This window comes from Denitromonas iodatirespirans, from assembly GCF_018524365.1.
In the GTDB taxonomy this organism is placed as follows: domain Bacteria; phylum Pseudomonadota; class Gammaproteobacteria; order Burkholderiales; family Rhodocyclaceae; genus Nitrogeniibacter; species Nitrogeniibacter iodatirespirans.
Map to the genome: position 1 here is coordinate 113,367 of NZ_JAEKFT010000010.1, position 44,978 is coordinate 158,344.

The 44,978-nt window shown below is 66.6% G+C and carries 54 protein-coding genes and 2 tRNA genes (1 of these 56 only partly in view); 49 read left to right on the forward strand and 7 right to left on the reverse strand.

Features of this window, described 5'->3' with window-relative positions:
• On the reverse strand, nt 1-58 hold the 5' portion of the coding sequence (locus tag I8J34_RS10945; RefSeq protein WP_214361442.1) for a hypothetical protein. Its footprint begins 977 nt before the window's first position; the window shows 58 of its 1,035 coding nt (coding positions 1-58); it begins with the start codon at nt 56-58; the stop codon falls past the left edge of the window.
• A 307-nt stretch (nt 59-365) separates the two neighbouring features.
• Entirely contained in the window at nt 366-845 is a 480-nt protein-coding gene (locus I8J34_RS10950; RefSeq protein WP_214361443.1) for a thermonuclease family protein, read from the reverse strand.
• 145 nt (nt 846-990) lie between these two features.
• Between I8J34_RS10950 and I8J34_RS10955 the strand changes: the two genes are divergently transcribed.
• The 21 genes from I8J34_RS10955 (at nt 991) to I8J34_RS25095 (ending at nt 12,460) form a co-directional block, all read left to right on the forward strand.
• Nucleotides 991-1,242: a hypothetical protein gene (locus tag I8J34_RS10955; protein ID WP_214361444.1), complete on the forward strand. Its 252-nt coding sequence runs from the start codon at nt 991-993 to the stop codon at nt 1,240-1,242.
• Entirely contained in the window at nt 1,239-1,460 is a 222-nt protein-coding gene (locus I8J34_RS10960) for a hypothetical protein (protein ID WP_214361445.1), read from the forward strand. The genes I8J34_RS10955 and I8J34_RS10960 overlap by 4 nt, the downstream gene beginning before the upstream one ends.
• A 655-nt stretch (nt 1,461-2,115) precedes the next feature.
• Nucleotides 2,116-2,313 carry a hypothetical protein gene (locus I8J34_RS10965; RefSeq protein WP_214361446.1) on the forward strand — a complete coding sequence of 66 codons (198 nt, stop codon included), beginning with the start codon at nt 2,116-2,118 and terminating at the stop codon, nt 2,311-2,313.
• 67 nt (nt 2,314-2,380) lie between these two features.
• Entirely contained in the window at nt 2,381-2,854 is a 474-nt protein-coding gene (locus tag I8J34_RS10970; protein WP_214361447.1) for a phage regulatory CII family protein, read from the forward strand.
• A complete protein-coding gene (locus I8J34_RS10975) occupies nt 2,854-3,141 on the forward strand; it encodes an Ogr/Delta-like zinc finger protein (protein WP_214361448.1) in 288 nt (95 codons plus the stop codon). The genes I8J34_RS10970 and I8J34_RS10975 overlap by 1 nt, the downstream gene beginning before the upstream one ends.
• A gap of 95 nt (nt 3,142-3,236) precedes the next feature.
• The gene (locus tag I8J34_RS10980; RefSeq protein WP_214361449.1) at nt 3,237-5,945 is read left to right on the forward strand and encodes a toprim domain-containing protein; all 2,709 of its coding nucleotides are present in this window, start codon (nt 3,237-3,239) and stop codon (nt 5,943-5,945) included.
• Between the two features lie 5 nt (nt 5,946-5,950).
• Entirely contained in the window at nt 5,951-6,160 is a 210-nt protein-coding gene (locus I8J34_RS10985) for a hypothetical protein (RefSeq protein WP_214361450.1), read from the forward strand.
• A 14-nt stretch (nt 6,161-6,174) separates the two neighbouring features.
• Nucleotides 6,175-6,675 (forward strand): hypothetical protein, encoded by a 501-nt coding sequence (locus I8J34_RS10990; protein WP_214361451.1) that lies wholly within the window; start codon nt 6,175-6,177, stop codon nt 6,673-6,675.
• Nucleotides 6,676-6,678: 3 nt separating this feature from the next.
• On the forward strand, nt 6,679-6,819 hold the full coding sequence (locus tag I8J34_RS10995; RefSeq protein WP_214361452.1) for a hypothetical protein: 141 nt from the start codon (nt 6,679-6,681) through the stop codon (nt 6,817-6,819).
• On the forward strand, nt 6,806-6,958 hold the full coding sequence (locus I8J34_RS11000) for a hypothetical protein (protein ID WP_214361453.1): 153 nt from the start codon (nt 6,806-6,808) through the stop codon (nt 6,956-6,958). Before I8J34_RS10995 ends, I8J34_RS11000 begins: the two co-directional genes overlap by 14 nt.
• Before the next feature lie 22 nt (nt 6,959-6,980).
• Nucleotides 6,981-7,436, forward strand: coding sequence for a hypothetical protein (locus I8J34_RS11005; RefSeq protein WP_214361454.1), 456 nt, complete (start codon nt 6,981-6,983; stop codon nt 7,434-7,436).
• Between the two features lie 36 nt (nt 7,437-7,472).
• The gene (locus tag I8J34_RS11010; RefSeq protein WP_214361455.1) at nt 7,473-7,691 is read left to right on the forward strand and encodes a helix-turn-helix domain-containing protein; all 219 of its coding nucleotides are present in this window, start codon (nt 7,473-7,475) and stop codon (nt 7,689-7,691) included.
• Entirely contained in the window at nt 7,688-8,128 is a 441-nt protein-coding gene (locus tag I8J34_RS11015; protein ID WP_214361456.1) for a hypothetical protein, read from the forward strand. The genes I8J34_RS11010 and I8J34_RS11015 overlap by 4 nt, the downstream gene beginning before the upstream one ends.
• Entirely contained in the window at nt 8,125-8,616 is a 492-nt protein-coding gene (locus I8J34_RS11020; RefSeq protein ID WP_230411793.1) for a dATP/dGTP pyrophosphohydrolase domain-containing protein, read from the forward strand. The genes I8J34_RS11015 and I8J34_RS11020 overlap by 4 nt, the downstream gene beginning before the upstream one ends.
• Before the next feature lie 2 nt (nt 8,617-8,618).
• On the forward strand, nt 8,619-9,320 hold the full coding sequence (locus I8J34_RS11025) for a DUF4406 domain-containing protein (RefSeq protein WP_214361457.1): 702 nt from the start codon (nt 8,619-8,621) through the stop codon (nt 9,318-9,320).
• Complete coding sequence (locus I8J34_RS11030; RefSeq protein ID WP_214361458.1) at nt 9,317-9,901, forward strand: ASCH domain-containing protein; 585 nt, start codon at nt 9,317-9,319, stop codon at nt 9,899-9,901. Before I8J34_RS11025 ends, I8J34_RS11030 begins: the two co-directional genes overlap by 4 nt.
• Nucleotides 9,898-10,122 carry a hypothetical protein gene (locus tag I8J34_RS11035; RefSeq protein WP_214361459.1) on the forward strand — a complete coding sequence of 75 codons (225 nt, stop codon included), beginning with the start codon at nt 9,898-9,900 and terminating at the stop codon, nt 10,120-10,122. Before I8J34_RS11030 ends, I8J34_RS11035 begins: the two co-directional genes overlap by 4 nt.
• Complete coding sequence (locus I8J34_RS11040) at nt 10,119-10,553, forward strand: hypothetical protein (protein WP_214361460.1); 435 nt, start codon at nt 10,119-10,121, stop codon at nt 10,551-10,553. The genes I8J34_RS11035 and I8J34_RS11040 overlap by 4 nt, the downstream gene beginning before the upstream one ends.
• On the forward strand, nt 10,550-10,762 hold the full coding sequence (locus tag I8J34_RS11045) for a hypothetical protein (protein ID WP_214361461.1): 213 nt from the start codon (nt 10,550-10,552) through the stop codon (nt 10,760-10,762). The genes I8J34_RS11040 and I8J34_RS11045 overlap by 4 nt, the downstream gene beginning before the upstream one ends.
• Nucleotides 10,763-10,767: 5 nt before the next feature.
• Entirely contained in the window at nt 10,768-10,941 is a 174-nt protein-coding gene (locus I8J34_RS11050; RefSeq protein WP_214361462.1) for a hypothetical protein, read from the forward strand.
• Nucleotides 10,880-12,460 (forward strand): recombinase family protein, encoded by a 1,581-nt coding sequence (locus I8J34_RS25095; RefSeq protein WP_353525793.1) that lies wholly within the window; start codon nt 10,880-10,882, stop codon nt 12,458-12,460. Before I8J34_RS11050 ends, I8J34_RS25095 begins: the two co-directional genes overlap by 62 nt.
• On the opposite strand, the gene I8J34_RS11060 is transcribed toward I8J34_RS25095, so the two are convergent.
• A tRNA-Met gene (locus I8J34_RS11060) sits at nt 12,417-12,492 on the reverse strand. The genes I8J34_RS25095 and I8J34_RS11060 overlap by 44 nt on opposite strands.
• 60 nt (nt 12,493-12,552) lie before the next feature.
• Nucleotides 12,553-12,628, reverse strand: a tRNA-Thr gene (locus I8J34_RS11065).
• A 122-nt stretch (nt 12,629-12,750) separates the two neighbouring features.
• Between I8J34_RS11065 and I8J34_RS11070 the strand changes: the two genes are divergently transcribed.
• The 21 genes from I8J34_RS11070 (at nt 12,751) to I8J34_RS11170 (ending at nt 34,511) form a co-directional block, all read left to right on the forward strand.
• Nucleotides 12,751-14,271, forward strand: a complete 1,521-nt coding sequence (locus I8J34_RS11070) for a hybrid sensor histidine kinase/response regulator (protein WP_214361463.1) — start codon at nt 12,751-12,753, stop codon at nt 14,269-14,271.
• Entirely contained in the window at nt 14,268-14,909 is a 642-nt protein-coding gene (locus I8J34_RS11075; RefSeq protein ID WP_214361464.1) for a response regulator, read from the forward strand. The genes I8J34_RS11070 and I8J34_RS11075 overlap by 4 nt, the downstream gene beginning before the upstream one ends.
• A 141-nt stretch (nt 14,910-15,050) precedes the next feature.
• Entirely contained in the window at nt 15,051-16,823 is a 1,773-nt protein-coding gene (locus I8J34_RS11080; protein WP_214361465.1) for a GGDEF domain-containing protein, read from the forward strand.
• Nucleotides 16,824-16,890: 67 nt separating this feature from the next.
• Complete coding sequence (locus tag I8J34_RS11085; protein WP_214361466.1) at nt 16,891-17,541, forward strand: HAD family hydrolase; 651 nt, start codon at nt 16,891-16,893, stop codon at nt 17,539-17,541.
• A gap of 87 nt (nt 17,542-17,628) precedes the next feature.
• Nucleotides 17,629-18,402 (forward strand): glucose-1-phosphate cytidylyltransferase, encoded by a 774-nt coding sequence (rfbF, locus tag I8J34_RS11090; protein WP_214361467.1) that lies wholly within the window; start codon nt 17,629-17,631, stop codon nt 18,400-18,402.
• Nucleotides 18,390-19,505, forward strand: a complete 1,116-nt coding sequence (gene rfbG / locus I8J34_RS11095; protein WP_214361468.1) for a CDP-glucose 4,6-dehydratase — start codon at nt 18,390-18,392, stop codon at nt 19,503-19,505. The genes rfbF and rfbG overlap by 13 nt, the downstream gene beginning before the upstream one ends.
• A 52-nt stretch (nt 19,506-19,557) precedes the next feature.
• Nucleotides 19,558-20,145, forward strand: coding sequence for a dTDP-4-dehydrorhamnose 3,5-epimerase family protein (locus I8J34_RS11100; protein WP_230411795.1), 588 nt, complete (start codon nt 19,558-19,560; stop codon nt 20,143-20,145).
• Nucleotides 20,142-21,368 carry a class I SAM-dependent methyltransferase gene (locus I8J34_RS11105; protein WP_214361470.1) on the forward strand — a complete coding sequence of 409 codons (1,227 nt, stop codon included), beginning with the start codon at nt 20,142-20,144 and terminating at the stop codon, nt 21,366-21,368. Before I8J34_RS11100 ends, I8J34_RS11105 begins: the two co-directional genes overlap by 4 nt.
• The gene (locus I8J34_RS11110; RefSeq protein ID WP_214361471.1) at nt 21,365-22,279 is read left to right on the forward strand and encodes an NAD-dependent epimerase/dehydratase family protein; all 915 of its coding nucleotides are present in this window, start codon (nt 21,365-21,367) and stop codon (nt 22,277-22,279) included. The genes I8J34_RS11105 and I8J34_RS11110 overlap by 4 nt, the downstream gene beginning before the upstream one ends.
• Nucleotides 22,279-23,007: a cephalosporin hydroxylase family protein gene (locus I8J34_RS11115; protein WP_214361472.1), complete on the forward strand. Its 729-nt coding sequence runs from the start codon at nt 22,279-22,281 to the stop codon at nt 23,005-23,007. The genes I8J34_RS11110 and I8J34_RS11115 overlap by 1 nt, the downstream gene beginning before the upstream one ends.
• Before the next feature lie 24 nt (nt 23,008-23,031).
• On the forward strand, nt 23,032-26,781 hold the full coding sequence (locus tag I8J34_RS11120) for a glycosyltransferase (protein WP_214361473.1): 3,750 nt from the start codon (nt 23,032-23,034) through the stop codon (nt 26,779-26,781).
• Nucleotides 26,782-27,063: 282 nt separating this feature from the next.
• Nucleotides 27,064-27,858, forward strand: a complete 795-nt coding sequence (locus I8J34_RS11125) for a flagellin N-terminal helical domain-containing protein (RefSeq protein ID WP_214361474.1) — start codon at nt 27,064-27,066, stop codon at nt 27,856-27,858.
• Between the two features lie 83 nt (nt 27,859-27,941).
• Complete coding sequence (locus I8J34_RS11130) at nt 27,942-28,736, forward strand: flagellin N-terminal helical domain-containing protein (RefSeq protein WP_214361475.1); 795 nt, start codon at nt 27,942-27,944, stop codon at nt 28,734-28,736.
• Between the two features lie 58 nt (nt 28,737-28,794).
• Nucleotides 28,795-29,589, forward strand: coding sequence for a flagellin N-terminal helical domain-containing protein (locus I8J34_RS11135; protein WP_214361476.1), 795 nt, complete (start codon nt 28,795-28,797; stop codon nt 29,587-29,589).
• A gap of 95 nt (nt 29,590-29,684) precedes the next feature.
• Nucleotides 29,685-30,101, forward strand: coding sequence for a flagellar protein FlaG (locus I8J34_RS11140; protein WP_214361477.1), 417 nt, complete (start codon nt 29,685-29,687; stop codon nt 30,099-30,101).
• 15 nt (nt 30,102-30,116) lie between these two features.
• Nucleotides 30,117-31,457: a flagellar filament capping protein FliD gene (gene fliD, locus I8J34_RS11145; RefSeq protein ID WP_214361478.1), complete on the forward strand. Its 1,341-nt coding sequence runs from the start codon at nt 30,117-30,119 to the stop codon at nt 31,455-31,457.
• Between the two features lie 31 nt (nt 31,458-31,488).
• On the forward strand, nt 31,489-31,899 hold the full coding sequence (gene fliS, locus I8J34_RS11150) for a flagellar export chaperone FliS (protein ID WP_214361479.1): 411 nt from the start codon (nt 31,489-31,491) through the stop codon (nt 31,897-31,899).
• Nucleotides 31,900-31,913: 14 nt separating this feature from the next.
• Nucleotides 31,914-32,228: a flagellar protein FliT gene (locus I8J34_RS11155; protein ID WP_214361480.1), complete on the forward strand. Its 315-nt coding sequence runs from the start codon at nt 31,914-31,916 to the stop codon at nt 32,226-32,228.
• A 53-nt stretch (nt 32,229-32,281) separates the two neighbouring features.
• Nucleotides 32,282-33,382 carry a flagellar hook-length control protein FliK gene (gene fliK, locus I8J34_RS11160; RefSeq protein WP_214361481.1) on the forward strand — a complete coding sequence of 367 codons (1,101 nt, stop codon included), beginning with the start codon at nt 32,282-32,284 and terminating at the stop codon, nt 33,380-33,382.
• On the forward strand, nt 33,366-33,662 hold the full coding sequence (locus I8J34_RS11165) for an EscU/YscU/HrcU family type III secretion system export apparatus switch protein (RefSeq protein WP_214361482.1): 297 nt from the start codon (nt 33,366-33,368) through the stop codon (nt 33,660-33,662). Before fliK ends, I8J34_RS11165 begins: the two co-directional genes overlap by 17 nt.
• A gap of 75 nt (nt 33,663-33,737) precedes the next feature.
• A complete protein-coding gene (locus tag I8J34_RS11170) occupies nt 33,738-34,511 on the forward strand; it encodes a flagellar brake protein (RefSeq protein ID WP_214361483.1) in 774 nt (257 codons plus the stop codon).
• 224 nt (nt 34,512-34,735) lie between these two features.
• On the opposite strand, the gene I8J34_RS11175 is transcribed toward I8J34_RS11170, so the two are convergent.
• A complete protein-coding gene (locus I8J34_RS11175; protein WP_230411796.1) occupies nt 34,736-36,373 on the reverse strand; it encodes a methyl-accepting chemotaxis protein in 1,638 nt (545 codons plus the stop codon).
• Nucleotides 36,374-36,459: 86 nt separating this feature from the next.
• On the opposite strand from I8J34_RS11175, the gene I8J34_RS11180 reads away from it, so the two are divergent.
• The 7 genes from I8J34_RS11180 to I8J34_RS11210 all read left to right on the forward strand — a co-directional run bounded on the left by I8J34_RS11180 (nt 36,460) and on the right by I8J34_RS11210 (nt 42,260).
• The gene (locus I8J34_RS11180) at nt 36,460-37,050 is read left to right on the forward strand and encodes a DUF938 domain-containing protein (RefSeq protein ID WP_214361484.1); all 591 of its coding nucleotides are present in this window, start codon (nt 36,460-36,462) and stop codon (nt 37,048-37,050) included.
• Between the two features lie 148 nt (nt 37,051-37,198).
• Nucleotides 37,199-37,792 carry a cytochrome c oxidase subunit 3 gene (locus tag I8J34_RS11185; RefSeq protein WP_214361485.1) on the forward strand — a complete coding sequence of 198 codons (594 nt, stop codon included), beginning with the start codon at nt 37,199-37,201 and terminating at the stop codon, nt 37,790-37,792.
• Between the two features lie 9 nt (nt 37,793-37,801).
• On the forward strand, nt 37,802-38,083 hold the full coding sequence (locus I8J34_RS11190; RefSeq protein WP_214361486.1) for a cytochrome C oxidase subunit IV family protein: 282 nt from the start codon (nt 37,802-37,804) through the stop codon (nt 38,081-38,083).
• 24 nt (nt 38,084-38,107) lie between these two features.
• The gene (locus I8J34_RS11195) at nt 38,108-38,905 is read left to right on the forward strand and encodes a CbbQ/NirQ/NorQ/GpvN family protein (RefSeq protein ID WP_214361487.1); all 798 of its coding nucleotides are present in this window, start codon (nt 38,108-38,110) and stop codon (nt 38,903-38,905) included.
• 61 nt (nt 38,906-38,966) lie between these two features.
• Nucleotides 38,967-39,365, forward strand: coding sequence for a magnetosome magnetite crystal formation protein family (locus tag I8J34_RS11200; protein ID WP_214361488.1), 399 nt, complete (start codon nt 38,967-38,969; stop codon nt 39,363-39,365).
• Entirely contained in the window at nt 39,358-40,410 is a 1,053-nt protein-coding gene (locus I8J34_RS11205) for a 4Fe-4S binding protein (RefSeq protein ID WP_214361489.1), read from the forward strand. The genes I8J34_RS11200 and I8J34_RS11205 overlap by 8 nt, the downstream gene beginning before the upstream one ends.
• 5 nt (nt 40,411-40,415) lie before the next feature.
• Entirely contained in the window at nt 40,416-42,260 is a 1,845-nt protein-coding gene (locus I8J34_RS11210) for a nitric oxide reductase activation protein NorD (RefSeq protein WP_214361490.1), read from the forward strand.
• 41 nt (nt 42,261-42,301) lie between these two features.
• On the opposite strand, the gene I8J34_RS11215 is transcribed toward I8J34_RS11210, so the two are convergent.
• Both I8J34_RS11215 and I8J34_RS11220 read right to left on the reverse strand, forming a co-directional pair.
• Entirely contained in the window at nt 42,302-43,837 is a 1,536-nt protein-coding gene (locus tag I8J34_RS11215; protein ID WP_214361491.1) for a sensor domain-containing diguanylate cyclase, read from the reverse strand.
• The coding region (locus tag I8J34_RS11220; RefSeq protein ID WP_214361492.1) for a putative Ig domain-containing protein at nt 43,834-44,978 on the reverse strand (1,145 nt) is incomplete at its 5' end. The genes I8J34_RS11215 and I8J34_RS11220, both read right to left, overlap by 4 nt.

Consider the following 44,978-nt stretch of genomic DNA (forward strand, 5'->3'; position numbering starts at 1 on the left):
CGTCTTCCGAGCGGATGACGGCCAAGAACCGGCCAGTGCCTTCGATCTGCTCAAACATGTCAGTTCATCCCCGCCTTAGCCCGCAGTTCCTGCTGGATGCAGCTCTCAAGGATTTGGTAGCTCCCCCCGATCACGCTGGCAACTTGGTCGCAATAGCCCATGACCCGGCTTGGGACAGAGGCCTTCGCGACTCTTTGCTTCGCGCTCTTCTCACTAGATCGGCACGAAGCCTCAATCTGGTAGCTGCCGCCAACAGTCGCCGACACTTGGGCGCAGTAGGCGTTGATGTCGTATTCCGCTGCAACGGATGACGTCGCAACCAGCCAAAGAACTATTCCGAACCACCTCATCATCCCCCCCCAATTTCAACGATTCCGCCGCCACTGCCACGGCGGCACCCTGTCCCTGTCCGACCAAAGCCCGCGACCTTCCGCCCGCGCAGCGTCCTGTAATCCATACAGCGCTGTGTCGGTGGCGTACCTGTCATAAACCCAGGCCATCCCAGCCGAAACCATCCTGGCATTCACGTCGACGCCATCGCACGACACCCGCGCAACTGTCCGATCGTATCTATCCTGAGTAACCACGTTCAGATCAGCGTCCGCGCCGAAGCACGCGTCAGAGAGCGCCTTCTTCGCCGCCCTGCCGAACGCCTGCCCAAGCTCAGGAGCGTCAATTTCAGAAAGCCGGACCTTGACCGTTTTCGCCTGTTCAACGAGGCAGGTCAGCGAGTCGCCATCATGGACCCCTACCACCCGGCACCGAACGTCTGCCCTCGCTGGCTCGACCGCGACGGCGAAGACGAATACCAGGCCAACCCAGACAGCAACATGAAATCGCGACACTCCGCGCCCTCGGATAGCGTGCACTTGTGTGCATCAATCATACACAAGAACGGCGCGGCAGACCCCAGAGACATATGCACTTTGGGATCAACCTCTGTGACATATTCACGGCACACAAAGGAAGTGGTTACATAATGTAACGAGCATGAGCGCACCGACACCGATCCCCCAAATCGTTCCTCTCGTCACCCCGGACATTCGATCCGTGGAAGAAACGCTTCTGGCGCTGCTGGACATGGCACGCCACCGCCGCCTCACCGGACTGGCGGTAACCGGAATCACACCGGAAGGCAAGACAATCGAATGGATTGCGGGCCGGGCCAGGTCAGACCCGGTTACCGCTCACTACGGAGTGTCGCGCTTGGCTGACAGGCTGCTCTGGCCGGATGAAGGTTGACCGTCCCCTCGGCCTGGCTTTGTCCGTGGCCGCCGGCCTTCGGCCTGGTCTGTTCCGCCGACGCGGCTATTGAATTCGACGCGCCCCCCGGATTGAAGATCGGCGCCCTGCTCAAGCGGATCAACCACAACCACTTCGCCCGCGAGCAACTCTGCATGCTCGGCATCCGACAACTGAATCAGTACGTGCTGATCGTCGTTGATCGTGAAAGGCTGTAGGCGGTTTGCCCCGTACTCCAGCGTGCCCCCCTCAGCCACCCGGTTACCCCCTGGCCAGAAGAGGTGCACCTCATGCGGGGGGCTCCCATCGAGATAGAAGAAGTACCCGAAGTACGTCCGCTCACCGCCGACAGGGAGGCCTGAAGCCTTGATGCGTAATGGCCTCCAGCACGAAGCCTCCGGCTCGAAAGACGCCAGCCCTGACAGCAGTCCCCACGAAAGCGCGGGCGAAAAATACTGGTGGAACTCGATGTAGTTGAGCAGCCACGCCATTCCGGTCGATGAGAACCCAACCACCCTGGACCCGAATAGCTTGTCCTCCACGATTGTCACGCCCCGCGCCGCAAGCACATCAACGATCGATGGATCCAAGTTGGATGGTGATGCCTGTCGCTTCCCAGTAAGGATGTAGTGAACATCCGCACCAAGCTCGGCAAAGGCTGAAAGGTACTCACCGTCTGGCGTCCTCTCCCCCTTTTCGTATCGCCGCTGCGCCTGCGGAGTAACTCCGAGCGCACTTTGCGTCAGCCCGATTCGCTCGCGCTCTTCGAGAATTCGCGCCCCAATCTGAATCCTTTGGTTCATATTTCGTTGACAACAGAACCGTTCGGTTCTATTGTTCGCCTGTGTCCATTCTGTATCGCCAAGTATAGCCATGACAACGCCCGCCAAATTGGATTCGGCTACCCGCTATCAAGCCCGCGGCCAAAAGCTCAAGCGCATCCTGGTGATGGTCCCGGAGGCGTTGCACGACCGCTTGGTGACGGACGCATCGCGCGAACGCCGCTCCAACTCCGCACAGTGCGCCATTGCCATTGAGCGCTACTACGAAGCCATCGACTCCAACGCATGAAAAACACCATGCGACCAGCCTATCTTCACATCCAGCCCCTGTCCCCATGCGAATTGCAGGTGATTGCATGAACATCGCCGATGCCGTCTACCACACCGTCCACGACTACCCCGGCGGCTGCGAATCGCTCGCCCCTCGGCTTAAGACAGTAGAGGGCAAACCAATGAGCGCCGGGGTTCTGCGCAACAAGGCCAACCCCAACAGCCACACCAACGTGATGGGTCTTGCCGAGGCGGATCAGATCATTGCGGTCACCGGCGACCACCGCATTCTCGACGCACTCGAAGCCAACCACGGCCGCGTGGGAGTGCGGGTCGATTCCGACACCCCCGCCAGTGACATGGCCGTCCTCGAACTGGTTACCCACGTCTGGTGCGCAAACGGCGACGTGGGCAAAGAGGTGGAACGCACCCTAGCCGATGGACGCGTCGAGCGTCACGAGATCAAGCGGGTGCGCGCCGCGATCTACCGTACCCAGCAAGCCCTGAATGCCATGCTCATGCGCCTCGAAGACATGGCCGAACCGGAGGGACACCGCTGATGGCCCGCAACCGATCCAGCCGCATGGGCTGCCCCAACTGTGGTGCTACGGCCCACATCCGCACCAGCCGGGCGCTCAGCAACAAGAGCCGCGAGCTGTACTTCCAATGCACCGACCCGGACTGCGAGGCCGTCTTCAAGGGTGTGCTGGAGGTGGTGAGCATCGTGGGCGACAGCAAGCTGCCCGTCGAAGCGCGCATGGGCGACCTGCTGCGCCCGGCCGATCGCCGCAAGGCGCCCGACGAGAACCAGACCGACATGTTCGCCCAGCCCGCGCCATCGGGCTGATCGCCCGCCCCTGACCCCAACCGAGCGACACACCGCCCGCACCGTGTTTTCACGGCGCGCGGCTCAACTCACGCCAAAAGAACCGACACACGACGATGGATCCACGCCTTCACGCCGATATCACCGCCCGCCTCGACCGCGACTTCGCGTTCAAGGCCAAGGGCAAGTTCCTGCAGCAGGGCCGGTGCCCGAGCTGCGAGAAGAAGGAGATGTGGACCTGGTCGGAGTCCCCCTGGGTGCTCAAGTGCGGACGGGCCGACAAGTGCGGCGACGAGTTCCATGTCAAGGAGCTGTACCCGGACCTGTTCGACAAGTGGAGCGAGCGCCACCCGGTTACCGAGGCCAACCCCAACGCCGCCGCCGACGCCTACCTGCGCGACGATCGCCGCTTTGACCTGGCGCGCATCCGGGGCTGGTACTCACAGGAGCACTACTGGGACCGCGAACTGGGCATCGGCAGCGCCGCGGTGCGCTTCGCGGTGGCCAATGGCTACTGGCAACGCCTCATCGACCAGCCGCACCGCTTTGGCAAGAAGAAGGCCTTCATCAAGCCGGGCACCACCTACGGACACACCTGGTGGGTGCCGCCCGGACTCAATCTGGTCGAAGCCAGCGAGGTGTGGATCGTTGAGGGCATCTTCGACGCCATCGCGCTGCTGCACCACGGCATCACCGCTGTTACGGGCCTGAGCTGCAACAACGATTGCGCCGAAAGCCTCAAGGCGCTGGCCGAAGCCTGCACCGCCGCCGGCAAGCCGAGGCCCAAGATCGTGTGGGCGCTCGACGGCGACCGCGCCGGGCGCAGCTACACCGTGCGCTGGGTCAAGCAGACCATCGAGGCCGGCTGGGAGGCCACCGCCGCCCAGATCCCGGCCGAGGGCCGCCACCGGCTTGACTGGTCAGACCTGCACCAGCGCGGCCGCATCACCGAAGAGTCGCTGGAGGAATACCGCTACCACGGCGCCTTGCTGGTGGCCACTCGCCCCGGCGACAAGGCGGTGCTCATGTACAACCATGGCAGCGGCAGCACCTTCCCCTTCGAGTTCGCCGACAAACTGTTCTGGTTCAAGCTGGATCTGGAGAAGTACCACAAGGCGGCCGAGGCCATTGAAGAGGCCGACCCCAAGTTGTCCAAGAAGGATGTGCGCGAGCGCGCCCTGCTCGAGGCCCACGCGGTCACCGAGATCGCCAACTGCTACCCAGAGCCGCTGTACTTCCAGCGACACGAGATCACCGACGAGAGCTGGTACTACGTGCGCGTGTCCTTCCCGTCGAGCAAGCCGACGGTAAAGAGCACCTTTACCGCTGCACAGATCTCCAGCGCCGCCGAGTTCAAGAAGCGCCTGCTGGCCATGGCCAACGGCGCCTACTTCACAGGCACCACGGGCATGATCGACGCCCACATGAAGCGCCTGACCGAGAAGATCCCCGAGGTCGAAACCTGCGACTTCATCGGCTACGTGAAGGGCGACCGCCTGCGCGAGGGCTGCTACGTGTTCGGCAACCTGGCCGTGCAGGGCGGCCGGGTGCATGAGCTCAACGACGAGGACTACTTCGAGCTGCCCAAGCGGGCCATCAAGAGCCTCAACCAGTCGGTCGACCTCCACATCAACCCCGACGATTCCGAATTCACCACCGAATGGATCGGCCACCTGTGGCATGCCTTCGGGGCCAAGGGCATCGTGGCGCTGGCCTTCTGGTTCGGCTCGCTGTTTGCCGAGCAGCTGCGCAGCATCGACAAGAGCTGGCCCTTCCTCGAGATCGTGGGCGACCCCGGCACCGGCAAAACCACGCTGATCGAGTTCCTCTGGAAGCTGGTCGGCCGCAACGACTACGAGGGATTCGACCCGAGCAAATCCACCCTCGCCGCCCGGGCCCGAAACTTTGCCCAGGTGTCTGGCCTGCCGGTGGTGCTGATCGAGTCCGACCGCGACAGCGACGCCGCCAAGAAAGGCCAGTTCGACTGGGACGAGCTCAAGACCGCCTACAACGGCCGCAGCGTGCGCGCCCGCGGCGTCAAGGACGGCGGCAACGCCACCTACGAGCCGCCCTTCCGCGGCACGGTGGTCATCGCCCAGAACGCGCCGGTAGCCGCCTCCGAGGCCATCCTGAGCCGGATCGTGCATCTGCGCTTCGTCACTGGCGAGCAAACGCCCCGCTCGGCCGTGGCCGCCCGCGCCCTCGAATGCACCAGCGTTGAGCAGGTCAGCGGCTTCGTGCTGCGCGCCACCAAGGCCGAGGCCCGGGTGCTCGAGCGCTACAGCCAGATCAACGACACCTTCAAGGCCGTGCTCTCCGAGAAGGACGGCATCCGTTCCCAGCGGATCATCAAGAACCACGCCCAGATCGCCACCGTGGTGGAGCTGCTGCGCGAGGCCATTGAATACCGCACCGAAACCGCAAGCCTCGATCGCATGATCGAGACCGCCCACGACGCCATCATCGACATGGCCCGGGCCCGGCAGGAAGCCATCAACGAAGACCACGAGATCGTCCAGGCCTTCTGGGATGCCTTCGAGCTGCTCGAAGACGACGACACCAGCAACGACCAGGGCGTGGTGAACCACGCCCGCAAGGTCGGCCAGATCGCCATCAACCTGCCCCACTTCGCCCAGGTGTGCGCCGACCGCCGCATCCCCTGTCCCGAAATCGGCGAGCTCAAGCGCCACCTGCGCACCAGCCGCCGCCACAAGTTCGAGCGCCTGGCCACGGTCAATTCCGAGATCCACGCGCGCCACAACGCCAACAGCGCCAGCAACGTGCGCAAGCCATCCAGCGTGAAGTGCTGGGTGTTCAAGGTGTAACGGCCATGACTACCCCCATCACCGACACCGACCTGCGCTGGGCCTACGACTGCACCGGCTGGGCCGCACGGGGCATCAGCTTCGAGACCGCCACCGCATCCCCCGATCTGGCCGCCGGCCTGCGCCTGCGCGCCACCGTCCGCCTCCGCCGCATTGCCCGCCTCAAGGCGAGCAACACCGGCGCCGGCATCGAACGCAGCACCAGAAACGACTGAACAGGAGCCCCACCATGCGCCAGCACGTCAGCACCACCGAAATCAACCCGCACACCGCCCGCCTGATCGCCGCTGCCCAGTCCGTGCAGCTGCTGCTCGACAACGGCGACATGTTCTCCGGCGACGAGGCCGGCACCGATCGCGCCGTGAAGGCGCTCGACGAACTGCAAGCCGCCAGCACACTGGCCGACCAGTACCAGAGCGCGGCCCTGCTCAGCCCCTTCGAGCGCTACCGAAACGAGATCCTCGGCTGCCACAGCACCGCATACCGGCTGCAGGCCCTGGTGCTTCACCTGTGGAACAACGATGACTGGCCGGTGAAGCTGGCCAACCTCATGGCCAGCGCCGACGAGCGCTACGAGCGCATTGCCATCGAGCTCATCGCCAGCTACGGCCACAACGGAGAGAACGACCCGCACTTCATGGCACTCGGCCGCCTGCTCGCAGAGGAGCGGATGGCCGAGCTTGCCGAAACCACCGAGCAAGTCTTCGGCCGGCTCGGCGAGCAGGGCTGAGCCATGCGCGCCGCCATCACCATTGCCGCCCTGCTGCTGGCCTACGGAATCGTCGGCCGGATCGACGCCGACGTGGCCGAGGCCGAAGCCGCCAACTACGCCACCCTGCCCGCCCCCGTGGAGATCGCCCATGCACCCCGATGACCCCAACACCGTACTGGACGACGGTCGCTGCCCAGACGACGAACCCATGCACCTGCTGGCCTTTCTGGGCATGTGCGCGGCAGTGGCCGCCCCGGTGCTGTCTGCCGCCGCGCTGCTGCTGATCGCAGTCACGCACTGATATCGCACAGGAGACCATCGCGATGCTCGACCTCAACGAAGTACGACAGGAGTTTGCCCAGCACCTGGCCCAGGCCCCCACCGCCCGCTGGCGCATGGACTCGGCGCTGGCCCATGTGGCCACCATGGCCTATGCCGCCGGCGCAGCAGACGCCACCGGCGCAGACGCCCGGCCGCACGCCGTGTGCATCGACCACACCACCAGCACGCTCACCATCACCAGCAACCTCGCCAACTGGCAGCGCGACACGCTCAACCGCTTCGCCGCCGAGGTGTACCACGGCTTCATCCAGCACGCCCGCCACCGCGACGCGCTGTACGAAATCACCCGGCAGCTCATCCGCCTGGCCGACCAGGACCCCGCCAACACCATCGGCAACGTGCTCCACCACTGCATCGACCGCAACACCCTGAACCGCGTCATCAGCGAGATCGAAGCGGACACGGGCCGCACCCAGGCCCGGCTCGCTGCCGCCTGACCACCTACCCCACCGCACACGAGAAAGGAGAAACCCATGTGCCAAGCCACCGAAAACCCCCGCACCGTCCGCGCCCGCCTCAAGCTCAACCAGACCGAGTTCTGGCGCCGAGTCGGCGTCACCCAATCCGCCGGCAGCCGCTACGAATCCGGCCGCCCGCTCCCCAAGCCGCTGGCCACCCTTCTGACCATCGCCTACGGCACCGACAAGCAGTCCCGCACCGCCGTCGGCCAGCTGCGCGGAGGTTCCCAATGACCAACCCATCGAGTTACAAGTCAAGCCCGACCGGAGGGCGCATCGCCCGCCTTCTGGAGACCGGATTCTCCGGATCGGCCGCCGAGATCGCTGAGCGCGTCCATTGCGTGACGATAGTCGCGCGGCTATACCTATCCGGCATGATCGAAGACGGCGCCGCCCACGTCTGTGCATGGCGCCGAAACGTGCGCGGCCCATACATCGCTGTCTATATGGCAGGCAAAGGAAAAACCCCGCCCGCGCCCGCCAAACTGACAAACAGCGAGAAGGCCAAGCGCTACAAGCGCCGCCTGTGCGAGCACCTCGGCCCGACCGTGGCCAGGGCCGTGCTCAACGGAATGAAGTCAGAAAACCGCGCCTCCGCGATCATTATTGGCGGCGTGACGGTCTGGCGCCGTGGCGTTGGCGTTGATCGTAGTGTGGAGGTGGAGGCATGACCACCAAAACCAACATCCTCGACCGCCTGAGCCGCCTGAACCTGTTCATCGGCGCCGCCATGACGGCCGTGACAGCGGACGACTACGCCGCCGCCGACGCCCTCATCAACGACGCCCGGCGAGACATCGCGGCCATCGACGATCTCATCACGTCGAACACCCTCGGCGTCCCTCAATTCGACCTTGTCGCCCACCTGCATCGACAGAAAGCCTTCTCGCTCGAAGCCTTCGGCCCAGGAATTCGCACCCAGGGCGTGTGTGACCACATCCGCAAGGAACTGTTGGAGATCGAAGCCAACCCGGAAGACATCATGGAATGGATCGACGTCGTCCTGCTGGCCCTTGATGGCGCCTGGCGCTGCGGAATCCGCCCGGAATGGATCGCCTACTGCCTCGACGACAAGCAGACCATCAACGAAAGCCGAACCTGGCCCGACTGGCGCACCGCCGATCCGGGTAAGGCCATCGAGCACGTGCGGGGGGCCTGAACATGAAAACCATCTACCTCTCCGGCCCAATGTCCGGCCACCCGGACCACAACCATCCCGCTTTCCATGCTGAAGCCGACCGCCTGCGCGCCCACGGCTACCAAGTCATCAACCCGGCCGAGATCAACGTGGAAGGCGGAGCGTGGCATGACTGCCTGCGTGCCGACATCCGCGCGCTGATGGACTGCGACACCATCGCCCTGCTGCCCGGCTGGGAAGCCAGCCAGGGCGCGCACCTGGAGCTGCACATTGCCCACCGGGTGGGCATGCGGGTGGTGATGGCGGCCGATGTCAAGAAAGGCCTCGACTGGTGTTGCGAGAACGGATGCGGACCGTGCACGCCGAAGCTCGCCGACTTCGAGTACTACCGCTCGGAAGACATGTCCGGTCGGGTTCTTTCCAGCCTCACCCAGAAGGTCTGGGTAAGCAAGTGCTGCGGCGCCGATCTGGCGCTGTGGGACGAACAGCAGAAAGCGTTCCTCGACGATTCACACCCGGTCAATCCGCCAAGGAATGAGCCGCCAGAGATAGGCGACGCCTGCCTGTGGATCGAAAACAACGAAGCCATCTGGAACACCGCGTGCGGCGAGGCGTGGAGCTTTGTCGACGGCGGACCTGCCGACAACAACGTCAAGTTCTGCCACGGATGCGGCAAGCCAGTGCTGGCCGTGCCGTGCATGGCCAACGAGGAGGCCTCAGCATGAAAGAGCGCCCCATCCTCATGAGCGCACAGATGGTGCGCGCGATCCTAGACGGAACGAAGACGCAGACACGTCGTGCCTTGAAGGATCAACCCGTCGAGCTTCCCGACTACAACCGTGGCAGCCTTTCGATAAACATCGGCGGCGGCCGATACACGGCATGGAGCGACCGATTCCCGCCAGTTCCATGCCCCTACGGCAAACCAGGCGCCCGGCTGTGGGTACGCGAGACGTTCTTCGACACGGCCCCCTTCGAAACCGCACCTATTTTCGCAGGCAGGTCGTCACGGTATGCCTACCGAGCAGACGACGAATTCATCGGGTGTCACCGGTGGAAGCCGTCCATTCACATGCCACGCGCGGCCTGCCGAATCCTGCTGGAGATCACCGCGGTCCGCGTCGAGCGGCTGAAGGACATCACGGTCAGCGATGCGATGGCCGAGGGATACGACGGCAGTATCGATGATCCGCTCGATCCGTCGATCCAGTGGTATTCGGCGCTGTGGGAGCAGATCAACGGCCCCTGCAGCTGGGACGCCAACCCGTGGGTGTGGGTGATCGAGTTCAGGAGGGTGCAGCCATGATCGCCCCGACCGAAGCCGATCAGGCGGCAGAAATGATGCTGGCCACCTACTGCCGCGCCTGCGGCGTGACATCACCCGACGACGTGCGCAAGGCCGGCGAAATGATGATCAGCAAGGCCGCGCGCGCGATCGAGAAATACAACGGCGCGCACGTGGCCGTGGCAGTCCTGAAGCGCACCACCCTGAATCTGATGCCGGTAGAAGGAGGCGCAGCATCATGACCCGACGCAAACGCAAGCCGCGGCCGTGCGCCGCACCCACCATGGTGCTGATCCAGATCACCCACCTCGAGCTGCATGAGCGCCTGAGCGTGCAGGCCTTCGTGGGCGGCTGGGCGAACACCGAGCACTTCGACAACCTGGCCGACTGCCACGACCTGCTCAACCTGGCCGCCGCCGACAAGCGCGACCAGGCCACGCTGGCCGTGTGCGACATCTCCGGCATCGCCCTGTTCAACATCAAGGATCGCTACGCCGAGACCGGCCGCTTCGGCGTCACCGGCGAGGAACACAAGGCGCTCGAGCTGCTGGCCGACACCAGCAAAGACTTCTGGTCGCGGCAGGCGGGCACGTTCTTCCACCAGACCTATCTGGCACTCAAGCGGCTCCGCGCGCTGCAGAAGGAGCGGCGGGCACAGGAGATGGCGGCATGAGCGCGCACAAGAACCACCGCCGCCCAAGCCCTCCGCCGTGCGCCCGGTTTGCCGTGGTCCTACACCCAGGCACCTTGTTCGAGACCGTGGACGTCTATGCGCTCACGCTCAAGGACGCGCTCGCATGGGCCGCAGACACGCGGGAGCCGGGGGTCGAAGTCGATGTGATGCGGGTCACGTCGAACGGCTCGCTGACGACAGAGATCTGACTACGATGAACGATCACGACCGCCGCGCCGCCCGCTCCGACCTCATCCGCTGGCTTGCCGAGCAGCTGGTGGACGACGCGCTTGCAGAGCGGCGGCTGGATACACAGAATCAAGCACATGACAAACGCAGCCATCTACGCCCGGTTCTCAACCGACCGGCAGAACGATCGATCCCTTGACGATCAGGCGCGGGTCGCCCAGGCCCGCGCCGACCTGCTCGACCTCACCGTTACCACCATCCACCGCGACGATGCCGTATCTGGATCGACGCCGGTGGCCGCCCGCCCGGGCGGCGCGCGTCTGCTGGCCGATGCCATGGCCGGGCGCTTCGAGGTGCTGATCATGGAGGGGCTGGATCGCCTCTCGCGCGACCAGGTGGAACAGGAACGCACCGTGCGCCGGTTGGAGCACCGAGGCATCCGCATTATCGGCGTGGCCGACGGCTACGACTCGGAGGCGGCCGGGCGCAAGATCCACCGCACCATGCGCGGGCTGATCAACGAAATCTACCTGGACGACCTGCGGGAGAAGACGCACCGCGGCCTCGCTGGCCAGCTCGCGCGCGGCGGCCACGCCGGCGGGCGGGCCTACGGCTACCGCAGCGTGCGCGATGGCGACATCAGCCGCCTCGAGGTGGTGCCCGAGCAAGCCGAGGTGATCCGCTGGATCTACACCCGCTATGCCGAGGGCTGGAGCTGCCAGCGCGTGGCGGCCGATCTGAACGCGCGCGGCGTGAAAAGCGGCTTCGGCGGCACCTGGGCGGTGTCGGCGCTGTATGGCTCGCCGAACAAGGGCAGCGGCGTGCTCAACAACGAGCTCTACATCGGACGGCTGATCTGGAACCGCAGCCAGTACGTGAAAGACCCGGACACCGGCAAGCGGACGCGCATCGACCGCCCGCGCGACGAGTGGCACATCGAGGAGCGCCCGGAGCTTCAAATCGTGTCGCACTCGCTGTGGCTGGCCGTGCGCGAGCGCATGGCGCGTCCGACGCGTCAGGGCGGCAACGCCGGCAAGGGCGCCCGACCGCGATCGCTGTTTGGCGGACTGCTCAAGTGCGGGATCTGCGGCGGCGCCGTGGTGGCCACCAGCGGGCGTCACTACGGCTGCGCCGCCAGAAAGGACCGCGGCCCGGCCGTGTGCGCCGGCGTGCAGGCCAACCGCCAGAAGGTCGACCAGCGCCTGCTCTACGCCATCCGCGAGGAACTGCTGAGCCCGTCCGCCATCGCCGAGCTGCAGGAAACGGTAAAAGAAGTGCTCGCCGCCCGCCGGCGCGAGGCGGCCGAACTGGCCCAGGCCGCCCGGGCCCGCATCGCCGAGCTGGATAGCGAGATTGCCCGCCTGGTGGATGCCGTGGCCACGGTGGGGATATCCCCCGCCCTGACGGCCCGCCTGCAGCAGGCAGAGGCCGAGCGTGAGCGCGTGACAGCAGAGCAGGATTCCAACGTGCCCGGCGGCGCCGTGATCGACGCGCTGCAGCGCTACCGCAAGCTGCTGGCCGACCTCGAACAGTCCCTGAGCACAGACACCGACCGCGCCCGCGAGATCCTGCGCCGCATGATCGCCCCGGCCGAGATGGTCGCGCGCGAAGGGCAAGTGTTCGTGGAAATAGAGACAGGCCGAGCAGCAATCGCTGTCGGCCTGTCTCTGGGATTGGTTGCGGGGGCAGGACTTGAACCTGCGACCTTCGGGTTATGAGCCCGACGAGCTGCCAACTGCTCCACCCCGCGTCAGAGAAACGAGACTTTAGACCATTACAGATGTTTCGTCAAGGATCCAAAGCATAAATCTGGTGCCGGTTGCAGGAGTCGAACCCGCGACCTACCGCTTACAAGGCGGTTGCTCTACCAACTGAGCTAAACCGGCAGGGCGCAGATTATAGCGCATACGCAAGAGGCGGCGCATCTGGCGGCTTGGTGCGTTGCCGCGCGCGCGGCATAATCGGGGGGACGGATCCCGACCCCGCGATCCGCGCCGGAAATCCACGCATGGCACCTGACTCACCGAGCGGACCGCACCTGCGCCTGCTCCTTATCGAAGACAGCGCGGACGATGCGTTGCTGCTGATCCACCGTTTCCGCAGCGGCGGCTACCTACTGGATGTGCAGCGTGTCGACACGCCCGCGCAGACCGAGGCGGCGCTGCGTTCGCACACCTGGGACGTAGTGATCAGCGATCACGACCTGCCGGGTTTCAGTGCCATTGCCGCGCTGGGAATCATCAAACAGCTGGAGCTGGACATCCCCTTCATCATCGTCTCCGGCGCGATCCGCGAGGAGACGGCCATTTCCGCCATGCGCGCTGGCGCGCATGACTACCTGAGCAAGAATCGCCTGGAGCGTCTGCTGCCTGCCGTCGAGCGCGAGTTGCGCGAGGCCGAGAACCGTCGCCAGCGTCGTCAGGCCCTGGCGGCACAGCATGAGGCGGACACGCGTTTCCAGGCGGTGGCGGCCAGTACGCCCGGGGTCATCTTCCAGATGACCCGACTGGGCGACGGGCAGTTGGCCTTTGCCTATGCCAGTGACGCGACGGAGATGCTGCTCGGCGTGTCGGTGCGGCAACTGTGTGACGACAGCGCCTGCTTTTCGCGCCTGCTGCTGGAAGACGATCGGGCCGCACTGGATGCCGCGCTGGTGGCCTCGGCAACGAGCGGCGCCCGGCTCAACTGGGAGGGGCGCATCCACACCGAGGCCGGCGACACCAAGTGGATCAACGTGCGCGGCTCGGTGCGCTACGACGCCGCCCGGCAGGCGATCTGGGAAGGGGTGATGTGGAACATCACCCACAGCAAGCAGACCGAGTCCGAGCTGCGGGCGTCACAGGCCCATCTCAAGGCGCTGTCCAACCATTTGCAGTTTGCCAAGGAGGACGAACGCGAACGGATCGCCCGCGATGTGCACGATGTGCTGGGCGGCCACCTGGTGGCGCTCAAGTTCTCCGCCTCGCTGATGGCCTCGCGCCTGGACGCGCCGATCGATCAGTTGCGCAGCCAGGTGACGAGCATCGAAACCCTGATCGACGAGGCTATCGACACCGTCAGCCGGGTGACGCGCGAGCTGCGGCCGGGCATCTTGAAGGATTTCGGCCTCGCCGCCGCGATCGAGAGCCACGCCGAAGATTTTGCCAAGCGCACCGGCATCCAGTGCGAGGTGTTGTGCGCGGACGACGACATCGCCCTGCCCGAGGCCGAATCGATCGCCCTGTTCCGCATCTTCCAGGAGTCGCTGACCAACGTCAGCAAGCATGCCAAGGCGCAACATGTCGAGATCCGCTTGATCCATACCGGCGACGGCGTCAGCCTCGAGGTGGGCGACGACGGCGTCGGCCTGGGCCATGCCGATCTGGCCAAGCCGCACTCCTTCGGGTTGCGCGGCATCCGCGAGCGGGTCACCAGCCTCGGCGGCTGTGTCGACATCGGCAACCGGATCCCGCGGGGCACCCGCCTGCAGGTCGTCCTGCCCTTGCCCGCCCCGCTTTCGACCCTCGCACCTCAGGAGCCTTCTGCATGAGCAAGCGCATCCGCGTGATGATCGCCGACGACCACGCCATTGTCCGCCAGGGCCTGCGTCAGATTCTGTCGGACATCGAAGACATGGAAGTGGCCGGCGAGGCCTGCAATGGTGTCGACGCCTTGCAGCTGAGTCGCGACGGCCAGTGGGACGTGGTGCTGATGGACGTCTCCATGCCCGACCGCAACGGCATCGACGCGCTCAAGCTGATCCGCAAGGAGCAGCCCAAGCTGCCGATCCTGATCCTCAGCATGTACCCCGAGGAGCAATACGCCATTCGCGCGCTCAAGGCCGGTGCCGCCGGCTATCTGACCAAGCAGAGCGCACCGGAGCAGCTGGTCACCGCCATCCGCCAGGTGGCCAGCGGCAAGAAATATGTCAGCGCCTCGCTGGCCATGGAACTGGCCGAAGCCATTGGCGAAGACACCGACCGCCCCCTGCACGAGAAGCTCTCCGATCGCGAGTACCAAACGCTGTGCATGATCGCCTCGGGCAAGACGCTGACCCAGATCGCCGAGGAGCTCAATCTGAGCGTCAAGACCGTGAGCGTCTACCGGGCCCGTCTGCTGGAGAAAATGCACTTGCGCAACAATGCCGAGATCACGCATTACGGCCTGAAGTTCGGCCTCGTCGAATAAGCCCCGATTGCCGCCAAAGGCGGCATGGGCCGTGCATTTTCGCGCGCGACGATGCCTCGAAACACGCTAAAGTAAGCGCTCCTGCAACCGTATTTCACGGGACTGCCCGCACTTCTTTTTTCTACAGGCGCGATCCTAACGATGGCGGATTTCTCCACTCCCTCTGAAATCGCACGCGAGTCACTCAAGCGGCTGGCACTCGATCGTGTCGCGCCGACCCCCGACAACTACCGCGCCTACTACCATCGCATTGCCGGCACCAAGGACGACGACTGCTTCCCCGAGCAGGCCTTTCGCCGCATTGCCGCCGAGCTGCCGCGGCGCTCGCCGGCCCAGCAGCGCTTTGCGCAACGCTTTGAGTCGGCCATCGGTAACCAGTCCTGGCCGCCGCTGCGTGCCGCGATGATCGAGCTGGCCGAGGCCACCGATGCTCAGGAAATGCCCTGGGCGCCGCTGATCCAGCAAATCGTCGAGCAGATGGACCGCCACCATGCAGCCTTTACCAAGGCACGCAAGAAAGAATCGCTCAAGCATGTTCTCGACGCCTCCGGCGCGGGCGCTGGCGTGCTCCACACCCGCCTCGGCAATCTGCTTAAGCACTGGTCGACAGCCGCCGGGTCCGAGGTGGCCGAAAGCTTCGCGCCGGTAGCCGACACCCCCGCGGCCGCGCCGATCGCCCCGGCCACCACCGCCGCGGCGCCGTTGCCGGCGGTAGAGGTTCCGCCCGAACTGGCCAAGGCGCTGGACGAACTGTTCACGCGCGGCGTGGGCGCACTGCTGGCCGACGCGCCCGATCTGCAAGCCCGGATCGCGAGCTTCGGCAACCGCCTCAACCCCTGGCCGACCCGCGACGCTCAACCGCAGCTGCTGGCCGACCTGCATGAGCTGATCCTCAAGCTCGAATGGACCGGCGAAGACCAGTCGGGCATTCGCCGCGCCCTGGTCGCGCTGCTGCAGCTGCTGATCGACAACATCAGCAAGCTGGTGATCGACGACCAATGGCTCACCGGCCAGCTCAGCGTGGTCAGCGAAGCCTTCTCCCAGCCGCTCGACATCCGCATCCTGGACGAAGTCGAGCGCCGCCTGCGCGACGTCATCGATCAGCAGGGCCGCATCAAGCAAGAGCTGACCGATGCCCAGCTGCGCCTCAAGCAGATGCTCGCCGGCTTCGTCGACCGGCTGGCCGACATGAGCGAATCGGCCGGCAGCTTTCACGACAACCTGGAGCGCTCCTCGGCCCGCATCGCCCAGGCCAAGGACATCAGCGAACTGTCCAACGTCATCGAAGACATGCTGCGCGAGACCCGCGTCGTCCAGGAAGGCGCGCGCCGCTCGCGCGACGATCTGGCCTCGCTGCAAGAGAAGGTCGAGCAAGCCAACGTCGAGATCAGCAAGCTCCAGCACGAGCTGCATCACACCAGCGAACTGGTCCGCCACGACCCGCTCACCGGCGCCCTCAACCGCAAGGGGCTCGACGAAGCCCTGGAGCGAGAAATCGCGCGCGCCCGCCGCCGCGACACCCCGCTGTGCGTCGGCCTGCTCGACGTCGACAACTTCAAGCGCATCAACGACACCCACGGCCATCATGCCGGCGACGCCGCGCTCCAGCACCTGGCCGACGTCATCCGCGCCAACCTCCGCCCGCAAGACAGCCTGGGCCGCTACGGCGGCGAAGAGTTCATCGTCGTGCTGCCCGACACCGACGTCGAACACGCCGTGGCCGCCATCACCCGTCTGCAACGCGCCCTGACCACCCGCTACTTCCTGGCCGAAGGGCAGAAGCTGCTGATCACCTTCAGCGCCGGCGTCGCCCGCCTCGAAGCCGACGAAGCCGCCGCGGTCGCCATCGATCGCGCCGACAAGGCCATGTACCGCGCCAAGCGCGCCGGCAAGAACCGCGTGATGCTGGCCTGAGGCCGCATCGCCACGGCGGGCATGCCAAAATGGGTGCCCGACCTTTCCTCCGACTGCGCCTCCGACCATGCCCCGCGACACCCACATCATCTTCGATCTCGACGGCACGCTGATCGACTCCGCCCCCGCGATCCTGGCCAGCTTCCAGGCCGCCTTCGCCGCCGCCGGCCGCACGCCGGTGCGCCCCATCACCGCCGACATCATCGGCCCGCCGCTGAACGAAACCCTGCAACTGCTCTCCGGCACGACCGATGCGCAAGTGCTGTCGACACTCACCGAGCACTTCAAGGCCGCCTATGACGACGACGGCCTCACGCAGACCCTCGCCTACCCCGGCGTCGAGGCCATGCTGCACGCCCTGCACGATCGCGGCATCGCCCTCCATATCGCCACCAACAAGCGCCTCTTCCCCACCCTGCGCATCCTCGATCTGTTGGGCTGGCGCCCGCTGTTCGAGAGCGTCTACGCCCTCGACATGGTCACCCCGCGCATCCGCGACAAGGCCACCATGATCGAGCGCCTGCTCGACGAACAGCACATCGACCCCAAGCACGCCGCCTACGTGGGCGATCGCCTGGAGGACGGCGAAGCGGCCAACGCCAACGCGCTGCCCTTCTTCGCCGCCACCTGGGGTTACGGGGCGATCGATCCGGACGCCCTCGCGCCGGGCTGGACGCATCTGCCCACACCGTCGCCGGATCTGCTGCCCGGCCGGTGAATTGGGGGCAAAACTTCCGCTTGTTTCCCCCATCGATAGGCCGTGTTGCCGCTACCATGTGCCATAAAGATCAATGGGCGCCCCTCTATGAAAGCAGTCATCCTCGCCGGCGGTCTCGGTAGCCGGCTGTCGGAAGAAACCCATCTCAAGCCGAAACCGATGGTCGAGATCGGCGGGCGGCCGATCCTCTGGCATCTGATGAAGCTCTTCACCTGCCACGGCGTCACCGAGTTCATCATCTGCCTGGGCTACAAGGGCTACGTGGTGAAGGAGTACTTCGCCAACTACTTCCTGCACACCTCCGACGTCACCTTCGACCTCGCCAACAACGCCATGGAAGTGCACGAACAGCACGCCGAGCCCTGGCGCGTCACCCTGGTCGACACCGGCGAGCACACCATGACCGGCGGCCGCCTGGCCCGGGTGCGGCGTTATCTCGATGGCGAAGAGGCCTTCTTCTTCACCTACGGCGACGGCCTCGGCAATGTCGACCTCACCGCCCTGGCCCGCCACCACAAGGCGCACGGCAAACTGGCCACCGTCACCGCAGTCGCCCCGCCCGGGCGCTTCGGTACGCTGGCGCTCGACGGCGACGCGGTCGCCGGCTTCACCGAAAAACCGGCCGGCGACGGCAACCTCATCAACGGCGGCTTCTTTGTGCTCTCGCCCGAGGTCATCGACACCATCGCCGACGACGCCACCACCTGGGAGAACGAACCGGTGGCCGAACTGATCCGCCGCGACGAGCTGCGCGCCTGGCGCCACCACGGCTTCTGGCAGCCGATGGACACCCTGCGCGAAAAGAACCTGCTCGAAAGCTTGTGGGCCTCCGGCAAGGCGCCCTGGAAATGCTGGAACTGATCCGCCGCAGCTTCGCTGGCCGGCGCGTTTTCCTGACCGGCCACACCGGCTTCAAGGGAAGCTGGCTGAGCCTGTGGCTCACCCATCTGGGCGCCGAGGTCTTCGGCTACGCGCTGGCCCCCGACACCACGCCCGACCTGTTCTCGCTGGCCGGCATCGACCGCCGTGTCGACGCCACCCTCGGCGACATCCGCGACGCCGACGCCCTGGCCGCCGCACTGGCCCGGGCCCGCCCCGACATCGTGCTGCACCTGGCCGCCCAGCCGCTGGTGCGCCTGTCCTACCGCGAACCGGTGGCCACCTTCGCCACCAACGTGATGGGCACCGCCCATCTGCTCGACGCCGTGCGCCGTGTCGACACGGTGCGTGCGGTCGTGGTGGTCAGCAGCGACAAGTGCTACGACAACCGCCCCGGCAAGCTGCCGGCCGGCGGTTTTCGCGAAAGCGACGCGATGGGCGGCGCCGACCCCTACAGCGCCAGCAAGGGCTGCACCGAGCTGGTGGTCGAGGCTTGGCGGTCGAGCTTCTTCCCGCCCGAGCGCTTCACCGAGCATGGGGTCGCGCTGGCTTCGGCGCGCGCCGGCAACGTCATCGGCGGCGGCGACTGGGCCGAAGACCGGCTGATCCCCGACATGGTCCGCGCCTTCGGCCAGGGCCGCTCGGCCCTCATTCGCAATCCCGCCGCCGTGCGCCCCTGGCAGCATGTGCTCGAACCGCTGTGGGGCTATCTGCTGCTCACCGCCCGCCTGCTCGAGGCGGGCGCGACCCATGCCTCGGGCTGGAATTTCGGTCCCGACAACCGCGACGCGCTGCCGGTGGCCGAGGTTGCCGACGCGCTGTGCCGCCACTGGGGCGACGATGCCCGCTGGCACACCGACACCCCGCCCGCCGACGCCCCGCACGAAGCCGCGCTGCTGCGCCTCGACTGCACCCGCGCCCGCCAGGATCTCGGCTGGCAGCCGGTCTGCCCCCTGCCCGAAGCGCTGGCGCGCACCGCCCGCTGGTACCGCGACATGCAGCAAGGTGCCGATGCCGCCACCCAGTGCCTGGCGCAGATCGCCGCGCAGGAAGCCGCCATCGCCGCGCTCGGGAGTGCGGCATGAGCGCGCCCCGCCCCCGAAGCGAACGTCGCGCCAGCGACAGGAGGGTCATTCTGTGAACCGTCCGGATGCCTGGGTCGCCGACGGCCGCTTCCTCGTCGAAGACACCCCCCTGCCCGGCCTCCAGCGCATCCGGCGCAAACCGCTGGCAGACGCGCGCGGCAGCCTGGAGCGGCTGTATTGCGCCAGCCTCTTCGCCGCCTGCGGCATCGACACGCCGATCGCCCAGATCAACCGCACCTGCACCCGCGCCGCCGGCACCGTCCGCGGCCTGCACTTTCAGCATCCGCCGCATGCGGAGGTCAAGTTCGTGCAGTGCCTGCGCGGCGAGGTGTTCGACGTGGCGGTCGACCTGCGCGCCGGCTCGCCGACCTTCCTGCACTGGCATGCCGAGCGGCTGTCGCAGGACAACGCCACCGGCCTGCTCATCCCCGAGGGTTTCGCCCATGGCCTGCAGACCCTCGCCGACGACACCGAACTGCTCTACCTGCACACCGCGCCCTACACGCCGCAAGCCGAAGGCGGCCTCGACGCGCTCGACCCGCGCCTGGCCATCGACTGGCCGCTGCCCGTCGGCGAGCGCTCCGAGCGCGATCGCAGCCTGCCCCGCCTCCGTCCGGATTTCACAGGTCTGATCCCATGAAGTGCCGCCACTGTCATACCCCGCTGACGCTGCCGCTGATCGACCTGGCCACCTCGCCGCCGTCGAACGCCTATCTGCGCGCCGACCAGCTCAATGCGCCGGAGCGCTGGTATCCGCTGCGTGTGCTGGTATGCGAGCACTGCTGGCTGGTGCAGACCGAGGATTTCACCCAGGCCGACGCGCTCTTCGACGCCGACTACGCCTACTTCAGCAGCTTCTCCGACGCCTGGCTGGCGCACGCCCGGCGCTATGTGACGGACATGGTCGCGCGCTTCGGACTGAGCGCCGCGCATCGCGTGGTCGAAGTGGCGGCCAATGACGGCTACCTGCTTCAATACGTGAAGGCGGCCGGCATTCCCTGCTACGGCATCGAACCGACCGCCAGCACCGCCGCCGCGGCGCGCGCCAAGGGCATCGACATCGTCGAGCGTTTCTTCGGCGTCGCGCTGGCCGACGAGTTGGTCGCGCAAGGTGGCCAGGCCGACCTGATCGCCGCCAACAACGTGCTCGCCCATGTGCCCGACATCAACGACTTCGTGGCCGGCTTCGCGCGCCTGCTGACGCCGACCGGGGTCGCCACCTTCGAGTTTCCGCACCTGCTCAATCTGCTCGAGCAGTGCCAGTTCGACACCATCTACCACGAGCACTTCTCCTACCTCTCGCTCACCGCCGTGTCGCGGATCTTCGCCGCCCATGGCCTGCAGGTCTTCGATGTCGAGGAGTGGCCGACCCACGGCGGCAGCCTGCGGGTCTTCGCCCAGCGGGCCGGCGGGCCGCAGCCGGTGGCACCCGCCGTGGCCGCCCTGCTCACGCGTGAGACGCGAGCCGGCCTGCGCCAGAGCGACACCTATCGCGACTTCCAGGTGCGCGCCGAGACCATCAAGAACGCCTTCGTCCGCTTTCTGCTCGACTGCCGGGCACATGGGCAACGGGTCGCCGCCTACGGGGCCGCGGCCAAGGGCAACACCTTGATCAACTTCGCTGGCGTGCGCGCCGACCTGCTCGCCTATGTCGTCGACCGCAACCCCGCCAAGCAGGGCAAGTTCCTGCCCGGCAGCCGCATCCCGGTGGTCGCCCCCGAGCATCTGCTGGCCGACAAACCCGCCCGGGTCGTCATCCTGCCGTGGAATCTGCGCGAAGAGGTGATGACGCAGATGGCCGAGGTGCGCACCTGGGGCGGGCGCTTCGTGACCGCGATTCCCCAATTGCAGGTGTGGCCATGAAACACGTGCTGGTCACCGGGGCGGCCGGCTTCATCGGCCGGGCGGTCGTGCCCCTGCTGGCCGCCGAGGGTTGGCGCGTCAGCGCGATCAGCCGCCGGCCGCCGGCTGCCGGCCAGCCGGCGATCGACTGGCATGCCGTCGATCTGTTCGACACCACCGCCACCGCCGATCTGGTCGGCCGCCTGCGCCCGAGCCACCTGCTGCATCTGGCCTGGAACACCGAGCACGGCCGCTTCTGGCAGGCGCCGGACAATCTGCGCTGGATGAGCGCCAGCCTGTCGCTGCTGCTAGCCTTCGCCGAGGCCGGCGGCACGCGTGCCGTGGTGGCCGGCACCTGCGCCGAGTACGACTGGCGCCACGGCTTCTGCCAGGAAGACATCACCCCCTGCATGCCGCACAGCCTGTATGGCGAAGCCAAGCTGGCCACCGGGCGCCTGGCCGCCCGCCTGCTGGCCGACAGCGGCACCCAGCTGGCCTGGGCCCGGGTGTTCTTCCCCTACGGGCCGGGCGAAGCGGGCGGCCGCCTGATTCCCTCCGTGATCCGCGCCATGGCGGCGGGCGAGGCGGTGCGCTGCAGCCATGGCCGGCAGTACCGCGACTTCCTGCATGTGCAGGACGTGGCCACGGCCTTTGCCCAGCTGCTGCGCGCGCCCGACCAGGGCGTCTTCAACATCGCCTCGGGCACCCCGGTGTCGCTGCGCCAGATCGTGCTCACCCTGGCCCGCCTCGCCGGCTGGGCCGGCACCCCCGACTTCGGCGCCATCGCCGTGCCCGACGACGACCCGCCACTGCTGGTCGGCGACATCCGCCGGCTGCGCGCGCTCGGCTGGCAGCCGACGCTCGCGCTCGACGACGGCCTGGCCGACACCCTGACCCACTGGCGCCACCATCATCCTTCCAGGAGCCTCTAATGGACGACCATCAACAATTCGCCGCCGATTGCGCCAAAGAAATCCAGGCTCAGGCCGACGACGCCGACTTCCAGCGCCTGTCGCGCGCCTGGATGGATCGCGCCCAGCAGCTGCGCTACTCCTACCATTTCGAGTGGATGGGGCGGCCGATCATCCAGTACCCCACCGACATCCTCGCCATGCAGGAGCTGATCTGGCGGATCCAGCCCGAGCTGGTGATCGAGACCGGCATCGCCCGCGGCGGCTCGCTGATCTTCTACGCCTCGATGATGCAGATGCTCGGCCGCGGCGAAGTGCTGGGCATCGACATCGACATCCGCGCGCACAACCGCGAAGCCATCGAATCGCACCCCATGGCCCACCGCATCCGCATGATCGAGGGCTCCAGCCTGGACGCCGCCATCGTCGCCCAGGCCGCGGCGGCGGCCGAAGGCAAGAAGGTGATGGTGGTGCTCGACTCCAACCACACCCATGCCCATGTGCTCGGCGAGCTCGAACGCTACGCCCCGCTCACCTCGCCGGGCAGCTACTGCGTGGTGATGGACACCGTGGTCGAAGACATGCCGCCCGCGCTGTTCGACGACCGCCCCTGGGCGCCCGGCGACAACCCCAAGACTGCCGTGCACGCCTGGCTCAAGACACACCCCGAATTCGACATCGACCACGCGATGGACGCCAAGCTGGCCGTCTCCGTCGCCCCGCACGGCTATCTGCGCCGCCGCGCCTGACCCGCTCTTCGCAAGGACGCCCCCATGGTTGAGCACAGCACCGACATCATCATCCCCTGCTACAACTACGCCCATTTCCTCGACGAATGCCTGGCCGCCATCGTGGCGCAGACCCGGGGCGACTTCCAGGTTCTGGTCATGGACAACGCCTCGACCGACGACACCCCCGAGGTCGCCGCCCGGTGGATGGCGCAAGACGCCCGCATCCGCTACCACCGCAACGACACCAACCTCGGCGCGGTCGGCAACATGAAGCGCGGCTACGAACTGACCGCCGCCGAATATGTGGTGATCCTGCCGGCCGACGACCTGTGGGGGCCGACCTTCCTGGAGGCCACCTGCAACGCCCTCGACGCCCACCCCGAGTGCAGCTACGCCTACACCGGTTGGCACACCACGCATGGCGGGCTCGACGCCCCCGAAAAGCCGATGACCTGGATCCCGCACGAGCGCAGCGGCATGGTCGAAGACATGGCCTCGCTCATCATCCAGAACTACATCCCGCTGTCCTTCGGCGTCTTCCGGCGCAGCATGTGCGAGCAGGTCGGCGGCGCCTACCCGCTGTTTCTGCCGATGCTCGGCGACCTGTATTTGTGGATGCGCCTGGCCGCGGTCGGCCCCGCCTGCTACATCGCCGAGAACATCGGCCGCCTGCGCATGCACGGCGCCAACGAGTCCTTTTCGCTGCACGCCACCGGCCGCAGCGCCTTCGACCACATCCACCTGCTCGACCTGGTCTTCCAGTCCGAGCTGTGGCCGATGTCGCTGCGCCTGCTGGCCAAGGCGCGGCAGATCCAGCTGCTCACCGGCGCCCGGCTGCACGAAATCGTCTCCAGCCTGGGCAGCAAGCAGGCCATTCCGATCTTCAAGGACTATGTCGATGCCGCGCGCGACGACCTGATCCTGGTCACCGCCATGGCCATCCGCGCCTGCAGCGGCCGCGCCGCCGGCATGGCCGACACGCTGCATGACGCCAACACCTTGCTGGCCCGCCTGGCCGCCGAAAAATCCGACAACCTCGCCCTCTCGCTGCTGGGCAAGACGCCGGACAGCCAGTCGCCGGTGATGGATCGCGACTACGAAACCTACCTCAACGCCCGCAACTACCTCGACACCGACCACGCCCTGCTGCAGCGGGTGATGCGCCGCTGGCCGCAGGAGCCGCGCATCCACCTGCTGATCCACGCCGTGGCCGCCGACTACGGCCTGCTCGCCGACACCCTCGACAGCGTGGCCCAGCAGCCCTACCCGCTGTGGACCCTCACCGTCATGGCCCCCACGGCCTGCCCCGACCCGGCCATCGAAGAGCTGCCCAACATCGAATGGCGCGTCGTGCCGACCCAATACGACGTCAAGGCCTGCTGCGACACCGCCGTGGCCGAAAACGCCTGCGACATCGTCGCCCTGCTGCCGCCCGGCAGCCGTTTCGACCCCTTCTGCCTGTGGCGCATCGCCCATGAATTCGCCACGCGCGAAACGATGGGCGCGTGCTACAGCGACGATGACGTCAGCCGCAACGGCATCGACCGCGTCGAGCCGCGCTTCAAGCCCGACCTGCTGCCCGACATGCTGATCAGCACCGACTATGTCGGCCCGCTGTGGCTGCGCCGCGAGGTCTTCGTCGCCGCTGGCGGCTGCAGCGAACTGCCCGGTGCGCGCAGCTACGACCTCAGCCTGCGGGTGATGGAGCAGATCGGCGCCGAGGCCATCGGCCACATCCCCGACGCCCTGCTGAGCCTGCCGGTGTCGCCCCATGTGCTGATCTCCGATGCCGACGCCCTGGCGGCCGTCCAGGCCCATCTGGCACGTCGCCGGGTCGACGCCCGCGTGCGCCCCGGCCAACTGCACGCCACCTGGCGCATCGAGTACCACCATGGCGCCACCCCGTCGGTCGACATCCTGGTCCCCTTCCGCAACCGGCTCGAATACATGGCGCCCCTGGTGCAGAGCCTGCTCGACAAGACCGACTATCCCGACGCACGCATCACGCTGGTCAACAACGCATCGGACGATCCGGACTGCCTCGCTTGGCTGGACGCGCAGCTCGCCGCCCACCCCGAGCGCCTGCGCCGCCTCGATGTCGCCGGCCCCTGGAACATCAGCCGCCTGTTCAACACCGCCGTCGCCGCCAGCGAGGCCGAATTCGTCGTGCTGATGCACAACGACGTGCAGGTGTTGCAGGGCAACTGGCTGGCTCGCCTGCTCAACCACGGCCAGCGCCCCGAAGTGGTTGCCGTGGCGCCGCGCCTGGTCACCCCGGGCAGCCATGCACTCGACTTCACCGGCAGCGTCGTCGGCTTGGCGCCCTTCATCGGCTCGCCGGACACCGGCGAGCGCACCATGCTCCACCCCGGCTACCTCGGCCGCCAGCAGGTCGACCTCAACTGCTCGGTGCTCGACAGCGCCGTCCTGCTGCTGCGCCGCGAACACTTCACTGCCGCGGGCGGCATGGACGAAGCGCAGCATCTGAGCTACCCCACCGCCGACATGACCCAGCGCCTGACCGCGCATGGCCGTCTGCTCTGGACGCCGTGGGCCACCCTGGCCCACTACGACGACGACGCCCCGCCGCGCGAGGCGGTCGAGGTGAGCGCGCGCGAAGCCGAACACGCCCGCGTCGAACTTGAACGTCTGGCTCAAGAGCGCCAGCTCATCACCCGCTGCCTGCCGCTGATCCGCCACGATCCGGGCTGGAACCCCAGCCTCGCGCTCGGCCACCAGGACACCCGCATCGATACCGGCTGCGCCGTCGGCTGGCGCCATCTGCCGGTCGACGACATCCCGCGGATCATCGCCGACCCGGTCAGCGGCGCCGGCGAGTATCGCGTCACCGGCCCCCTGCGCGCCGCCCGGCGCGCCGGCAAGGCGCTCGGCGCGTTCTTCAGCTACCCCGACACCAGCAAGCGGCGCATTCCCACGCTGGCCGATCTCGTCCGGCTCGACGGCGCACGCAGTCTGATCGTGCATCACGGCTTCTCGGCCCAGCACATCCATCTGCTGCAGCAACTGCAGACCTACGTGCCCGGCCTGTTCCGCATCGCCTCCATGGACGATCTGGCCACCGCCGTGCCCGAGAAGAGCAACCTGTTCGACCACTGGTCGCGCGACACCCGCTCGCGGGTGCGCACCGCCATCGGCCTGTGCGACCGCCTGATCGTGTCGACCGAGCCGCTGGCCGAGTTCGCCCGCCACATGATCGACGACATCCGGGTGGTGCCCAACCGGCTCGAATGGGCCCGCTGGGGCCATGTCGCCTCGCAGCGGCGAACCAGCGCCAAGCCCCGCGTCGGCTGGGCCGGCGCCATGCAGCATGCCGGCGACCTGGCGTTGATCCGCGAGGCCATCATCGAAACCCACCAGGAAGCCGACTGGGTGTTCTTCGGCATGTGTCCGGACGACATCAAGCCCTATGTGCGGGAAGTCCACGAGTGGGTCAATTTCGACGACTACCCGGCCAAGCTGGCCAGCCTGAACCTCGACCTGGCCGTCGCGCCGCTGGAGATCAATGCCTTCAACGAGGCCAAGAGCAATCTGCGCCTGCTCGACTACGGCCTGCTCGGCTGGCCGGTGGTGTGCACCGATGTCGAACCCTACCGGAGCGCCCCCGTCACACGCGTTAACAATTCGACCCGCGAATGGGTCGATGCGATTCGCGCGCATCTGAACGATCTGGACACGACTGCCCAGGCCGGCGACCGGCTGCGCGAGTGGGTGCTGGCCGACTACATTCTCGAAGACCACGTGGACGACTGGCTCATCCAACACCTGCCCTGAACGCCTGGGTTCACAAGGCACAGCCGCCCGGAAGGCCCTCTTCCGTTTTCAGGCGGCCCCGCCAGACATCCTGCTTGCACCGCAACATTCGGCGCCGACGTCCCTCAGGGCGCGGCGCCGAAAACCTTTGCGGCAAGGCGATTGCAGGCGATTGGCCGCAGAAAAAACAGGCTTCAGTTTTTTGCCGCGTCGCCGTAGGTAGGGCCATGGGGACCGGCACACAATGCCAAACAAGATCCCCTGTCAGACCAAAGCAGAACTCGTTGAATCAGGAGAGCCATCATGGCACAAGTTATCAACACGAACGTGTACTCGCTCAATGCCCAGCGGAACCTCAACCGCAGTCAGGAAGGCTTGGCCACGTCGCTTCAGCGCCTGTCCTCGGGCCTGCGCATCAACAGCGCCCGCGACGACGCCGCCGGCCTGGCCGTGGCACAGCGCATGGAAGCGGATGCCCGCGGCCTGACGGTCGCCATGCGCAACGCCTCCGACGGCATCTCCTTCGCCCAGACCGCCGACGGCGCGCTCGCCACCTCGGCCGACATGCTGCAGCGGATGCGCGAACTGGCGGTCCAATCGCTCAACGGCACCATCTCGAACACCGAGCGCGGCTACCTCGACGCGGAATACACCCAGCTCAACACCGAGCTGGCCCGTCTGCAAGGCGCCGCCAAGCTCAACAACCAATCGGTGTTCGGCGCCTTCACCTTCCAGATCGGTGCTGCCGCAGCCGACAGCATGGCCGCCACCTTCACCAGCGTGGCAGCGCCGGCCGGCACCATCAGCACCGCGGCGGGCGCCTCGGCCGCCATCTCGGCACTGGACAACACGCTCAACAGCGTCGCCAGCAACCGCGCCACCATCGGCGGTGTGATGGGCCGGATGCAATTCACCATCCAGCAGCTCGAAACGGCCCGCGAAAACCAGTACGCCGCCCGTAGCCGCATCATGGACGCCGACTTCGCGACCGAAACCGCCAACCTGACCCGCGCGCAGATCCTCCAGCAGTCGGGTACCGCGATGGTGGCCCAGGCCAACAGCGTGCCGCAGAACGTGCTCTCCCTGCTGCGCGGCTGATACAGACCCTTTTTGTTGCGGGCTGAGATCCCGGTACGCCATACCGCTCAGCCCCGGATTCACCGAACTCCAAGGAGATCGTCATGGCACAAGTCATCAACACCAACGTCTATTCGCTGAATGCCCAGCGCAACCTGAACCGCAGCCAGGAAGGCCTCGCCACCTCGCTGCAGCGTCTGTCCTCGGGCCTTCGCATCAACAGCGCCCGCGACGACGCCGCCGGTCTGGCCGTCGCACAGCGCATGGAAGCGGATGCCCGCGGCCTGACGGTCGCCATGCGCAACGCCTCCGACGGCATTTCCTTCGCCCAGACCGCCGACGGCGCGCTCGCCACCTCGGCCGACATGCTGCAGCGGATGCGCGAACTGGCGGTCCAGTCGCTCAACGGCACCATCTCCGACACCGAACGCGGCTACCTCAACGCCGAATTCACCCAGCTCGATACCGAACTGGGCCGTCTGCAAGGCGCCGCCAAGCTCAACAACCAGTCGGTGTTCGGCGCCTTCACCTTCCAGATCGGTGCTGCCGCAGCCGACAGCATGGCCGCCACCTTCACCAGCGTGGCCTCGATCGGCGGTGCCATCAGCACCAGCGCCACGGCAGCCAACGCCATCACCTCGATCGACAACGCGCTCAATAGCCTGGCCAGCAACCGCGCCACCATCGGCGGCGTGATGGGCCGGATGCAATTCACCATCCAGCAACTGGAGACGGCCCGCGAGAACCAATACGCCGCGCGCAGCCGGATCATGGACGCCGATTTCGCGATGGAAACCGCCAGCCTGACTCGGGCACAGATCTTGCAGCAGTCGGGTACCGCGATGGTGGCGCAGGCGAACAGCGTGCCGCAGAACGTGTTGTCGCTGCTACGTGGCTAATCCAACTAACTTGGGATCGTCCGGCTGACTGAAAGCCGGACGCCACTAGGAGGCTGTCATGGCACAAGTCATCAACACCAACGTCTACTCGCTGAACGCTCAGCGCAATCTCAACCGTAGCCAGGAAGGTCTGGCCACATCGCTTCAACGGCTCTCGTCCGGCCTGCGCGTCAATAGCGCACGTGACGACGCAGCCGGTCTGGCGGTGGCACAACGGATGGAAGCAGACGCACGTGGTTTGACCGTCGCCATGCGCAATGCCTCGGACGGCATCTCCTTTTCCCAAACCGCCGATGGCGCCCTGGGCACATCGGCGGACATCCTGCAGCGCATGCGCGAATTGGCCGTGCAATCGCTCAACGGCACCATTTCCGACACCGAGCGCGGGTATCTGAATGCGGAATTTTCGCAGCTCGACACCGAACTGGGCCGCCTGCAAGGCGCCGCCAAGCTCAACAACCAATCGGTGTTCGGCACTTTCACCTTCCAGATCGGTGCCGGGGCATCCGACAGCATGTCGGCCACCTTCACCAGCGTCGCCTCGATCGGCGGGACGGTCAGCACCAGCGCAGCTGCCGCACTGGCCATCGCCTCGATCGACAACGCGCTCAACTCCGTGGCCAGCAACCGCGCCACCATCGGCGGTGTGATGGGCCGGATGCAATTCACCATCCAGCAACTCGAAACCGCGCGCGAGAACCAGTACGCCGCGCGCAGCCGCATCATGGACGCAGACTTCGCCGCCGAAACCGCGGCGCTCACCCGCGCCCAGATCCTTCAACAGTCCGGCACTGCCATGGTGGCTCAGGCCAACAGCGTGCCGCAAAGCGTCCTGTCCTTGTTGCAGGGCTAACCCGTGTTTGGCGCCGGCCGACCGGCAAAGGCTGCCGGTCGGTTCTGCCGGTCGCGGCAACCGATGCCGACGGCCCCGGCGAGTAGGAGATCACCATGAGCATCCCGTCCGTCACTTCCAGCGCTGTCCAGTTTGTGTCTCCGCAAGCCACGTCGGCGGGGCGGAGCGGGCCGGCCGCCGGCACCGAGGCCTCCGCACCGCCCCAGGCGGTCAAGGCGGCCGAAACGGAAGCCGCCGCCCGGGAGGCCAACGCAAAGGCGGCAGCCGAACTCGATCCGGCTAAACTGCAAGAAGCGGTCGAGAAGGCCCAGGCGTCGCTGCAGGCCATAGCCCGCGACATCACGTTCAGCCTGAACGAAAAATCGGGCACGGTGGTGATCAAAGTCATCGAACGCGAGTCCAAGGAAGTGATCCGGCAGATTCCGTCGGAAGAATTCCTGAAGATCGCGGAAATGCTCAACGACAACATCGCGGACATTCGCGCGGGGTTGCTCGTGGCGCAGAAGGCGTAACGAGGAGGCTACATCATGGCCACCGGCAGCATCTCATCGTTGGGTATCGGCTCCGGGCTCGATTCCAACAACATCGTCACCCGGCTGATGGCGCTCGAGCGCCAGCCGCTGACAGCCCTCAACCAGAAGGAATCGTCGTTCTCGGCGAAGATCTCTGCGCTGGGCACGATCAAGAGCCGGCTGTCCGACCTGCAGACCGCCGCCACCACGCTCGGCGATCCGAACAAGCTGGCCGCGTTCAAGGCCACCGTGGGCGACGGCGACATCATCTCCGCCAGCGCCGGCACCTTCGCCAAGAACGGCAGCTATGCGATCGAAGTGGTCCAGCTGGCCAAGGCGCAGAAGTCGTTCTCGTCGATCCAGACCGCCGGCACCAGCTATGGCGCTGGCACGCTCAGCTTCAGCATCAACGGCAGCACCCAGGACGTGGTGCTCGCCAGCGGCGGCAACAGCCTGCAGGACGTGGCCAACGCGATCAACGACGCCGGCATCGACGTGCAGGCGACGGTCGTCACCGGTGACGCCGGCAGCCGGCTGGTGCTGACCGCCAAGAACACCGGCACCGACAACGCGTTCAGCCTGTCGGTGAGCGGCGGCGATGCCAATCTGACCGGCCTGGCCACCTTCGACGGCGCGCATCCCAATGCGAGCGCGGCACTCGACTCGATCATCACGGTCGAGGGCGAAACCGTCACCTCGCAGAGCAATACGGTTACCAGCGCCATCGCCAACGTCACCATCAACGCTACCGCCGTCGGCACCAGCACGCTCGACGTCGCCCGCGACACCAGCGGCATCGAAACGGCGGTCAAGGCCTTCGTGGATGCCTACAACAGCTTGCGCAGCGACATCACCGCCAAGACGGCCTACAACTCCGAGACCCGGGTGGGAGAGCCGCTCAACGGCGACGCCACCATTCGCACCCTGCTCGGCCGCATGCGCGACACCCTCAGCAACGTGCCCGCCGGCGCAGCCGGCAGCGACTACCAGTATCTCTACACCCTGGGCGTGTCCTTTACCCAGGACGGCACGCTGACCTTCGACAGCACCAAGCTCAACAACGCCGTCACCACCGATTTCGATGGCGTGGTGAGCGTTCTGAACGCCTACGGCACCGCGGTCAACGACATGGCGAAGGCCTTCACCCAGGCCGACGGACTGATCGACAGCCGGGTCAGCGGTATCGAAACCTCCATCTCGACCATCGATTCGCAGCGCGAGCGCATGGAGCGGCAGTTCGATCTGACCGAAGCCCGGCTCCGAGCACAGTTCACCGCACTCGACACCCTGGTGGCCAGCCTCAACACCACCAGCACCTTTCTCTCGCAACAACTCGAAAGCCTGAGCAACCTGTAAGCACCCATCGGCAAGACAGGAAAACCGCCACATGTTCACACACACGTCCAACCCCGCTGCCGCCTACCGCTCCGCGGGCATCGAAGCCCAGGCCCTGGGCACCTCGCCGCACGGCCTGATCGTGATGCTGTTCGACGGCGCGCTGTTGTCCATCAACCTGGCCAAGGCGCACATGCACGAAGGCAAGACCAGCGCCAAAGCCGAGTCGATCAACAAAGCCATCGACATCATCGGCAGCGGCCTGCGCGCCGCGCTGAACATCAAGGAAGGCGGGGAGTTGGCACGCAATCTCGACGAGCTCTACGAATACGTCGTGATGCTGCTGCTCAAGGCCAATCTCAACAACGACGCGGCCCTGCTCGAAGAGGCCTACCGTCTGCTGGCCGACGTGGGCAGCGCCTGGAACGAACTGGGGCAGAAGCAGCTCGCCGCCCGCCCCTGAGGAGAGAACGCATCATGTCCAAGGCCCCCATCACCGATTTCACCCGTCTGGCCACTACGCTGGAAGCGCTCTCGACGGCTGCCGAGAAAGGCGACTGGGAACAGATGGCCACCTTGCAGGCCGAGCAGGAACAGCTGCTCGCCCGCATCCGCCAGCGCCCCGACATCGGCGCCGATCGCAGCAACGCCGCCGCGCTGGCTGGCCTCATCCAGCGTGCGCTGGCCGGGATTCGCGCCGCACAACCGCACATCGACACCCTGCGACAGCATGCCACGCGGGAAATGGCCGACAGCATCGGCCAGCGCAAGGTGTCGCAGAGCTACCGCTAAGGCGTTCGGCGCAGGCCCGCCGCCGCGCGGGCGACACGCCGAACGGACAGACCATGATTCCAGGTGACCTCGCAGCCCGCCTCAGACTGCTGACCGAGGCCAGCTTCTTCGCTGACGAGCCCCCGCTCGAACCGCTGCAGTCGATCCGGCCGGTCCCCTCCCAGCTGCCGGAATACCGCGCGGGCGACCGCTTCAGCGCACTGATCCAGAAAGCGCTGCCCGACGGCACCTTCGAAGCCCTGGTCGATGGTCGAACGATCAAGCTGGCCCTGCCGCAGCAGGCGCAGATCGGCGAGCGCCTGGAACTGGTGGTCGCCCGCAACACGCCGCGCGCCGTGCTGGCCAACCCGGCACCGGCCGCGCCCACCGACACCGCCTCCCGCCCCGCCCTCAGTGCCACCGGCCGGTTGATCAGCTTCCTGCTCACCGGCCAGCCCGCCCCCGAAACCCCCACCCTCGCCCGCGGCCAGCCGCTGCAACCGGCCAGCACCGGCCCGCTCAACCCGGCGGCCCTGGCCGCCGCACTGCGCCAGGGCATCGGCGACAGCGGGCTGTTCTACGAATCCCATCTGGCCAAATGGTCTGCCGGCCAGTTGCCGACCGAGGCCTTGCGCCGAGAGCCGCAAGGCCGCATGCCCGTGGCCCCGGCGCCGGGCGGCAGCACCGCGACGCCCAACGCCCCCGGAGCCTCGGCCCCGCAGGCGGCTGCAGCGGCCGAGGCCGCCGCGCGAAGCGCCGCGACACCCTCGGCAACGCCCGCCGCACGGACCGACCTCGTGCCCGACCGCCTGCTGCCGGTCATGCACCAGCAGCTCGACGCGCTCGCCACGCACCACTACGCCTGGGTCGGCCAGGCCTGGCCGGGGCAGACGATGGAGCTGGAGATCGAAGACCCCGGTCGCGATGGCGAGGAGGCCGGCGCCGACGAGGTGCCATGGAAAACCACGCTGCGCCTGAGCCTGCCGACCCTCGGCGGCGTCGAGGCACGGCTCGCGCTGGACAGCAGCGGCGTGCGGATCCGGCTGTCGGCCGACGACCCGGCCACCGCCGCCGAACTCGAACGCCGGCGCACCGATCTGGCCGAGGCGCTGGCCCAGGCCAACCTGACCCTCAAGGAAGTGCAAGTGAGCCCGCATCATGAGCGTTCCTCCTGACCTCCTCGACGACGGCCCGCGGGCCGAAGCGGTGGCGCTGGCCTACTCGGCGGGCGACGCCGCGCCGCGGGTGGTCGCCAAGGGCCGCGGCCTGATCGCCCGCCAGATCATCGAGCAGGCAAAGAAAGCCGGCGTCTACGTCCACGAATCGCCCGAAATGCTCGCCTTGCTGATGCAGGTGGACCTCGACGAGCGCATCCCGCCGCAGCTTTACGTGGCGGTTGCCGAACTGCTCGCCTGGCTCTATCGCATGGAGCAGGACGAGAACGCAAAAAGCTGATCCGGCGCGTACTGCGTCGGGTGCCTGCCGTGCTATAACAACGCTTCGCTCCGCTTCCCCTGTGTCTTTGATCGCATGACTCAAACCGACAACGCCGCGCTCAAGTTCGAACTCCTGCAGTCCGACGACTTTGGCCGCTACCTGCTGCGCGACCGCAACGAAATCCTCCAGGTCCTGCGCCAGCTGATCGCCAAACGATCGATGGTCACCGCCTACCTGTCCGGCGGGCGCGACTTCATCCTGACCACGGTGCTGGCGATCGACGACGACACCCTGATCTTCGACCCGACCCCGGACGAGCTGCGCAACCGCCAGGCCGAAGCGGCCGAGGAGATGATCTGCATCACCCAGATCGACAACGTCAAGGTGCAGTTCCCGATCCCGGGCTTCGTGCCGACGAGCTTCGACGGCGCCCCCGCCTACAAGGTCCCCCTGCCCGATCGCCTGCTGCGTCTGCAGCGGCGCGAGTACTACCGCCTGATCGCGCCCGTCTCGCACTCGCTGATCTGCCAGATTCCGGTCCCGGCCGAAGGCGGTGCGCCCAACACCTACGAAGCCCGGGTGCTGGACATCTCGGGCGGTGGCGTCGCCGTGGTGGTGCCGCCCGAGGGGGTCGAATTCACCCCCGAGACCGAATTCACCCATTGCCAGATCCAGCTGCCCGAGATCGGCACCGTGCAGGCCAGCCTGCGGGTGCGCAACCTGTTTCGCGTCACCAATCGCAACGGCATCTCGATGCTGCGCGCCGGCTGCGAGTTCGTCGACCTGCCCGAGCGGGTGGCCTCGGTCATCCATCGCTACATCCTCAAGGTCGAGCGCGACCGCAACTCCCGCGAACGGGGTCTGTAGGCACAGGCTTCGGCAACAAAAATGGCCACCCGCGGGTGGCCATTTTTTCGTCCGGCGCCGCCTCAGCGCCTGAGCGCTTTTCGGGCGTGGCCGAGCGGCGCTCCAAAGACGGCCTGATCCAGGCGCAAAGCGCAGCCATAGCTCGGGCTATGGCGAGCATTTGCAACGACGAGCAGGTCGCCTTTGGGGGGACGAGCGGGCATGAACGAAAGACGCTCAGGCGCTCAGGTGCGGAAACGGTCGATCAGCTGCTTCAACTCGCTGGCCGTGCGCTCCAGCGACGCCGTGGCCTCCGCGTTGCGCTCGGTGGCCGCGTTGCTGCGGCCGGCCATGGCAGTGATCGCCTCCATGTTCTTGGCAATCGCGTCGGCCCCGGCGCTGAGCTCCTTCATCGACAAGGCCACGTCGCTGACCCGTTGCATGGTGCCGCTGGCGCTGCCCTGGATCGAGCGCAGCGAGGCGGCCGCCTGCGCCGACAACTCACTGCCTTTTTGCACTTTCGGCGTGATCGCCTCGATGCTGGCCACGGCGGTGTTGGTCTCGTTCTGCACCGCCTGGATGACTTCCGAAATCTTCGCCGTCGCCGACCCGGTGCGCTCGGCCAGGCCACGCACCTCATCGGCCACCACGGCAAAGCCGCGGCCCTGTTCGCCGGCCCGCGCCGCCTCGATGGCCGCGTTGAGCGCCAGCAGGTTGGTCTGGTCGGCAATCTCGCGGATCACCTGGGCAATCGTGCCGATCTCGCTCGACCGCGCCTTGAGCACCTGGATCTGCGCCGCCGCCTGCACCACCGTCTCCGACACGTTGGCAATACTCTCCGAGGCCACCGACGAATGCTGCTCGCCTTCGCTGGCCTCGTTGCAGGTGCGCTCGGAGTTGCGCTGCGACTCCTCGGTATTGGCCGCCACATGGGCCACGCTGACGGCGATCTCCTCGACCGCCGCCGCGGTCGACTCCGCCGCCTCGGCCTGCCCGCTGGCCGCTTCGCGCACCGTGGCCGACGCCTGCGCCACGGCCTGCGCCGACACCGCGATCTGGTCGGCCTGACGACGCACCGCCTGGATCATGGCTTTCAGATCTTCCTGCATCTTGTGGATGGCGAACACCACGCTGCGCTCGTCACCGCGCGGCACCTTCACTTCGCCGCTCAAATCCCCGGCGGCGATGCGCTGGGCCACACCCGCGAGCACCTCCGGCTCACCGCCGAGCGCCCGCAGGATGCTGCGGCCGATCAGCGTACTCACCGCCAGCGTGAGAATGAAACCGAGGGCGACGAGCACCAGCGACTCGGTCGCATGCGACCAGAACATGGTCTTCAGATCGCTCACATACACACCGGTGCCGATCACCCAGTTCCACGGGGCAAAGCCCTTGACGAAGGAAATCTTCGGCTGCGGCGCCTCCTCGCCCGGCTTGGGCCACAGGTAGTCGACGAAGCCTTTGCCGTCCTTCTTCACGGCGGCGATCATGTCCTTGAAGATGAGCTTGCCGTTGGGATCCTTCAGCGCGGACTGGTCCTTGCCGTTGAGCGCCGGCTTGATCGGGTGCATGATCATCGTCTGGCTCATGTCGTTGATCCAGAAGTAATCCCCGTCGCCGTAGCGTATGGCGCCGACCGCCGCAGCCGCCTGCGCCTTGGCTTCGTCCATGCTCATCTGCCCCTTCTCGGCCAGCGCATGGAAATGCGCCACGGTGCTGTGGGCCGATTCGGTGAGCCGCTCGATGCTGCTGCGCCGCTCCACCGTGAGCAAGGTATCCAGCGAACGCAAGGCGCCGGCCGCGACCACCGCCAGCGACAACAAAGCGACCAATGCCAGCACGAACAGACGCACCGACAGTTTCATCCGATTGAACATAGGCATGACGCTCCCTGCTTCTATGATTGTGTAATGAGCGAGGTATCGGCCTCCGCCAGCCTTTCTTGAGCGCACACCGCCCCGGAATACGCATGAACAAACCCTTTTCAGCCGCTTGCGAGCGCAATCGCGAACCGATCCTCTCCGTGCTCGCCACCCATTTCGCCGACTGCAGCCATGTGCTGGAGATCGGCAGCGGCACCGGCCAGCATGCCGTGCACTTTGCCGCCGCCCTGCCCCACTTGGTCTGGCAATGCTCCGACCGGCCCGAGCATCTGCCCGGCATCCGGATGTGGCTCGACGACGCGGCCCTACCCAACACGCCGCCGCCGCTGGCGCTCGACGTCAATACGCCGTGGCCGCCCATCGAGGTCGATGCGGTGTTCTCGGCCAACACCTTGCACATCATGGCGTGGGCCGAGGTCGAGCGGCTGTTCGCCAAGCTGCCGGCAGTGCTCAAGCCCGGCGCCCGTCTGGTCATCTATGGCCCCTTCCGCATCGGCGGCCAGCACACCAGCCCGAGCAATGCCGCCTTCGACGCCAGCCTGCGCGCCCAGGCCGAGCACATGGGCATCCGCGATCTGGACGCCGTCAAGGCGCTGGCCACCGACGCCGGGCTGCTCCATCTGGCCGACATCCCCCTGCCGGCCAACAATCGCTGCCAACTGTGGCAGGCGCTCTGAGCGCCCCCTGAACTACCGCGGCAGGCTCGAGGCAACCGGAGACGACCCGGCGCGCCCTTGAGCGCAAAGCTTGGTCCACGTCAAGGCGCGGGGCCGTCGGGCCGACTAGGCTCGGGTCATCTGTTGACCACAACTACAAGACAGAACCATGACCCCAACGACCGCAATCGCGGCGGACGAGCCCCATGTGGCACCGCCGGGCGACCTCGCCATCTGGTTTTTCATCCTCGCGGAGCTTCTCGCCTTCGCGGTGTTCTTCGCGGCCTACGCCTTTGCGCGCGCCAAGAACCCCGGCCTGTTCGACGAGATGCAGCTCACGCTCAATCGCGACGCCGGCGCCGTCAACACCTTGCTGCTGATCACCGCCAGCTGGTGCGTCGCGCGTGGCGTGCATGCGGTGGTCGAACATGGCGACAACGCCCTGGCCAGCCGCTGGCTGCTCGGCGGCATCGCCGGTGGCGCCGGTTTCCTGGTGGTCAAGCTGTTCGAATATGCGCATGTGTTCGGCGCCGGCATCACGCTGTCGACCAACACCTTCTACATGTTCTACATCTCGCTCACCTTCTTCCACTTCATGCACGTGATCCTCGGCATGGTGATCCTTACTGTGCTATGGGCGCAGACCCGCAAGGGGCTGTACACCCCCACCAGCGCCAACGGCCTGGAAAGCGGCGCGGCCTACTGGCATATGGTCGATCTGGTGTGGATCGTCCTGTTCCCGCTGGTCTATGTGATGCGCTGAGGAGCCGACATGAATCCGATCATTCCTGCCCGCAAGCTCGATCTCGCCTACGCCGTGCTGGTCGTCGCCACCGTCGCCACCTGGCTCATCGGCGAATGGTGGGAGGGGCACGACGTGCTGCTGGTCGTCATGGCCGGCATGCTCACGCTGACCTTCATCAAGTGCCGCCTGGTGATCCTCGATTTCATGGCTTTGCGTCCCGTCAAATTCTTCTGGCGGGGCATCGTGATAGGGTGGGTCGTGCTCGTCCTGGGGCTCATCAGCCTTGCCTACCTGATCAGCCTGCCCTGACCTGAACCCACAGAGAATCGACCCATGGATACGCGCGTAACTACCGAACTGCCCTTTTACGAAGCCGCCGGCAACGAAGTGGCGCTTTTCGAGCATGCCTGGAAGAACCACCTGCCGCTGCTCATCAAGGGCCCCACCGGTGTGGGCAAGACCCGCTTCGTCGCCCACATGGCCGCCCGCCTCGGCCTGCCGCTGTATACCGTGGCCTGCCATGACGACCTCACCGCCGCCGACCTGGTCGGCCGCCACCTGATCGGCGATGGCCAGACGGTATGGTGCGACGGCCCGCTGACCCGCGCGGTGCGCGAGGGCGGCATCTGCTACCTGGACGAAGTGGTCGAGGCACGCAAGGACACCACCGTGGTGCTGCACCCGCTGGCCGACGACCGCCGCGTGCTGCCCATCGACCGCACCGGCGAAGTGCTCGAAGCGCCGCCGGGCTTCATGCTGGTGATCAGCTACAACCCCGGCTACCAGAACTTCCTCAAGGGCCTCAAACCCTCGACCCGCCAGCGCTTCGTCAGCCTGCGCTTCGATTTTCCCAGCGCCGAGCGCGAACAGAGCGTGCTGGTCGGCGAAGCCGGTTGCGATCCGATGCTCGCCACCCGGCTGGTCAACATCGGCCGCAGCCTGCGTGCGCTCAAGGATGTGGACCTCGAAGAAGTCGTCTCCACCCGCCTGCTGGTGTATGCCGCCACACTGATCCGCGACGGTCTCGACCCAGTAGAGGCCTGCCGCGCGGCGATTGTCGAGAGCCTGACCGACGACATCGAAACCGCCGAGGCGCTGATGGAAGTGGTCAACGCCACCTTCGGCCGCTGAGCGCGTCACCGCGCGGCGGCGGCTATGCTGGAAGCGTCACCACCGACACGCGAGGCTTGCCATGGCACCCACTCCTGACGCCGTCTCCGAAGAAGGCCAGGCGCTGGCCGTGGCGGCCGAGGCCTTGTACCTCATCAACCTGATGGTCGTCCCCGGCCTCGCCTTCCTCGGCATCGTCTGGCTGTGGCTGACCAAGCGCAAGGCCGCCACCGCACTCGCACGCTGCCATCTCGACCAGGTGTTCTTCGCCAGCCTGTGGGCCGGCGTTCTGCTGGTGGTCGCCAACGCCGCCATCATTCTGCTGGGCGGCTACGATTCGCCCAACACCTGGGTAGTCGTCATTCTCTACTTCACCACCTGCCACACCACGCTGATCTGCTTCGGCGCCATCGGCCTGGCCCGCGCGTTGGCCGGCAAAGGCTATCGATTCCCGCTGATCGGCCGCCCCTGTGATGTCTAAGGTCGGCAACCCCCACGCTCAGGATGCCTTCGAAGCATCGGCGCTGCGCCACCAACTAGGCGCCTCCCGCCGCATCATCCCCATCGTCCCGGCCGGCAGCGCCGCGCCGGACGGCGGCCGCCAGCGCGCGCGCCTGTGGGCGCAGATCGGCTTCTTCGTGCTGTTCGTGCTGGCGCCGGTGTTCGATCTGCTGCGCTACGACCTGGTCGCCGGCCATGCCTGGTTTCTCGGCATGGAATGGCGTGTCGGGCTGGCCGAGTACAGCGCCGGCCAGATCGGCCTGGGCCAGCTGTGGCTCAACATCGGCCTCAAGATCTTCCTGCCGATTCTCGGCGCCGGCGCGCTGCTGATCGGCGTGGCCTGGAAATGGGGCCGGCTCTATTGCGGCTGGCTGTGCCCGCATTTTTCGGTGGTCGAGACCATCAACCAGCTCATGCGCCGCGCCACCGCCAAGCCCAGCATCTGGGAGAAGCGCACATTGCCCACCCGCGAGCCCGATGGCCGCACCTGGCGTGCCGACCCGCGCTGGTGGTTCGTCACCGTACCGCTGGCGATCGGTTTCGCCTTCGTCTGGGCGGTGGTGCTGCTCACCTATCTGCTGCCGCCTTTCGAGGTGTATGGCAACCTCATCGCCGGCACGCCCACGCGCAACCAGTTCATCTTCATCGCCGCCGGCACCGTGGTGCTGTCGGCCGAATTTCTCTTCGCCCGCCACCTGTTCTGCCGCTTCGCCTGCGCCGTCGGCCTGTTTCAGAGCCTGGCCTGGATGGGCAACCGCGACGCGATGGTCGTCGGCTTCGAACGCAAACGCGGGGCCGACTGCAACAGCTGCTATTCGGCCTGCGACCATGTCTGCCCGATGCGCCTCAAGCCGCGCAACATCAAACGCATGATGTTCACCTGCACCCAATGCGCCCAGTGCGTGAGCGCCTGCGAGACCACGCAGCAAGACAACCCCAACGGCCCGCTGCTGTCGTGGGTCAGCGGCGAGGCCGCGCGTCAGAACGAAGCCGGCCTGCGCGCCGGCGGTAAAACACGAGACTGATCCCCATGGAAGAATACGTCGGCGACCTCTGGCACAAGTTCATCACCCGCAGCGCGCGGCGCGACTACCCGGACGCCATCGTGCATCTGGAAGACATCGAGAAAACCGCCGGCGTGCTGTTCCGCGCCCTCGGTGGCGATCCCGGCCTGCGCGTGGCCGCCGCCGCCGAGGTCGAACACGGCGCCCGGCGCCGCTGGCTGGCGCGCATCGCCCATGTCGAAGACCGCGTGGCGCAAGCCACCCGCGACGCCGAGACCCTCAATCTGCCGCCCAGCCTGTCGCTGTTCCCCGAGCGCGCCGCCAACCGCGACCTGTATCTGTGGCTGATCGCCCAGGCCGCCGCCACCGGGCGGGCCACCGGCGACTGGCTGGTCGCCAACCAGCAGGCCACGCTGTTCACGCTGCAGCGCTATCCGGGCTTCGAGTCGCGCTACCGCCGCCTGGTCGAGGCCTGCCTGGCGCTACGCATTGCGCCCGAAAAGCTGCCCAAGGACGAAGCCGCGGTCGAGCTCGCCATCCGCCAGGCGCTCAAGGAGCCGGGCAGCGTCGGCCCGCTGCCGACCAGCCGCCGCCCGCCCCAACCGGTGCCGATGTGGCTCTACCCCTCGCCGGCCCAGATCGACCGCCGCACCCGGCCGGACGACGCGCAGGCCGATGCGCAAGACCCCGACGACGCGCACGGCAAGACCGTCGACGCCAACAAGAAGCGCCAGCAGGCCACGCGCGAAGACATGCCCGACGGCCGCGACGGCTTCATCCTGCCCTTCCGCGCCGAGAGCCTGGTGTCATGGGCCGAGTATGTGAAGGTCAATCGCGGGCTGGACGAAGACCCGGAAGAAGATGCCGCCAAGGCCGCGCCCGACATGGACAAACTCGCCATCGCCCGCGACGGCAAGACCATCGCCTCGCGCGTGCGCTTCGACCTCGACCTGCCCTCCGCCGCCGCCGACGACATCCCGCTGCAAAGCGGCATCCTGCTGCCCGAGTGGGACTGGAAAAAACGCATTCTCAAGAAGGACCAGTGCCGGCTCGACCTGCTCGACGCGCGCGACGCGCCGCCCATCGAGGTGCCCGAGCGGCTGCGCAAGCCGGTGCGCAAGGTGCGCCAGCAACTCGAAGCGCTGGCGCCCTCGCGCCGCTGGTTCAAGAACCAGCCCGACGGCTCCGAACTGGACGTGGACGCCTGCGTGCGCGCCTGGTCCGACCGCCGCGCCGGCCATGCCGAGAACGACTTCGGCAACTACCTCAAGCTCGAACGCCACGAGCGCGACATGGCCTGCCTGGTGCTGGCCGACCTGTCGCTGTCGACCGATGCCTGGGTCAGCGACCACGAGCGCGTCATCGACGTGATCCGCGACAGCCTCATGCTGTTCTCCGAAGCGCTCGGCGCCACCGGCGACCGCTTCGCGCTCTACGGTTTCTCCAGCCTGCGACGCGAGAACATCCGCTTCCACCAGATCAAGACCTTCGAGGAAAAACACGGCGCACCGACCCGCGGGCGCATCGCCGCGCTCAAGCCCGGCTACTACACCCGCATGGGCGCAGCCATCCGCTACGCCAGCCGGATTCTCGAAAAACAGCCCAACGCGCTGCGCCTGATGCTGATCCTCTCGGACGGCAAACCCAACGACCTGGACCAGTACGACAGCCGCTACGGCATCGAAGACACCCGCATGAGCCTCATCGAAGCGCGCAACGCCGGCCTCAGACCCTTCTGCGTCACCATCGACAAGGAAGGCGAAGGCTACCTGCCCCACCTCTTCGGCCCCGCCGGCTTCACCGTGATCCGCAAACCCGAGGAACTGCCCGCCCGGCTGCCGATGCTGTATGCACAGCTGACAGCGATGTAAGGATGTCGGGATGTCGGGATGTAGGGGCGTAGCCCAATGGGCTAGCCGGCCGGGTCGGCCGCGCCGCATGAGTCCACGACCACGCGATTGCGTCCGCCGCGCTTGGCCTCATACAACGCGGCATCTGCACGCTGAATCATGTCTTCCACATCCGCGCTGCCGGCGTTCAGCTGGGCGATACCAAAGCTGGCGGTAATCTTGAGCCGGCTGGTGGTTCTCAGGTTTGCGTCGGCCATCTCCTCGATCGACTGACGCAAACGCTCCGCCACCGAGCGAGCCCCCGCGACATTCAACCCGGGAAGGACGATGCAGAACTCCTCGCCACCATATCGACACAGAATATCGCCATCGCGGATGCCACGTTGCAGGGCGGCGGCAACCGCCACGAGCACCTGATCGCCCACGGCGTGACCATAGGTGTCGTTAAAACTCTTGAAGTGATCGATGTCCGTCATGACGCAACTGACCGCGGTGCCGTTCCGCGCCGCATTCGTCATCACTTGGGACACCTTGTCGTAGAACGCCCGGCGATTGAAGCACCCGGTGAGCGGATCACGCGTTGCCAGATGCGCGAGTTCACGGTTCTGTTGTTGGATCTTCTGGCTCGATTCGTCCAGCGCCTGCAGCGCCGACAGCAACGCCTCGTTGGCCCGATGCAGCTGCGAGACATCCGACAAGGACACGATGCATCCGCGAAAATGGCCATCGCCGTCCAGAATCGGTGACGCATTGAGGCGAAGCTTGGTCGGCGCAAGCCCCTCGGCCCCTTGAAGTTCGATGAGTTCCTCTTCAACGGCCTCACGATTCCGGGCCACCACATTCCATGCCCACAGACCGCGGTCCTTGCCCAGATTGCCGGTCAGCCATTCCAGCTGCGACGCGTAACGGCCCAGCACGGATTTTCCCGCATCCGCATGCAGCCGGGCGAATGCGCTGTTGGTCAGCACCACCCGAAGGTCGCTATCGAGCAACATCACCGCCTCGGTCAAGGTATCGAAGGCGGCACTCACGCGTTGGGGAATGGCGTTGCCCGGATCGAGATACTGCAGCGCACGGCGCAGATAGAGATAGACCAGGAATAGTGCGGAAACACCCACCAACACCATGGCGTGCACGCGCGAGTCCTCGAGCCACCCCTGCACGGTGTGCGGCGATATGGGCGCGAAGCTCATTTCCACGTCGCCCCAATGCTGCCCGTCGGCATGCAAAGGGACACGCACATTGGTGATCGTCGATGGCGCATCCTCCGGCAGCGACCACAGCGTGTCGTGATCACCGACCCGTGCAAGCAGCGAACCGTCGCGACGACGCAGCGCAACCGACGTCAGTTCGGCATCTCGTTCGAGCACGCCATGCAACACGTGCGTCAGCCCGCGCATATCGTCGGTACGCAGCATGGCCGTGATCTGGATCGCCAGCGACTCGGCGATCCGGGTCCGCACACGGACCTCGGTGCTGTAGCGATCCGGCGTCAATCCGACGAGCAGATCCAAACCCATCAGCAAGCACAAGATCAGCGTCACCACCCCCAGCGCCAGCCGGAAGATGGGCCCCGGAAGCCAGCGGCGCCAGTTCATGCGCGCCCATCCTCGACAACGACATCGCGACGCGGGCCGCTGTCGGGGGCATCATCCTCCTCCAGCGCCATGGCGGCCGGATCCTTGACCTGACGCAAAATGGGCAAGGGGTCGATGCTTCTCCATGCCGGCAACGAAGCGACCAGCGTCGCCACCAGCGCGCCGACACGCGTCACCCACCACACCACGCCGACCGTGATCACGGTCCCCGACACCCCCACGATCGCCACCGTCAGTCGCGCCGAATCGCCTGCCGCTTCGATCTGCCGTTGAAGCTCCGGCGACAAGACCACCGCCTGATCCGGCGACGAATCGCCATCCGCCCCCGTGGCCAGCGTGTTGACGTCGATGTCGAGCATGCGCACATCGAACACAGGCATTTGCGCCGACACGAGATTCACCGCCGCCACCTCGACCCGGACCGGGCTCGGTGCCTTGACGACAGCCGCGATACGCTCCGTAGGCGGCACGGACGCAAGCGCCTCGCCCACCGGCGTACTCGCCTCCGTCGCCCGCGCGCCCACGTCCTCTTGCGGCACGTCCGTTTCCGCAGCCTCAGCAGACGGATCAGCCGGCGTGGGGTCGGGCGTCGCATCTTCGACGGGCGGTGCTGGCGGCACCCATGCCGGCGGCAACTCGGGCGGCACCGACACATTCAAGGTAACCGACAAGGTCTGCGCATCTGTGCCCCCCCTGCCGTCGCTCACACCGACGATGACTTCATAGACGCTGTCGCCATTGGCGTCGGCGGGCGGCAGCCCCCCCGGAAGCGTCGCAAACCGAAGCTCGCCGGACGCAGCATCGAGCGTAAAGGAAGAAGCGTCGTTTCCACCCAGGATCTGGAAGCTCAGCACATCCGCCGGATCGGCATCCGTCGCCGTCACGGTCGTCACCGTCACCGTCGGATCGATACGGCCAAGCACGGCGGCCGCACCACCGCCGTCAGAGGTAATCACGGGCACGCTATTCGTGTGGCTCACCGTGAGGGTGAAGTTCTGGGTCGCCGTGAGGCTGCCGTCGCTCACCTGCAGCGAGACGGCGTGGTTGCCCACTTCGGCGTTGGTCGGCGTGCCGGACAGCGTGGCGGTGCCGTCGCCGTTGTCGGTGAGCGTGAGCCAGGCCGGCAGCGTCGGGGCGGTGA

Bases quoted from the DNA above. Each gene is read 5' to 3' on its own strand.
- rfbG (WP_214361468.1), top strand. From the start codon at position 18,390: ATGCTGGAACTGATCCGCCGCAGCTTCGCTGGCCGGCGCGTTTTCCTG.
- I8J34_RS11110 (WP_214361471.1), top strand. From the start codon at position 21,365: ATGAAACACGTGCTGGTCACCGGGGCGGCCGGCTTCATCGGCCGGGCG.
- I8J34_RS11015 (WP_214361456.1), top strand. From the start codon at position 7,688: ATGACCAACCCATCGAGTTACAAGTCAAGCCCGACCGGAGGGCGCATC.
- I8J34_RS11020 (WP_230411793.1), top strand. From the start codon at position 8,125: ATGACCACCAAAACCAACATCCTCGACCGCCTGAGCCGCCTGAACCTG.
- I8J34_RS11040 (WP_214361460.1), top strand. From the start codon at position 10,119: ATGACCCGACGCAAACGCAAGCCGCGGCCGTGCGCCGCACCCACCATG.
- I8J34_RS11075 (WP_214361464.1), top strand. From the start codon at position 14,268: ATGAGCAAGCGCATCCGCGTGATGATCGCCGACGACCACGCCATTGTC.
- I8J34_RS11085 (WP_214361466.1), top strand. From the start codon at position 16,891: ATGCCCCGCGACACCCACATCATCTTCGATCTCGACGGCACGCTGATC.
- I8J34_RS11205 (WP_214361489.1), top strand. From the start codon at position 39,358: ATGTCTAAGGTCGGCAACCCCCACGCTCAGGATGCCTTCGAAGCATCG.
- I8J34_RS11195 (WP_214361487.1), top strand. From the start codon at position 38,108: ATGGATACGCGCGTAACTACCGAACTGCCCTTTTACGAAGCCGCCGGC.
- I8J34_RS11155 (WP_214361480.1), top strand. From the start codon at position 31,914: ATGTCCAAGGCCCCCATCACCGATTTCACCCGTCTGGCCACTACGCTG.
- I8J34_RS10990 (WP_214361451.1), top strand. From the start codon at position 6,175: ATGCGCCAGCACGTCAGCACCACCGAAATCAACCCGCACACCGCCCGC.
- I8J34_RS11165 (WP_214361482.1), top strand. From the start codon at position 33,366: ATGAGCGTTCCTCCTGACCTCCTCGACGACGGCCCGCGGGCCGAAGCG.
- I8J34_RS11135 (WP_214361476.1), top strand. From the start codon at position 28,795: ATGGCACAAGTCATCAACACCAACGTCTACTCGCTGAACGCTCAGCGC.
- I8J34_RS11175 (WP_230411796.1), bottom strand. From the start codon at position 36,373: ATGCCTATGTTCAATCGGATGAAACTGTCGGTGCGTCTGTTCGTGCTG.
- I8J34_RS11030 (WP_214361458.1), top strand. From the start codon at position 9,317: ATGAAAGAGCGCCCCATCCTCATGAGCGCACAGATGGTGCGCGCGATC.
- I8J34_RS10955 (WP_214361444.1), top strand. From the start codon at position 991: ATGAGCGCACCGACACCGATCCCCCAAATCGTTCCTCTCGTCACCCCG.
- I8J34_RS11000 (WP_214361453.1), top strand. From the start codon at position 6,806: ATGCACCCCGATGACCCCAACACCGTACTGGACGACGGTCGCTGCCCA.
- I8J34_RS10995 (WP_214361452.1), top strand. From the start codon at position 6,679: ATGCGCGCCGCCATCACCATTGCCGCCCTGCTGCTGGCCTACGGAATC.
- I8J34_RS10980 (WP_214361449.1), top strand. From the start codon at position 3,237: ATGGATCCACGCCTTCACGCCGATATCACCGCCCGCCTCGACCGCGAC.
- I8J34_RS11140 (WP_214361477.1), top strand. From the start codon at position 29,685: ATGAGCATCCCGTCCGTCACTTCCAGCGCTGTCCAGTTTGTGTCTCCG.
- I8J34_RS11190 (WP_214361486.1), top strand. From the start codon at position 37,802: ATGAATCCGATCATTCCTGCCCGCAAGCTCGATCTCGCCTACGCCGTG.
- I8J34_RS11210 (WP_214361490.1), top strand. From the start codon at position 40,416: ATGGAAGAATACGTCGGCGACCTCTGGCACAAGTTCATCACCCGCAGC.
- fliK (WP_214361481.1), top strand. From the start codon at position 32,282: ATGATTCCAGGTGACCTCGCAGCCCGCCTCAGACTGCTGACCGAGGCC.
- I8J34_RS11010 (WP_214361455.1), top strand. From the start codon at position 7,473: ATGTGCCAAGCCACCGAAAACCCCCGCACCGTCCGCGCCCGCCTCAAG.
- I8J34_RS11050 (WP_214361462.1), top strand. From the start codon at position 10,768: ATGAACGATCACGACCGCCGCGCCGCCCGCTCCGACCTCATCCGCTGG.
- I8J34_RS10965 (WP_214361446.1), top strand. From the start codon at position 2,116: ATGACAACGCCCGCCAAATTGGATTCGGCTACCCGCTATCAAGCCCGC.
- I8J34_RS11115 (WP_214361472.1), top strand. From the start codon at position 22,279: ATGGACGACCATCAACAATTCGCCGCCGATTGCGCCAAAGAAATCCAG.
- I8J34_RS11035 (WP_214361459.1), top strand. From the start codon at position 9,898: ATGATCGCCCCGACCGAAGCCGATCAGGCGGCAGAAATGATGCTGGCC.
- I8J34_RS25095 (WP_353525793.1), top strand. From the start codon at position 10,880: ATGACAAACGCAGCCATCTACGCCCGGTTCTCAACCGACCGGCAGAAC.
- fliD (WP_214361478.1), top strand. From the start codon at position 30,117: ATGGCCACCGGCAGCATCTCATCGTTGGGTATCGGCTCCGGGCTCGAT.
- I8J34_RS11070 (WP_214361463.1), top strand. From the start codon at position 12,751: ATGGCACCTGACTCACCGAGCGGACCGCACCTGCGCCTGCTCCTTATC.
- I8J34_RS11200 (WP_214361488.1), top strand. From the start codon at position 38,967: ATGGCACCCACTCCTGACGCCGTCTCCGAAGAAGGCCAGGCGCTGGCC.
- I8J34_RS11025 (WP_214361457.1), top strand. From the start codon at position 8,619: ATGAAAACCATCTACCTCTCCGGCCCAATGTCCGGCCACCCGGACCAC.
- I8J34_RS11105 (WP_214361470.1), top strand. From the start codon at position 20,142: ATGAAGTGCCGCCACTGTCATACCCCGCTGACGCTGCCGCTGATCGAC.
- I8J34_RS11125 (WP_214361474.1), top strand. From the start codon at position 27,064: ATGGCACAAGTTATCAACACGAACGTGTACTCGCTCAATGCCCAGCGG.
- I8J34_RS11045 (WP_214361461.1), top strand. From the start codon at position 10,550: ATGAGCGCGCACAAGAACCACCGCCGCCCAAGCCCTCCGCCGTGCGCC.
- I8J34_RS11080 (WP_214361465.1), top strand. From the start codon at position 15,051: ATGGCGGATTTCTCCACTCCCTCTGAAATCGCACGCGAGTCACTCAAG.
- I8J34_RS11185 (WP_214361485.1), top strand. From the start codon at position 37,199: ATGACCCCAACGACCGCAATCGCGGCGGACGAGCCCCATGTGGCACCG.
- I8J34_RS11005 (WP_214361454.1), top strand. From the start codon at position 6,981: ATGCTCGACCTCAACGAAGTACGACAGGAGTTTGCCCAGCACCTGGCC.
- I8J34_RS11215 (WP_214361491.1), bottom strand. From the start codon at position 43,837: ATGAACTGGCGCCGCTGGCTTCCGGGGCCCATCTTCCGGCTGGCGCTG.
- I8J34_RS10975 (WP_214361448.1), top strand. From the start codon at position 2,854: ATGGCCCGCAACCGATCCAGCCGCATGGGCTGCCCCAACTGTGGTGCT.
- I8J34_RS11120 (WP_214361473.1), top strand. From the start codon at position 23,032: ATGGTTGAGCACAGCACCGACATCATCATCCCCTGCTACAACTACGCC.
- I8J34_RS11130 (WP_214361475.1), top strand. From the start codon at position 27,942: ATGGCACAAGTCATCAACACCAACGTCTATTCGCTGAATGCCCAGCGC.
- I8J34_RS10970 (WP_214361447.1), top strand. From the start codon at position 2,381: ATGAACATCGCCGATGCCGTCTACCACACCGTCCACGACTACCCCGGC.
- rfbF (WP_214361467.1), top strand. From the start codon at position 17,629: ATGAAAGCAGTCATCCTCGCCGGCGGTCTCGGTAGCCGGCTGTCGGAA.
- I8J34_RS11180 (WP_214361484.1), top strand. From the start codon at position 36,460: ATGAACAAACCCTTTTCAGCCGCTTGCGAGCGCAATCGCGAACCGATC.
- I8J34_RS11170 (WP_214361483.1), top strand. From the start codon at position 33,738: ATGACTCAAACCGACAACGCCGCGCTCAAGTTCGAACTCCTGCAGTCC.
- fliS (WP_214361479.1), top strand. From the start codon at position 31,489: ATGTTCACACACACGTCCAACCCCGCTGCCGCCTACCGCTCCGCGGGC.
- I8J34_RS10985 (WP_214361450.1), top strand. From the start codon at position 5,951: ATGACTACCCCCATCACCGACACCGACCTGCGCTGGGCCTACGACTGC.